This is a genomic window from Streptomyces sp. NPDC059695 (assembly GCF_042733785.1).
GTDB lineage: Bacteria > Actinomycetota > Actinomycetes > Streptomycetales > Streptomycetaceae > Streptomyces.
The window spans coordinates 31,135-87,089 of sequence record NZ_JBHWFF010000018.1 but is presented as its reverse complement, the minus strand read 5'-3'; the positions used below and the strand labels follow the sequence as shown (position 1 = coordinate 87,089).

The following is a 55,955-nucleotide window of genomic DNA, read 5'->3' as shown; positions in this document are numbered from 1 at the left end:
CGGCAAGGTCCTCGCCCGGCGCCGCCGGGTCACCACGCTCCTCTTCGCCGGTTTCACGCTCGGCGCGGTGGTCGCGGCCGTCGGCGGCGTCGCCTTCCTGTGGGCGCCCGCGGTACCGGCGCTGCTCCTCAGCGCGTACATCCTGCACCTGCGGGTCCAGGAGCGGCGGCGCTTCGTGTACGTGATGGACCGGCGCCGCGCCGAAGCCGCCGCCGCCCGGCTGCGCGAGAGCCGCCGCCCGGCCCCGACGCCGGAGCCCGAGGCCGACGCGGCCCCGATGGCCCCGCCGCTCTCCCCGCAGGAGGCGGACCGGCGCGCCCTGGTCGAGCAGACCGACCACGCGGAGTGGGTGGACCAGCAGCGCGAGCGCGGCCCGGCCCGCGGCGACAGCTGGGACCCGGTCCCGGTGCCGCTCCCCACGTACGTCACCGCCCCGGTCGCCCCGCGCGCCACGAGCGGCATCGACATCACGGACCCGGAGACCTGGAGCGCCGCCCGCTCCTCCACGGCGGCCGACCCGGCCCCCGCCCCGTCCCCGGCGCCCCGCCGGCGCACCACCCCGCCCCGGCGCGGCCACGACCACGGCCGCACCCCGCTCTTCGACCAGTACGCGGACGACGACCGCCCCCGGGCCGCCAACGAATGACCCCCTGCCGGGGGCCCGCGACGCCCCCGGCTGACCTGCGGGGGAAGCGATTTTTGTTCTTCCCGATCGGGATGCTAATGTTTCACACGTCGCAAGGGCCTGTGGCGCAGTCTGGTAGCGCACCTCGTTCGCATCGAGGGGGTCTGGGGTTCAAATCCCCACAGGTCCACAGACACGGGAATCCCGTCCGATCGCAAGATCGGGCGGGATTTCTGCTGTTCCCGGACGTCCCGGCCCGGCCCGCGCTCTGCGGGCGCGAGCCGGCGGGCGGGTCAGACCAGCGGCTTCGCGAAGCAGCGGCTGTTGGGGTAGTGGCGGTAGTGGCCGAACTTCGCGCAGGGGGCGTAGCCGCTGGAGGCGTAGAGGGCTATCGCCTCCGGCTGGGCGGTGCCCGTCTCCAGGACCATGCGGGTGCGGCCGGCGGCGCGGGCGTCGGCTTCCAGGGCCGCGAGGATGCGGCGGGCCAGGCCCAGGCCGCGGGCCTCGGGGATCACGTACATGCGCTTGAGCTCGGCGTCGCCGTCCGCGTAGCCCTCGTCGTTCGCGTCCTGCGTGCGCCAGCCGCCCGTGGCGACCGGGCGGCCCTCGGGGTCGTACGCGAGGAGGTAGAGGCCGCGGGGCGGGACGAACATTCCGGCGTCCAGCGGTGTGGCGTCGCCCTCGTCGTCGTAGCGGACGGCGTACTCCGCCTGGACCGCGTCCTCGAGCTTGACGGCGTCGGGGTGGTCGTAGGGCGTGGGCTGGATGTTCATGCGGTGAAGTGTATATGTGTGCAGAGGGGTGGTGTCGGTATTCTCCCGGGATGCTCACTGTGACGTCCGTGAATGTCAATGGTCTCCGCGCCGCAGCCAAGAAGGGCTTCGTCGAGTGGCTGGCCGGCACCTCCGCCGATGCCGTCTGCCTCCAGGAGGTCCGCGCCGAGGAGGCGCAGCTGCCCGAGGAGGTGCGCAGCCCCGAGGGCTGGTTCACCGTCCACGCCCCCGCCGCCGCCAAGGGGCGCGCCGGTGTGTCGCTCTACACGCGGCGCGAGCCCGACGCCGTGCGCGTCGGCTTCGGGTCCGCCGAGTTCGACGCAAGCGGCCGGTACGTCGAGGCCGACCTGCCCGGGGTGACCGTCGCCAGCCTCTACCTGCCCTCCGGCGAGGTCGGCACCGAGCGCCAGGACGAGAAGTACCGGTTCATGGGCGAGTTCCTGCCGTACCTGAAGGAGCTCAGGGCCCGCGCCGCCGCCGACGGCCGCGAGGTCGTCGTCTGCGGCGACTGGAACATCGCCCACCGCGAGGCCGACCTCAAGAACTGGAAGGCCAACAGGAAGAACGCCGGCTTCCTGCCCGAGGAGCGGGAGTGGCTCGGGAGGGTCCTCGACGAGGGCGACGGCGGGTACGTGGACGTCGTCCGCGAGCTCCACCCCGAGCAGGAGGGGCCCTACTCCTGGTGGTCCTACCGCGGGCGCGCCTTCGACAACGACAGCGGCTGGCGGATCGACCTGATTGTCAGTTCACCTCGCCTGGCCGGACGGTGCGTGAAGGCGTACGTGGAGCGGGCGGCGAGCCATGCGGAGCGATGGAGTGATCACGCACCCGTGACCGCCGTGTTCGACGTGTAGGGACCGGCAGCGGAAAGCCTCGTCCGGCTGTGTTGCTCGCCGTCGCCGGACGAGGCCGCCTGGTGGGCGTCACGCGCGCCGTACGCTGCTGGGCGGGACCAGCCACTCTCGACCCCCACCCTCAGGCCGCAAGAACGCCGTGGGGCGCTTGCGGCGCTCTCCGGGTGACTCGGAGGGGTCTTCGTAGTCCCGGATCACGTCGCGCAGGATGCCGACCCGACCGGCGTCGTCTCTGACCGGCTTGCCGATGTCCGCGCGGGTGACCATCAGTGCCCCTCGGGGTGGCGCCGCATGTAGACGTTGCAGTCGCTCACGGTCGTCCAGTCGCCCACGACGCGAGCGCGGCCCCGTACGGCGGCCAACTCGCCGCAGCCAGCGCACCCTTCGACCGGGGCCGGTTCCGGGTCCAGTCGCAGCGGCAGTTCAACCGGTGGGGTGCTGTATCGCGTGGGTTCGGTCATGACGTGAGCGTCACCCACCCTCGCGGACGTATCTCCCCCGCACGCCGGACAGTTGAGACGTTCGACGCTAGGGTCGAAGAAAGCCCAAAAGTCCACGGCGAGGGGGTTGACTTGAACGCCGCTCTTCAGTCCGCCATGGAAGTCGCAGGCTTGTCCACGCGCCAGTTAGCGTACCGGGTGGGGGTATCCGCGAAGCAGGTGGAACGATGGCTGAGCAATGCTGATCTGACACCACACGCAAGGAACCGAGCGGACGCCTGTCGGGCGCTGGGAGTGGACGAAGAGATGTTGTGGCCGAAGGCTGTGCAGGAACGAGTGAAGACCGGCACCGATCGAGAGCTGGTCCACAGCTACCCGTACCGGTCCGCGTGCCCGTCAACGGTCTGGACGGAACTTGTCGAGTCAGCACGCACGGAACTCTTCCTTGCCGGCTACACGAACTACTTCTTCTGGACCCAGGTACCCCACTTCGCGGACACGATCCGGCGCAAGGCTGAGGCAGGCTGCCGGGTCCGGTTCCTGGTGGGAGACCCGGACGGAGAGGTGACCCGCCAGCGGGAGACGATCGAGGATGTGGCCCTGTCGGTGTCCACGCGCATCAGGATCACCTTGGAGCACCTGGACCGGCTCGGCCCGCTCGAAGGGGTCGAGGCGCGCGTCTCCGCCCCGCTGGACGCCATCAACCACGTGAGCCTGTCCGTGTTCCGCTTCGATGACGAAGCCCTGGTGACACCGCACCTCGCCCGACTCGTAGGCCATGACTCGCCGCTCCTGCACCTGCGTCGCCATAGCGGTGGGGGCATGTTCGACCGATTCGCGGAGCACGGTGAGGAGCTATGGGAGCGGGCCGTGCCCCAGGGCCTCTCTGCTCGCGCCTGAGCGTGCGCCCCAAGCGGACGGCGCTTCAAGAAGCGTCTTGTCCGGCGGCAGGCTGACGCGCCACGCTCACCCGGGCGCCCTCACCCCTCATGGCTTGCGGCCAGCGCTCGTCAATGACCACCGCCGCTGCGCGGCAGGCACCACAGGCGCCCTCCCGCTCCGGCAGCCATAGAAAGTCAGACGGCGACATGCCGGCTACCTGGACGCCGCACAGAGTCTTGTCAAAGATGCCGAAGGCATGGGAGAGGTCAGCGTCGAGGCCGTCCGCAACGGCCCCCTCCCAGCGTGTCCCCATCGGCAGGTACGACGGCCGGGCTATCTCAGACCACTCGCCACCCACATGCGTGCTGGCGTAGCACCACGGGCAGGACCAGATCTCTTCCACCCATCGGGTCGGCGGCACCGGCCATCGCCACATCGCACCGCCACACACATCACAATCCACGAAGGCATCCTCACACCCCAGCGAAGACGGCTCCCGCCCGCCTGCCTGTCCGCCACGCACTGACAAGCTGCGGGACAGACAGAACGCCCGCGCGCTACTCGGCGTCGGCGAGCGCCCGGTACAGCGTCGCGCGGGACACTCCAAGCGCCTTGGCGACGACCGTGACGCTCTCCCCCTTGGCGCGGCGCGCCTTGGCCGCAGCGAGCTTGTCAGCGTTCATCACGGCCGGCCGTCCACCCGTACGCCCTTGAGCGCGGGCAGCGTCCAGACCGGCGCGGGTCCGGTCCTTGATCAGGCTGCGCTCGAACTCCGCCATTGCGCCGATCACTTGCAGCATGAGCCGCCCGTCTGGGGTGTTCGGGTCGATGCTTGCCAGCGCTCCCGTCAGCACCCGGAACCCGACTCCCCGCGCGGCAAGCGCGTCCACCATGTTCACCAGGTCGATCAGCGAGCGGGCGAACCGGTCCAGCTTCCACACACAGAGGGTGTCTCCGGGACGGACGTAGTCGAGCACGGCGGCGAGTTCGGGGCGGTCCGTGTTCTTCCCGCTCGCCTTGTCCGTGAAGATCCGGGCGCACCCCGCGTCAGTCAGCGCGTCATGCTGCAACTGCGCTTCCTGGTCGTCGGTGGAGACTCGGGCGTAGCCGATGAGGTGTCCCGTGTTCGTGTCCATGGCGAGACCGTCTCATAACTAGTCTCAGAACCTCAATGGGTTTGGGCAAGTTGTGAGACGGGTTTTGCTACACGCTTCCGGAGGCCGGGAGAGGGCGGCGGGACCGTCTCAATAACCATCGTTTGATAGACGCCTCGCCAACCGTCACGCACAGCAACTCCCCGCGCAAACGGACCAATCAGCCATGTGGGAGTTTTCCCTCCCTGCCGCTCTGACGGGAAGCGAGGAGGGGGCACCTCCCTGGGCCCACGTCCGGCAGCGCGGCAGTGAAAGCTGGCGCCCGCGATGACGTGATGACGGATGAGGCCCTTGTTCTGTTTTTCTCTTATTTTTCTACGTGCAATCAAAAAAGTAGGGAGAAAAGTCACTTCGTCATTGCTCTGCCGCCGAGGGAGTGCCAAGCCGGCGGCGCCCCCAGGGGGCGATCGCGACCCGCTGCCAGGTACTTCCCGGCAACGGGCCGTGAACGGCGCTCAGGCCGGCTCAGGCGGCCGTATCTCCCTGCCGCTGGATCCTTGCGCCCCGCAAGTCGATCGACAGGCGTTCCATTGCGCGGCGCTTCATGTCCGCCGGGCGTCCCCCACGCTGGCCCTTCGCGCACTCCAGGCGGGTTCCGGTGTCGAGCAGCATGAAGCGCCGTTCCCGGGCGTCGGCGATCCTCCAGTAGTCGGCGTAGGTCTTGCCCGTGGGGACCAGCTCCGTGCGTTCCTTCTGTACCGGAGTCGCTTCGAGGACCTCGGCGCGGCCCTCCAGCGCGTCCACCTGCTCCTGCCAGATGGCGAGACCGACACGTGATCGCCTGGAATCGCGAACGGCGTACAGCTCACGGAGCTCGGTGGTGATCTCCTCCAGTTCGGGGCGGGGGTCGTAGCCGGGGTGCGTCACCTGCTCCAGCACGGGGAAGCCTCCCCACTCCTTCAGGAACTCCCGTTCCGCGTACTCCTCCACCCAGTCGGTCTTGATGGCTGCCGGAGCCTCACAAGGAAGTCCCTTGGTGCGGGCCCGGCATACGTACACGGAGTAGCCGTGTGCGGGGACCCTGTACATGCGGCCCTTGCAGGAGGCGCAGTGCAGAACACCGAGCAGGAGCGCGCCGGTGTCCTTTCGGGTCCCGGCTGCCCCCTTGGGGCGCTCACCGAGGGCAGTCTTGATCTCCTCGAACCGGTCTCGCGTCAGGATCGGGTCGGCGGTGATGCTCACCGGCAGGCCGTTGCGGTCCCGGACGACGGAGCCCGCGTAGGTCTGGTGGCCGAGGAGCGACGGGGACAGAAGGACACGCTTGACGGTCTGGCCGACCCACTTGCGCCCCTTCGGGGTCCGCCCCTGCCGGACGTCGTTCCAGTCGCGAGGCGTCAGGATGCCTTCGCTGTTCAGATGGAACGCGATGGCGTTCGGGGCGCTGCCGTCCAGCAGCATCCGGATCATCGTCTCGATGGCTTCGACGCGCTGCGGGTCCTGGGCCAAGGTCCACCCCTCGCCGGCTGGACGCTGCACGGGCATGTATCCATACGGAGGGAGCCCTCCGGAGTACCGCCCCATGGCCCGAAGCGCCGCATTGGCGCTCGTGACGCGCTCCTTGATGGCCTGGCTCTCCATCTGTGCGGCAAAGGCCAGCAGCATGATGATCAATTCGGACATGATCGAGGTCATGTCCAGCTCCAGTGAGCTGCCTCCCGGGCCCTCCGCGAAGACCAGCCGCTTGCCGTGGCGCTTCGCCCAGCGCGTCAGCTCGGCCATGTCCCCCATGGAGCGGACGGCGCGGTCCAGCCGCCACCAGATGATCACGTCGAAGTCGTCGGGCCTGGCCAACCAGTCGCCCAGTTCCGGCCGTTCAAACGGAGTCGTCCTGGTGGCAGAGACGTCCAGGTCCTCCGCGTAGCCGACGACCTCAGCCCCGAGGCGTCTGGCCTCCGCCACGCCGGCTTCCCGCTGGCGCTTGGGTGATGTCGATTCGTCGGTCCTGACGCTCAGCCGTACCGCGACGAGTGCCCGCAGGCGTGGGTGATCGTCATCCGTAAGGGTCATGCGAGTCCCCCTCCCGGATCAAACTGTATCTTCATTTCAATGGGCGGGCACATCGACTACCAGATCGCCACCCCCGGACTCGCCGCCAAGGCCGTCAAGGCCCACGTCGAGCGGGCCGCGACGCACGAGGAGCGCTGGAGCGACCACGCCCCCGTGACCGCCGTCTACGAGATGTAGGCCGCCCGGTCCGCACCGTACTCGGAATCGACGGGCCGACGCGACCGGGTGGGGCGGCGCGACGCGGCTGGGTGGGGCGGCGCGTCCGCGCCCCTGCGCGTGTCCGTACCGGCGTCCGTGCCCGTTCGTTTCCGGTCCCGGCCGCGCCGCGGACCGTCAGGCGATCATGAGGGCGTTCCGGACGTGCCGGGTGCGTCGCGCAGCCGCCGGTCGAGCGCCATCGACAGCTCGGCCTCGACCACGCTCTTGGCGAGCGGGCGCAGCCGCCACAGGTCGTCGCCGTCCGCGTAGGTGCGCAGGAGTTCGGTGAAGAGTCCGGCGAGGGCGTCGGCGTGCTCGCGGACGCGGGTGCCCGCCTTGAGGACCTCGGCGAGCGGGACGCCCTCCCGGACCAGGGCGGCGGAGACGTCGAGCAGCCGGCGGCTGATGTGGATGATCTCCTCGCCGTCGGTGACGAGGTAGCCGAGGTCGAGCGCGGCGGCGAGGTTCTCGGCGGTGACCTCGCCGGCGAAGTGGTCGGCGAGCTCCTCGGGGGTGAGGCGGACCGGCTCCTCCTCGGAGGGGGCGGGGAGCGCGAGGACCTCGCGGACGTTGCGGCCGCTCTCGAAGGCGGTGGTGAGGTCGGCGATGCCGTTGAGGGTGTGGCCGCGCTCCAGGAGGGCGGCGATGGTGCGGAGCCGGGCCAGGTGGCCGTCGTCGTACCAGGCGATGCGGCCCTCGCGTCGCGGCGGCGGGATCAGCCCGCGCTCGCGGTAGAAGCGCAGGGTGCGCACGGTGATGCCGGCGGTGGAGGCGAGCTCCTCCATGCGGTACTCGCGGTGCGCGGGAGTGCCGCCGCCCGTCGCCCCGCCCGTGCCGCGGTGGGGTGCCCCGCCCGTGCCGCCGCCCGGAGCCCCGCCCGTGCCGCCGCCGGGCGCCTCGCGCGGGCCGTCCTGTGCGCCCGTCTCGGGACGTGATCCTTCTGCCACACCCGCCAGCCTATGTTGTACCGCCGGTAACTTTCCCTCGTCGTACCCCTACCGCTCGGTAGGGCGCTGCTCTACAGTCCCGACTGTGCCAGTGATTGCTGGCGGAATTGTGGCCGGGCGCGCGGGAGGCGGCATGGCGAAGCACGAGCAGGTCAAGGTGGCGGTGATCGGGTCGGGATTCGGCGGCATCGGGGCCGCCGTCCGGCTCCGCCGCGAGGGGATCACCGACTTCGTCGTCCTGGAGCGGGCCGACTCCGTGGGAGGCGCCTGGCGCGACAACAGCTACCCCGGCTGCGCCTGCGACGTCCCCTCCCACCTCTACTCCTTCTCCTTCGCGCCCAACCCGGACTGGCCCAGGACCTTCTCCGGACAGCGCCACATCCGCGCCTACCTGGAGCACGTCACCGACACCTTCGGGATCCGCCCGCACCTCCGCCTGAACCACGAGATGCTGAAGGCCCGCTGGGACGCGGACACCCTGCGCTGGGAGATCGAGACCAGCGGCGGCACCTTCAGCGCCGAGGTCCTCGTCGCCGCCGCCGGGCCGCTCTCCGACCCGCGGATCCCCGACATCCCGGGCCTCGCCGACTTCCCCGGCAAGGTCTTCCACTCGGCCCGCTGGGACCACGACTACGACCTGCGCGGCAAGCGCGTCGCCATGGTCGGCACCGGCGCCTCCGCCATCCAGATCGTGCCCGAGATCCAGCGCGAGGTCGGCCGGCTCACCCTCTTCCAGCGCACGCCCCCGTGGGTCATGCCCCGCATGGACCGGTCGATCAGCGCCCCCGAGCGCTGGCTCCACCGCACGCTCCCGGCCACGGCCACCCTGCGCCGGGGCATCCTCTGGGGCATCCGTGAGCTCCAGGTCGGCGCCTTCACCAAGCACCCGAACGAACTCGGCCTGGTCGAGAGGCTCGCCAGGGCCAACATCGCGCGCTCCATCAAGGACCCGGAGCTGCGGGCCAAGCTGACGCCCTCGTACCGCATCGGCTGCAAGCGGATCCTGCTCTCCAACACGTACTACCCGGCGCTCGCCCGGCCGAACGTCCACGTCGTCGCCTCGGGGCTGCGCGAGGTCCGCGGCTCGACCGTGGTCGCCGCCGACGGCACCGAGACCGAGGTCGACGCGATCGTCTTCGGCACCGGCTTCCACGTCACCGACATCCCGATCGCCGAGCGGGTCGTCGGCGCCGAGGGCCACACCCTCGCCGAGTCCTGGAAGGACGGGGTCCAGGTGCTGCGCGGGGCCACCGCGGGCGGCTTCCCCAACCTCATGATGATCATCGGGCCGAACACCGGCCTCGGGAACTCCTCCATGATCCTCATGATCGAGTCCCAGCTGAACTACCTGGCCGACTACCTCCGCCAGCTCAGGGTCCTCGGCGGCCGGGCCGCCCTCGCCGTCCGCCCCTCCGCCGTCGGCGCCTGGAACCGCAAGGTCCAGTCCCGGATGGAGCGCACGGTGTGGAAGGCCGGCGGCTGCGACAGCTGGTACCTCGACGCGAACGGCCGCAACACCACCCTGTGGCCCGGCACCACGGCCGAGTTCCGGCGCGAGACCCGGGGGGTCGACCTCTCCGAGTACGAGGTGCTCCGCGCGCCGAAGCCCGCGCCCCAGGCCCCCACCGCCCGGAAGAAGAAGGAGACCGCCAAGTGAAGACGCTCCACAGCCTGCCCGCGCCCCGCGCGCTCACCGCCGTCTCCGCCGACGGCACCCCGATCCACGTCGAGGTGTACGGCCCCGAGGGCGCGCCCGCCGTCGTCCTCGCCCACGGCTGGACCTGCTCGATCGCCTTCTGGGCCGAGCAGATACGGTCCCTCGCCGCCGACCACCGGGTCATCGCCTACGACCAGCGCGGCCACGGCCGGTCCCCGGCGCCCGCCGCCGGCCGCGGCGCGGGCTACTCCACGACGGCGCTCGCCGACGACCTGGAGGCGGTGCTCGCGGCGACCCTCGGCCCCGGCGAGCGGGCCGTCCTGGCCGGCCACTCCATGGGCGGCATGACGGTCATGGCCGCGGCCGGGCGGCCCGGGTTCCGGCAGCACGCCGCCGCCGTCCTGCTCTGCTCCACCGGACCCTCGCGGCTGACCGCCGAGGCCACCGTCGTACCCCTGCGGCCCGGCGGCCTGCGCAGCCGCCTGACCGCGGCCGTCCTCGGGGCGAAGGCCCCGCTCGGCCCGGTCAACGCCGTCTCGAAGAAGGTCCTGAAGTACGCGACGATGGGACCGGGGTCGTCGCCCGAGCGGGTCGAGGCCTGCGCCCGCATCGTGCACGCCTGTCCGCGCGGTGCCCGCCACGGCTGGTCGCACGTCCTGGCCGGACTCGACCTGGAGGCGGGACTGCGGGAGCTGCGGCTGCCGGTGGCCGTGCTCGTCGGCACCGCCGACCGCCTCACCCCGCCCGTGCACGCGCGGGTGATGGTCGAGGCGCTGCCGCACTGCACGGGCCTCGTCGAGCTGGCCGGCATGGGCCACATGACGCCGGTGGAGGCCCCCGAGGCCGTCACCGCGCAGATCCGTGAACTGACCCTCACGTACCTGGGCGTGAAGTCCGGGGAGCAGGAGAAGGAGAAGCAGGCATGAGCAGGGTGAGCCTGGAAGGACAGGTCGCGGTCGTCACCGGCGGGGCCCGGGGGGTCGGGGAGCTCCTCGCCCGCAAGCTCTCCGCGCGCGGCGCGAAGATCGCGCTCGTCGGCCTGGAGCCGGAGCAGCTGAAGGAGGTCGCCGGGCGCCTGCACACCGAGGCCGACTGGTGGCACGCCGACGTCACCGACCATGAGGCGATGGCCCGGGTGGCCGCCGAGGTGAAGGAACGGTTCGGGAAGGTCGACATCGTCGTCGCCAACGCAGGCGTCGCGTCGGGCGGTCCGTTCGTCGACTCCGACCCGGCCGCCTGGCGCCGGGTCATCGAGGTCAATCTGATCGGCGGCGCCGTGACGGGACGGGCGTTCCTGCCGGTCCTCATGGAGTCCCGGGGGTACTTCCTCCAGATCGCCTCGCTCGCGGCCATCACCCCGGCCCCGATGATGACGGCGTACTGCGCCTCCAAGTCGGGCGTCGAGGCCTTCGCGCACAGCCTGCGCGCCGAGGTCGCGTACAAGGGCGTGAAGGTGGGCGTCGGTTACCTGTCCTGGACCGACACGGACATGGTGCGGGGCGCGGACCAGGACGACGTGATGAAGGAGCTGCGGCAGCGGCTGCCGTGGCCCTCGAACCGCACCTACCCCCTCGGTCCGGCCGTCGACCGGATCGTGGCGGGCATCGAGCGGCGCTCGGCCCATGTGTACGCGCAGTGGTGGCTGCGCGGGATGCAGTCGGTCCGCGGCTACCTGCCCGGTGTGATCGCCACGGTCGGGAAGCGCGAGATGCGGCGCTTCGAGCCCCGCCTGAGCTCGGTCTCCAAGGGCCTGGTGGGCGCGGGCGGCGCGGCCGACGAGCAGGCGCGGGCGGAGGGCCCGGCGGCGCGGTAGCGGTGTCCGGGCCGGTGCCGGGCGGTTCGCCCGCCGCCCGGTCGCCGTCCGTAACTGATCGAAATGCGTGGAATCTTCGCCCGTGCAAGGCTGGTCGAGGCCCGCGGGGCACATCGCCCCCGGCCCCTCACACCCTGCTAGGAGTGAACCCTCATGGGCATGAAGGACCAGTTCAAGGACAAGGCGGACCAGCTCAAGGAGCAGGCCAGGCAGGCCGCGGGCAAGGCGAAGGACGAGGCGTCCGAGCGTGCCTCCCAGGGCCGCGGCCGCTCCGACGAGGAGTCCCGCCGGGCCCAGCAGGAGGCCCAGGACCGCATGGACCAGGACTACGACGCCTGACGTCGGCCCGTCCTTGAGGAGGCGCACCCGGGACGCCGGGTGCGCCTTCGCGTGCGCCCCGGCCCCTCGCGCGTCCGGCCCTTGGCGCGCGTCGGCCCCTCGCGCGTCCGGCCCTTGCACGTCCGGTCCTTGCACGTCGAGTCCTTCGCGCGCGACCGGGGCCGTGCCCGGAATCGGATCTCGGCCGGTAACTCACGCGCGTCCGCGGCCGGATCTTCGTACGGTGATCGCCATGGCCGTACTCGAGCGTCTCCGCCCCGACCACGCACCCGCCCTGCTCGCCTTCGAGCGGGAGAACCGGGCCTACTTCGCCGCGCGCGTGCCCGACCGGGGGGACGCCTACTTCGACGCCTTCGCGGAGCGGCACCGGGCGCTGCTCGACGAGCAGGAGACCGGGGCGATCCTCTTCCACGTCCTCGTGGGGGAGGGCGGGGAGGTCCTCGGGCGGTTCAACCTGGTGGACGTCGCCGACGGGAGCGCCGAGCTCGGCTACCGGGTGGCCGAGCGGGCGACCGGGCGCGGCGTGGCGACGGCCGGGGTGCGGGAGCTGTGCCGGCTGGCCCGCGAGGAGTACGGGCTCAGCCGGCTCACCGCCGTCACGACCCTCGACAACGCCGGGTCGAGGACCGTGCTCGGTCGGGTCGGCTTCGGGGCGGTCGGGAGCGTGACGCTCGACGGCGGCGCGCCGGGCACCGCCTACGAGCTGGACCTCGCACTGGCCTCCTAGGCCGTCTCCTTCGGATCTTGCCGGGCTCGCGGCGTCTGGCACGCACGCTCGCCGCGTTGTCGTCGGTCGTCGATGCTCCGCATGGACTCCCTCCTCCGCCTTGCGAGCGCACGCACCAGACGCCGCTCCCTGATCCGGCCTGATCCGAAAGAAACGGCCTAGGCGCCGGGCCGCGGCGGCAGTTTCGGGCGGGAGCGGTCCGGGAGGGACTCGTAGCCCGGGGGGCTCGCCGCCGGGGTCTCGTCGAGCAGGGCGAGGGCGACGTGGACCGCGTCGTCGAGCTGGGCGTGCCGGCCCTCGGCCCAGTCGAGGGGGGTGCGCAGGACCGCGAGGTCGGGTTCGACGCCGTGGTTCTCCAGGGACCAGCCGTACTCGGGGAACCAGGCCGCGTTCATCGGGACCGTGATCTGGGTGCCGTCGCCGAGCCGGTGGCGGCCGGTCATGCCGACGACCCCGCCCCAGGTGCGCTGCCCGACGACCGGGCCGAGGCCGAGGAGCTTGAAGGCGGCGGTGATCATGTCGCCGTCGGAGGAGGTGGCCTCGTCGGCGAGGGCGACGACGGGGCCGCGCGGGGCGTTGGAGGCGTAACTGACGGGCTGGGCGTTCCGCGTGAGGTCCCACCCCAGGATCTTGCGGGTCAGCTTCTCGACGACGAGTTCGCTGATGTTGCCGCCGGCGTTGCCGCGCACGTCGACGATGAGGGCCGGCCGGGAGACCTCCATGCGCAGGTCGCGGTTGAACTGGGCCCAGCCGGAGCCGCCCATGTCGGGGATGTGGAGGTAGCCGCAGCGCCCGCCGCTGATCTCCCGCACCACCGCGCGCCGTTTGGCGACCCAGTCCTGGTAGCGCAGGGGCCGCTCGTCGACGAGCGGGACGACGGCGACGCGGCGGGCCCGGCCCTCGCCCTCGGCGGGGATGAAGGTGAGCTCGACGGTGGTGCCGCCGGTGCCGGAGAGCAGCGGGTAGGGGCCGGCGACCGGGTCCACGGGCCGGCCGTCGACGTGGGTGAGGACGGCGCCCTCGCGGATGCCGGTGCCGGCGAGCGGGGAGCGGGCCTTGGAGTCGGAGGACTCGCCGGGCAGGATCCGCTTCACCGTCCAGCCGGCCTCGCGGGGCACGAGGTTGGCCCCGAGCAGTCCCATCGGCCGCTGGTAGTGCGGCGGGCCCTCGTTGCGGCGGGCGGGGGTGACGTACGCGTGCGAGGTGCCCAGTTCGCCCATGACCTCGCGGAGCAGGTCGGCGAACTCGTCGGGGGACGCGACCCGTTCGACGAGCGGCCGGTACTGGTCGAGGACGGCCGTCCAGTCGACCCCGCCCATGCCGGGCTCCCAGAAGTAGGCGCGGACGATCCGGCCGGCCTCGTCGAAGGCCTGCCGCCACTCGGCGCCCGGGTCGATCTCGTGCAGGATGCGCCGCAGGTCCAGGTAGACGGTGGAGTCGCCGTCCCCGGACTCGGTGGCGGGCACGGCCCGCAGTTCGCCGTCGTCGGCGACGACGAGCCGGGTGCCGTCGCCGCTGACCGCGAACCAGTCGAGGTCCTTGGCGAGTTCGCTCTTGCGGGCCTTGGTGATGGAGAAGTGCTCCAGGGTGGGCTTGCCCGAGGTGTCGGTCGGGTTGGCGAAGGTCTCGCCGAGCGCGCCCGAGATGGGCCAGCGCAGCCAGACCAGGCCGCCGCCGCTGACGGGGTGCAGCGCCGAGTACTTGGAGGCGGAGACCGGGAAGGGCGTGACGCGGTCGGGCAGGCCCTCGATCTCGACCGTGACGGTGCCGTCGGCGCTCTCCGTGTCGTCGTCGGCGGGGTCGAGGCCGCCGGCCGCCGGGCGCCCGTCGGGGAGCAGCGCGAACGGGGAGGGCGTGGCGGAGGAGAGCGGGACGAGGTAGGGGCGGCAGCCGAGCGGGAAGGACAGGTCGCCGGTGTGCACGTCGTACACCGGGTCGAAGCCCCGCCAGGAGAGGAAGGCGAGGTAGCGGCCGTCCCGGGTGAAGACCGGGTTCTCGTCCTCGAAGCGGCCGTTGGTGACGTCGACGACGGTGCGGGCGCCGGGGCCGGAGATCCGGGCCATCTTGATGGAGCGCAGGGAGCGGCCGATGCCCGGGTGGGACCAGGTCAGCCAGTCGCCGTCGGGGGAGAAGGCGAGGTCGCGGACGGGCCCGTTGACGGACCGGATCAGCTCGGTGACCTCGCCGTTGGACTCCTCGGTCGCGTCGAGGAGGAGGAGCCGGCCGTCGTGGGAGGCGATCGCGAGCCGCTCGCCGTCCGGGTCGGACACCAGCTCCTCGACGCGGCCGAGGTCGCCCGAGGCGAGTCTGCGGGGCGGCCGGTCGCCGCTGGCGCGCGGCAGGTAGGCGACCTCGACGGCGTCCTCGCCCTCGGCGTCGGTGACGTACGCGACCTGGCCGCCGCTGCCGAGCATCTCGGGCAGCCGGACCCGGACGCCGGGGGTGTCGATGATGGTGCGGGCGGGGCCGTCGCGGTGCGTCAGCCAGTACAGGCTGCCGCGCACGGAGACGGCGGAGGCCCGGCCGGTCTCGTCGACGGAGACCGCGTCGACGTGGTGGGCGGCCGGCACCTGGTAGGAGCGCCGGCCGACGCGCTGCCCGCCGAGGCGGACCCCCAGCCTGCGGGGGCGGGAGTCCGGGGTGAGGGCGTCGACGACCCACAGGTCGCCCGCGCACTGGTAGACGACCCGGTGTCCGTCGGTGGAGGCGTGCCGGGCGTAGAAGTCGTCGTGGTCGGTGTGGCGGCGCAGGTCGGTGCCGTCGGGCCGGCAGGAGTAGAGGTTGCCGACGCCCTCGTGGTCGGAGAGGAAGGCGACGCGTCCGCCGACGGCCAGGGGGGCGTCGAGGTGGCCGCCGATGTCGGGCAGCAGCCGTTCCCCGTGGAGCCAGAGCCGGCCGGTGGCGCCGCCCAGGTACCGCTTCCAGGCGGCCGGTTCGTGCGGCGGCTTCCCGGTGAGGAGGAGGCTGCGGCGCTCGCCGTCCTGTCCGGTGATCGCGGTGTCGTCGGTGACCGCTATGTCCGTGACGGGGCCCCAGGGCAGGCGGAGGCCGGGGGAGCCGTCGGTGGGGACGGTGTAGGCCCAGGAGTAGTACGAGAAGGGCTGCCCGTGCGAGGAGACGGCGAGGATGTCGGAGCGGCCGTCCTTGTCGGGGGGCGTCCAGCCGCAGACCCGGGTGTCGGTGGAGCCCCAGTGGGTGAGGCGCCGGGCGGGGCCGCCGTCGACGGGCACGAGGTGGATCTCGGGGTCGAGGCTGCGCCAGTTCGTGTAGGCGATGTGGCGCCCGTCCGGCGAGAAGCGCGGGTGCCCGACCCTCGTCCGGTCGACGGTGAGGCGCCAGGCCCGGCCGGGGCGGTGGCCCTCGGGGACGAGCGGGGCGAGCCACAGGTCGTCCTCGGCGGCGAAGCACAGCAGGTCGTCGTGGAGGTGCGGAAAGCGGAGATACGCGACGTCGTCACTCACCCGTTCATGCTTTCCGCGCGGAGGGGGCCCGGCAACTCGTACGTGCATGCGGACTTCCCCGGGAGTGTGGCCCAGGACACGTACGAAACGGTTTCGTTTCGCTGAGGGGCTGGGTATATCGTCGTCGTGTACGAAACCGTTTCGTTCGGATCGGAGCCCCGGCCATGGCACGCAGCAGACTCACTCCCGAGCGGGAGTCCGAGCTGTACGCGGCCGTGCTCGACCTCCTCCGCGAGGTCGGCTACGACGCCCTCACCATGGACGCCGTCGCCGCCCGCACCCACTCCAGCAAGGCCACCCTCTACCGCCAGTGGGGGAGCAAGCCCGAGCTGGTCGCCCGGGCCATGCGGCACAACAAGCCGGTCGACATCACCGAGATCGACACCGGCTCCCTGCGGGGCGACATCCAGGAGATGCTCGCCCTCACGGACGACTGCCAGATGGACAAGGACGCCGCGCTGATGCGGGGTCTCGCCCATGCCGTCCACACCCACCCCGAACTGCACCGCGCGCTGCGCGAGCTGCTCATCGAACCCGAGATGAACGGCCTCGACGAAGTGCTGCAACGAGCGGTCCGCAGGGGGGAGATCGACGCCGGGAACCCGGCGCTGAAGCTCGTCCCGCACATGCTGATCGGTGCGTTCATCGCCCGCCCGCTGATCGAGGATCAGCCGGTCGACCGCGCCTTCCTCAGTGCCTACTTCGACGCCGTCGTGCTCCCCTCACTCGGCGCCTGAAGCACCAGAAGCACCTGAAGCACCACCTCTCCACCTGACGACGAATCGCTCACGCCGTCGGGCCGGCTCCCCATGCCCTGTCCCGCCCCACACTGGGAGTACGCCCCCGTGGCCACGTTCCTCTACAAGCTGGGCCGCACCGCCTTCCGGCGCCGACGGCTCGTCGCCCTCCTCTGGGTGGCGCTCCTCGCGCTCGCCGGCGTCGGTGCCGCCACCGCGCCCACCGCAACCTCCAGCTCCTTCTCGATCCCCGGCACCGAGGCCCAGCGCGCCTTCGACCTGCTCGAAGAGCGCTTCCCGGGCGCCGGAGCCGACGGGGCCACCGCCCGCGTCGTCTTCAAGGCCCCCGAGGGCGAGAAGATGACCGACCCGGCGCACAAGGCCGTCGTCGAGGAGACCGTCTCCGCGCTGAAGTCCGGCTCCGACCAGATCGTCCAGGTCACCGACCCGTACACCGCGCACGCCGTCTCGCAGAACGGCTCCACCGCCTACGTCTCGGTCTCCTACAAGGTCAACGCCATGGAGCTGACCGACGAGACCCGCGACGCGCTGAAGCAGGCCGGGGAGAACGCGCAGGGCAAGGGCCTGACCGTCGAGGTCGGCGGCGACGCCCTCCAGTCCATCCCCGAGCAGGGCGCGAGCGAGGCCATCGGCATCGTCCTCGCGGGCATCGTGCTCGTCGTCACCTTCGGCTCGCTCGTCGCGGCCGGGCTCCCGCTGCTCACCGCCGTCATCGGCGTCGGCATCGGCGTCTCGACGATCACCGCGCTCGCCAAGGTCCTCGACCTCGGCAACACCACCTCCACGCTCGCGTCGATGATCGGCCTCGCCGTCGGCATCGACTACGCCCTCTTCATCGTCTCCCGCTACCGCGCGGAGCTCGCCGAGGGCCGCACGAAGGAGGAAGCCGCCGGGCGCGCGGTCGGCACGGCCGGTTCGGCCGTCGTCTTCGCCGGACTCACCGTCGTGATCGCCCTGGTCGGCCTGGCCGTCGTCAACATCCCGATGCTGACGAAGATGGGCTTCGCCGCCGCCGGCACGGTCGTGATCGCGGTCCTCATCGCGCTCACCCTCATCCCGGCCCTGCTCGGCTTCGCCGGCGACAAGGTCGTCAGCCGCAAGCAGCGCAAGGGCACCGCGAAGGCGAGCGACAAGCCCAACGGCGGCACCCGCTGGGCCCGCTTCGTCATCCGCCGCCCGCTCATGGTCCTGATCGTCGGCGTCCTCGGCCTCGGCGCGATCGCCGTGCCCGCGGCCTCCCTGGAGATGGGCCTCCCGGACGACGGCGTCAAGTCGACCGCGACCTCCGAGCGCCGGGCGTACGACGCGCTGTCCGACGGTTTCGGCCCCGGCTTCAACGGCCCGCTGATGGTCGTCGTGGACGGCGACAAGGCGACCGCCGACCGGGCGGTCTCCACGATCAAGGGCCTCGACGGCTGGGCGGCGGTCACCCCGGCCACCCCGAACAAGGCCGGCGACGCCGCGATGATCACCGTGGTCCCGAAGGACCGGCCGTCCTCGACCGCCACCGAGGGTCTGGTCCACGACATCCGCGACGCCACGGGCGACGACGTCCTCGTCACCGGCGCCACCGCGATGAACATCGACTTCTCGCAGAAGATGAACGACGCCCTGGTGCCCTACCTGGCCCTCGTCGTCGGCCTCGCGTTCCTGCTCCTGACCCTGGTCTTCCGCTCGGTCCTCGTCCCGCTGAAGGCGGCCCTCGGCTTCCTGCTCTCGGTGGTCGCGGCCCTCGGCGCGGTCGTCGCGGTCTTCCAGTGGGGCTGGCTGGGCAGCCTCTTCGGAGTCGAGCAGACCGGACCGATCATGTCGATGATGCCGATCTTCATGGTGGGCGTCGTCTTCGGCCTCGCGATGGACTACGAGGTCTTCCTGGTCACCCGCATGCGGGAGGCGTACGTCCACGGAGCGCGTCCCGGCGAGGCGATCGTGAGCGGCTTCCGGCACAGCGCCCGGGTGGTCACCGCCGCCGCGGTGATCATGATCGCGGTCTTCTCCGGCTTCATCGGCATGGACGAGCAGATGGTCAAGATGATCGGCTTCGGCCTGGCCGCCGCCGTCCTCTTCGACGCCTTCGTGGTCCGCATGGCGATCGTCCCGGCCGTCCTCGCGCTCCTCGGCCACAAGGCCTGGTGGCTGCCGAAGTGGCTGGACCGGATCCTGCCGAACGTGGACGTGGAGGGCGAGGGTCTCGCCGGGGCCACCGGTGAGACCGGTGCCGCGAAGCCGGACCTCGTGAAGGTCTGAGGCCTCGCGAAGGTCTGAGGCCTTCGTGAGGGTCTGATCCCGCCTCCGGCCCCGTGCGCCGTCAGTGCGTCGTCATCGACGACGTACTGGCGGCGTACGTGTGCTTGAGGAAGCGGAGCAGGGCCGTGGTGTCGAACTGGACGACGGTGACCCCGTCGGCCGTGTGCAGCTCGACGACGGTCTGGACGCGGCCGCAGGGCCAGACCCCGATGTCGCCGCGCCGGGTCGGCGCGCGCAGGCCGGTCTCCAGGAGGGCCCGCGGGAAGGACCACTCGACGGTGCCGGGGAAGCCGAGGCGGACCGTGGCCGGGGAGAACTCGGGGTCGTAACGGAGGGACACCGGGACCGGGCGGGAGAGGGGGGCGTCGCTGATGATCCGTCCCTTGGCGTGGTCGTCGACGATGTGGTCGTGCGCGCCGGCCATCGGAGGCTCCTCACATTTGTCCTCTTATCGACTAATGGTTCCACTTCTTCCCGGGGAAGGCGCGTCGCATGCGTGTCCGGTGACGGGTGTGCGCGGGGTCACGTGCCTCCGGGCGCCGTCGTTCTGTGACCGATGCGCTCTTGCAAGCCCTTTGCAGGAGCGCTCTATCATTCCGGACGTGCATGTACCTGACGGATTCATCAACGCCCCCGTATCGGCCGCCGCCGGTGTCGTCGCCGCCGGCGCCGTCGCCGCCGGCCTGCGTGGCGCCCGCCGCGAGCTGGACGAGCGGACGGCACCGCTCGCCGGTCTCGTCGCGGCCTTCATCTTCGCCGTCCAGATGCTGAACTTCCCGGTCGCCGCCGGGACGAGCGGGCATCTCCTCGGCGGCGCGCTCGCCGCGATCCTCGTCGGACCCTGGACCGGCGTCCTGTGCATAGCCGTGGTCCTGCTCATGCAGGGCATCCTCTTCGCCGACGGAGGCCTCACCGCCCTCGGCGTGAACATCACGGTCATGGGCGTCGTCACCGTCGTCGTGGCCTACGCGCTCTTCCGCGGCCTCGTGCTGGTCCTGCCGCGCACCCGGCGCTCGGTGACCGTGGCCTCGTTCGCCGCCGCGCTCGTCTCCGTACCCGCCGCGGCCGCCGTCTTCACCCTCGTCTACGCGATCGGCGGCACCACCGACGTCCCCGTCCCCAAGGTCCTCACGGCCATGGTCGGCGTGCACGTCCTGATCGGCATCGGCGAGGCCGTCATCACGATGCTGACGGTCGGCGCCGTGATCGCCGTCCGCCCCGACCTGGTGTACGGCGCCCGCGGCCTGACCGCGCCGCTCAAGCTCCGCGTCGACGGCGAACTGGTCGACGCCGCCGCCCCGGCCCCCGCCGCCGCCCGGTCCGCCGGCGCCTCCCCGAAGAAGCTGTGGATCGGCGGCGTGGTCACCGCCCTGGTCCTCGCCGGCTTCGTCTCCTTCTACGCCTCCGCCAGCCCCGACGGCCTGGAGAAGGTCGCCGCCGACCAGGGCATCGACGCCAAGGTCGAGGACCACGCCGCCGCCGACTCCCCGCTCGCCGACTACGGCGTCAAGGGCGTCGAGGCCCCCCGGCTCTCCGGCGGCCTGGCCGGCGTCATCGGCGTCGGCGCCACCCTGGCCGTCGGCTCCGGTGCCTTCTGGGTCGTCCGCCGTCGCAAGACCGCCGCCCAGGAGGCGTGACATGGGTGCGGGGCACGCGCACAAGCTCTACCGGGACGGGCGGTCGCCGGTCCACGGGCTGCCCCCGCACACCAAGCTCGTCGCCGTCCTCGGCTTCGTCGTGGTCGTCGTCTCGACGCCCCGCGAGGCCGTCTGGGCCTTCGCGCTCTACGCCGCGCTCCTCGCGGGCGTCGCGGCGAAGGCCCGGATCCCGGCGGGCTTCCTGCTGAAGCGGCTGGCCATCGAGATCCCGTTCGTCGCGTTCGCGCTGCTCATGCCCTTCGTGGTGCCCGGCGAGCGGACCACGTTCCTCGGGATCTCGCTGAGCGTCCCCGGCCTGTGGGGCGCCTGGAACGTCCTCGCCAAGGGCACCCTCGGCGTCGCCGCCTCCGTGCTCCTCGCCTCCACCACCGAACTGCGGTCCCTGATCCTCGGCCTCCAGCGGCTGAAGCTGCCGCCGCTGCTCGTCCAGATCGCCTCGTTCATGATCCGCTACGGCGACGTCATCACCGACGAGATGCGCCGCATGTCCGTCGCCCGCCGCTCCCGCGGCTTCGAGGCGAAGGGCGTCCGCCACTGGGGCGTCCTCGCCAAGTCCGCGGGCGCGCTCTTCATCCGCTCCTACGAGCGCGGCGAACGCGTCCACCTCGCCATGGTCAGCCGCGGCTACACCGGCACCATGCCGGTCATCGACGAGGTCACCGCCACCCGCGCCCAGTGGGCGTACGCCGCCGCGCTGCCGCTCACCGCACTCCTGATCTGCCTCCTGGGATGGACCCTATGACCGCCTCTCTGGACGTACGCGGCCTGGCGTACGCGTACCCCGACGGCCACCAGGCCCTCTTCGGCGTGGACCTGACCGTCGGGCGCGGCGAGCGGGTCGCCCTCCTCGGCCCCAACGGCGCCGGCAAGACCACCCTGGTGCTCCACCTCAACGGCATCCTCACCGGCGGCGCGGGCACCGTCACCGTCGCCGGGCTGCCGGTCGGCAAGCAGCACATGGCCGAGATCCGCCGCAGGGTCGGCATCGTCTTCCAGGACCCCGACGACCAGCTGTTCATGCCGACCGTCCGCGAGGACGTGGCCTTCGGCCCGGCCGCCGCCGGGATCCGGGGCGCCGAGCTCGACGCCGTGGTGCGCAGGGCCCTCGACCGGGTCGGCATGACGGAGTTCGCCGACCGGCCCCCGCACCACCTCTCCTTCGGGCAGCGCCGCCGGGTCGCCGTCGCCACCGTCCTCGCGATGGAGCCGGAGATCCTCGTCCTCGACGAGCCGTCCTCCAACCTGGACCCGGCCTCCCGCCGCGAGCTCGCCGACATCCTGCGGACGCTCGACGTCACCGTCCTCATGGTCACCCACGACCTGCCGTACGCCCTGGAGCTCTGCCCGCGCTCGGTCGTCCTCAGCGAGGGCGTCATCGCGGCCGACGGGCCGACCGCCGGGATCCTCGCCGACGAGGAGCTGATGGCCCGGCACCGCCTGGAGCTGCCCTTCGGCTTCGTGCAGGGCTCGGTGGCCTGAGGCGGCTTGGATCCGGCGCTCGGCGGCCTGAGGCGGCCCCGGAATCCGGCACTCGCCGACCGCGTTGCACCATGGGGGGTCGGATCGGCGAGTGAGGAGCGGGGACGTGGACGTCCAGGGCACGGTGGCGGCGGGCTGGGAGCCCGTCAGGGACGCGTTCCTGCGCAACTTCGAGCAGCGGGGCGAGCGCGGCGCGGCCGTCGCGGTCCACCACGACGGCGAGAAGGTCGTCGACCTGTGGGCGGGCACCAAGGACGTCGACGGGACGGAGCCGTGGGCGGCCGGCACCGCCCAGGTCGTCCGCTCGGCCACCAAGGGCGTCGCCGCCGCCGTCCCCCTGCTGCTGCACCAGCGCGGACAGCTCGACCTGGACGCCCCCGTCGCCGCGTACTGGCCCGATTTCAAGGCCCACGGCAAGGAGCGGGTGACCGTACGGCAGCTCCTCGCGCACCGGGCCGGGGTGCCCGTCCTCGACCGGCCCCTCAGCCTCGCCGAGGCCGTCGACCTGCCGACGGCGACGGCCGCGATAGCCGCGCAGGCCCCCGTCTGGGAGCCCGGCACCGCCCACGGCTACCACGCGCACACCTTCAGCTGGCTCCTCTCCGGACTCGTCCAGCGGGTCACCGGCCGCACCGTCGGCCGTTGGGTCGCCGAGGAGATCGCCGGACCCCTCGGCCTCGACCTGTGGATCGGCCTGCCCGCCGACGCGGCCCACCGGGCCGGGCGGCTCGGACCCGTCGAGGAGACCGACCCGCCCGGCGGCGGCGCGCTCCGGCTCCGCCCCAAGCGCTCCGTCACCGAGGCCTACCGGGACCCGGAGTCCCTCACCCGGCGGGCCTTCGGCGTCATCGACCCCCAGCCCGACGAGAACGACCCCGTCTACCGGGCCGCCGAACTCCCCGGCTCGGCGGGCGTCGCCACCGCCCGCGCCCTGGCGCGCTTCTACGCCGCCACCCTCGGTCCCGTCGACGGCGCCGAGCGGCTCTTCGCCCCGGCGACGCTCACCCTGGCCCGCACGGAGGAGTCCGCGGGCCCGGACCGCGTCCTCCTGGTCGGCACCCGCTTCGGCCTCGGCCACATGCTGCACGGCCCGGCCTCCCCGCTGCTCGGACCCACGTCTTTCGGCCACCCCGGCCGCGGCGGCTCCCTCGGCTTCGCCGACCCGGAATCCGGCATCGCCTTCGGGTACGTCACCAACGGCATGCGCAAGACGGTCACGGCCGACCCGCGCGCCCAGGCCCTCGTCCGGGCGGTGCGCTCGGCCCTGGGGTGAGAGCGCGCCGGCGGGCCGAAAACACCCTCTGGCCGGCCGAAAAGCACTTCCTGGCAGGCGACTTGACATTGTGCGCGGAAGCCGGGCAGTTCCCCGGCCACCTGGCCGATACCGTGTGGCCGCTCCACTGACCGAGGGAGCGGGCACGGGGGTGCGTGGTGATCGAGATTCCGCTGCGGCGGTCCGGATACGGAACGGTCCGGATCGCCGAGAGCCGGCTCTGGGAGACGTACGGCAGCATCGGGCTGCTCTCCACCCGGCGCGGCCTCGCGCCCTGGCCGTACGCCCACTGGGACCGGGCGGCCCGCCGCTCGCTGACCCGGGCCGAGGTGACCGTCCCGGGCTGGCTCGTCCATCTGTACCGCGCCCGCGGCGGCGCCCTCCCCTCGTTCCTCCTGGTCGTCCCGCACCCGTCCCGGGGTGACCTCACGGCCGACCTCACCGCGCTCGCCGCCGTCCCCGCGGCCCGCGTCCGGGAGGAGCTGGAGCAGTGGTTCCCGCAGGGCGTCCCCGCCGAGGTGCGCCCCCTGTACGCGGACCCGCGCGCCCGGCTCGCCGAGCTGTGCGACGTCCTGCCCCGCTACCGGCGCGCGGCCCTCGCCCCGTACGAGGCGTCCCTGCGGGTCGCGACGGAGGAGGACATCCTGCTGCGCGCCCGGATCCTCGCCACGCAGGGCCCGGAGCGGCTGCTCGGCTCCCTGCGCGGGCGCCGGCTCTCCCGGCACGGTGACGTCCTGAGGCTGCACGGCGCCGGGGCGACCGGCCGGACCGCGGTGGCGGACGTCTCCCGGATCGTCCTCGTCCCCCTGGTGTTCGGCAGGGGAGCCCCGTACTCCGCGTCCGCGCCCGACGGCACGACGGCCGTCGCCTACCGGGCCGAGGGGGCCGCCGTGCTCCTCGGGGAGACCCGCCCGCCGGGCCGGCGGGACGCCGCCGGGGACCCCGCCCGCGGGGACCGTCTGGAGATCCTGCTCGGCCGCAGCCGGGCCGGTGTGGTCCGCGGCCTCGTCGCCCCCACCACCACCTCGGACCTGGCCGCGTCCCTGGGGCTCGCCCCGAGCACGGTCTCCGAGCACCTCACCGCCCTCGTCGCCGCGGGAGTGGTCCGGCGGCGACGGGAGGGCGTGCGGGTGCTGTACGAGCTGGACGGCCCGGGTGTCGCGCTGCTCCGGCACATGGACAACAGGCGTAGGGTCAACACACCCGATGCGTAAACCAGTTGAAAGCGGGAGGAACCGAATGACCACGGACGGTACGGGCGTTGTGAACGACACCTACGAGAAGCTGCTCGCCCTGCTCGACGAGCGCGGCGCGGCCTACCGGGTGATCGAGCACGCCCCCGAGGGCGCCACCGAGGCGGTCAGCGCGCTCCGGGGCCACGCGCTCGACCGGGCGGCCAAGTGCATCATCGCCATGGTGAAGATCGGCAAGAAGGAGAAGCGCTTCGCGCTCGTCGTCGTCCCGGGCGACCGGCGCATCGACCTCAACGCCGTGAAGGCGCTGTACGGCGGCACGTACGTCTCCTTCGCCTCCCCGGAGATCGCGGAGGAGCTCGCCGGCTCGCAGAGCGGCACGATCCTCCCCTTCTCCTTCGACGAGCGGCTCGAGCTGATCGTGGACCCCGACCTGCTCGTCCACCCGGAGTTCTTCTTCAACGCGGCCCGGCTCGACCGCTCGCTCGCCCTGTCCGCCGAGGACTACCGGACGATCGCCGAGCCGCGCGTGGAACGGGTCTCGACCGTCTGACGCCCGGCCGTCAGGCGACGGACGGCGTCAGGGCGAGCACCATCCCGAGCCCGACCAGCACGGTCCCGATCACCTTGTTCAGCACGCTCTGCCGCTGCAGCAGCCGGGTGCGCAGGGACTGGTTGGAGAAGAGCACCGCGGCCAGCGCGAACCAGACCAGGTGTGCGAGCGACATGAACAGGCCGTAGCCGACCTGCTGGAAGACCGGGGTGTCGGCGCTGACGACCTGGGTGTAGGTGCTCAGCACGAAGAGCATGGTCTTCGGGTTGAGCGCGTTCGTCAGGAAGCCGGTGCGCAGCGCCCCCGCCTTCGACAGGCCGGCGTCGCTCGACAGGTCGATGTCCACCTGGGCCTTGGTGACGAACGTCTTGTACCCGATGTACACCAGGTACGCGGCGCCGATCAGTTTCATCGCGGTGAAAAGCATCGGGGTCCGGGTCACCAGGAGTCCCACGCCCAGCATGGTGTAGGTGACGTGGACGAGAACGCCCAGGGAAATTCCGACGGCAGCGAGAACGCCGGCGGTCCGCCCGTACAAATAGCTGTTCCGCACGGTCATCGCGAAGTCCGCACCAGGACTGATGACTGCCAGAATGGTGATGACCGCTACGGCGATTAGCTGACCCATTTTCCCGTCTTCTCACTCGGGTGGTGAAAGGGCGCGGGGGCGCCGTCGTGGCCGCCCCCGCGCCGTACCGTCCTGCGGACGCCTACGGCTTGTGACGGTAGGTGATCACCAGCACGTCGCGCGAGGCCGGGACGGCGGGGTCCACCTGCTCGATGGGCGTGACGCCGTGGTAGACCCGCTCGTCGTTGACGAGCGCCACGTCGAGGGGGTCGGTGAGGGAGAACTTCTCCACCGGCTGCTTGTCCAGGTTGAAGACGGTGGACTCGCCGCCGATGGCGTTCGAGCGGCCGATCATCGCCATCAGGACGAAGGTCACGCCGTCCCGGTGGACGCCCTCGGGGGTCGGCAGGCCGACCTCCTCGCCGTTCACCTCGATGCGGAACTGGTGGGCCTCGATGTGCCAGCCCGAGTACGGGGCGAGGCGGCCGAAGATGTCGCAGCCCAGCGTCACCAGGCTGTCCATCGTGCGGCCGCGCAGGATCTGCTCCTCGAACGGCTCGTAGTGCCGGGCCACGCCGCCGTTCAGGTTGTTGTAGTCGAGCCCCTGGTAGTGCGGCTGGTGGGCCTCGACGCGGTAGTCGGCGCTCGCCCGGGGCGCGCTCAGCGTCGCGTGCCGGCGGCGGCGGTAGCGGCCGCCGTCCGCCATGTAGCCGTCGAGCGGCATCCGGGACCAGCTGTCCCGGAAGGGGTCCAGGTCGTCGAGCGCGGACTCGGAGCGCCGCAGGAGGAGCGACTTCACCTTCTCGCCGGAGATCAGGTCGAAGCTCCGGGAGGAAAGCGCCTCGCAGATCTCCTCGACACCGGACTCGTACGACGCGTGGGACTCGGACGCGTGCTGCTGGGCAGCCATTTCTTCCCCCTGGCTCAAAAAGTGGTCGGCGGGACCGATCGTGTTATTCCGCCGGGGTGCGTGTCAAAGACTTTCGGCCCTGGCCGAATGGCCGCGAGTCCACGTTCTCTTGCCATTCGTCCATGAATTCCGTGAACAATGTGTTGCGAAAAGGTTTCACGGGATGCTGGGATCGGCCCATGGATCTCACGAAACGCTTCGACGGGTACGCGGCACTGGTCACGGGCGCGGCGCGCGGCATCGGCGCGGCCGCCGCCCGGCGGCTCGCGGCGGAGGGCGCGCGGGTCCTCGTCACGGACATCGACGAGGCCGCGGCCCGGCAGACGGCGGAAGGACTCCCGGGCGTGGAGGCGCTGCGCTGCGACGTCGGCGACCAGGAGTCGGTGGACACGGCCGTCGCGCACGCCGTACGGGCCTTCGGCCGCCTCGACGTCCTCGTCAACAACGCCCTCGCCCCCGTCGCCGCCGACCGGGACCGCTTCGAGGACGAACCCGACGAGGGCTGGACCGGCCAGCTCGGCGTCACGCTGATGGGCGCCGTCCGCTGCTCCCGGGCGGCCCTGCCGCACCTCGCGGCGGCCGGCGGGCGCGGGGCGATCGTCACGATCGGATCGGTCAACGCGGAGGCGGACTTCGGCGGCCACGCCTACAGCGCCGCCAAGGCGGGCCTCGCCTCCCTCACCCGCACGCTGGCGGGCGACGCGGCCCCGCGCGGGGTCCGGGTCAACCAGATCAACCCGGGCACGATCGCGACCACGGCCTGGGCGGGCCGCGAGGCCGACCTCACGGCCCTGGCCACCCGCGTCTACCCGCTGGGCCGCGTCGGCACCCCGGAGGACGTGGCGGCGGCGGTGGCCTTCCTGGCCTCCAGGGACGCCGCCTGGATCACGGGCACGACCCTCCGCGTGGACGGCGGCCTGCTCGCCGTGAACACCCACTTCGCGGAGGTGCTGGGCGACGCGTAGAGGCCCGGCGGCGGGTGAGGCCCACGGAGGCGAGGAGCGAGGCCCACGGAGTCGAGGGGCCCTACCTCTCACTCATCAGGGCTCGCCGGGCGGTCGACAGGAAGACGAACCCCCACTCGGTCCGCGCGGCCTCGGCCGCCCTGAACTCCGCTTCGCAGGAGGCCAGGTCCGCGTGGCCTCCGGCGCTCACGCAGGTGTACCAGGAGGTGCCGGCGCGGTCCATGCGCCACATGGCCTCGCGCAGCGACTGGGCCACGCCGGCCATCTCGTCGGGGCCGGCGATGCTCACCGCGTCCGCCGTCTTGGTGAACGTGACCCACCCGTTCTGCGCGTCCTGCGCGTACTGGCGGCTCTGGTCGGGTGACCGCTCGTCAGAGAGCAGGTGATTGGCCAGCCTCCACCACGAGGACGTCACCTGCTTCGACGTCTCGATGCAGGTCAGGTACGCCTCGCGGCGCTTCTCCTCGAGCCGGTGCTCGCGGTCGATGACCTGTTGGTGGCGCTGCTGGGCGTTCTGGCCGAGGAAGGCGACGAAGCCGCTTCCCAGCCCGCCCAGCATGCCGACGGTGGCGCCGATCACCCCTGCCAGGCCTGCGTCCATCGCTCCACGGTAGCGACGCCGCCCCGAGCTGGGAACGGTGCCGACGGCCGTTCAGCCCGCGTGCAGCATCAGTCCGATGCCCATCACCATCAGGCCCGCCGCCGCGACCCTCGGGGCGCCGAAGCGTTCCTTGAAGAAGAGGGCGCCGATGGCCGCGCCCACGATGATGGAGGACTCGCGCAGGGCGGCGATCGGGGCCAGGGGGGCCTTCGTCTGGGCCCACAGGACGAGGGCGTACGCCGCGACCGACAGGACCGCGCCGAGCAGGCCCCGGGCGGCGTACGGGCGGAGCTGGGGGAGGAGGGCCGCGCGCCGCGTCCACAGGGCGTACGCGGGGATCACGAGGCCCTCCAGGATCATCAGCCACCCGATGTAGCCCAGCGGGGTGCCCGAGGCGCGGACGCCGACGCCGTCGACGACCGTGTACAGGGCGATCGACAGGCCCGTCGCGCCCGCGGCCACGAGCGCCGGCCAGTGCGGGCGGGCGCCCTTGCCGCGGATGCCCCACAGGGCGAGGCCCGTCAGGCCCGCGCAGGCCACCGCCACCCCGAGCAACTGCCAGCCGCCCGGCACCTCGTGGAGGAGGACCGCCGCCAGGACGGTCACCACGAGCGGGGCCGTACCCCGCGCGATCGGGTACATCTGGCCGAAGTCGCCGAGCGAGAAGGACCGCATCAGCAGGACGTAGTAGCCGATGTGCAGGAGCGCCGAGAGGATCAGGTACGGCCACGCCCCCGCCGCCGGCAGCGGTACGAAGCAGGCCACGGCCAGACCGGTCAGCGCCCCGCCGCCGGAGATGAGGGTGAAGGAGAGCAGCTGGTCCTTGATGCCGTGCGCGATCGCGTTCCAGCCGGCGTGCGTGACGGCCGCGACGAGGACCGCGAGCGTGACGAGCGGGGTCACTCCGAGGTCTCGCGGACGTCCGCCAGCGTGGCGCCCGCGTGTCCGACCAGTGCCTCCGGGGCCATCGCGAAGACCGTGTGCGGGGTGCCCGCCGCCGCCCAGACCACGGCGTGGTCGAGGACGCCCCGGTCGGCCAGGACCCTCGTCCGGGTGCGGTGGCCGAACGGCGGGACGCCCCCGATCGCGTACCCCGTCGTCTCCCGGACCGCCTTCGCGTCCGCGCGCGTCACCTTCCGCGCGCCCAGCTCCTGTCGGACCCGCTCGACGTCCACCCGCGAGGCGCCGTCCATGAGGACGAGCACCGGCTCCCCGTCGGCCGCGAAGATCAGGGACTTCACGATCTCGGCGACCTCGCAGCCGATGGCCTCGGCGGCCTGGAGGGCGGTGCGGGTCTCGTCCGGGAAGCGGCGGATCTCGACGTCGAGATCCAGCTCCCGCAGGGCGGCGGCGAACTGGGGGTGGGCGGCGGAGGCGGTGTCCTCGTCGGTCGTCATGGCCCGCACGCTAGCGGTCGGTGCGTGGGGCACGCGACAGGGTTCCGGCGTGCGGTCAGCCGGCCTTCAGGACCCGCGCGACGACCGGTCCCGCCGCGTCGCCGCCGTGCCCGCCGGCCTGCACGACGGCCGCGGCCGCGAGGTCGCCGGAGTAGCCGGTGAACCAGCTGTTGGAGGTGGCCTGCCCGTCGATCTCGGCGGAGCCGGTCTTGCCGCCCTTGGGGGAGGGGAGCCCGGACATCGCCCGCGTGGCGGTGCCGTCGGAGCGGGTCGCCGCCGCCGTCATCATCCGGCGGAGCCCCTTCGCGACCTCGCCGGGGAGCGGCTCCGCCTCGGCGAAGTCGCGGTCGTCGAGCTCCTTCGCCACCAGGTACGGCTGGCGGAAGGCGCCGTTCTTCGCGGTCGCGGAGAGCGAGGCGACGTTCAGGGCGCTCATCGTGATCCTGCCCTGGCCGATGTACGAGGCGGGCGTCTCGCTCCCCGCCGACTCGGGCACGGAGCCGTCCCACGCCCCGACGCCGATGTTCCACTCCTCGCCGATGCCGAACCAGCGCCGCGCGGTCGCGCCGAGGGCGGTGTCCGCGATCTTCTTGTCGGCGAGGGGGCTGATCGCCTTGATGAAGGCGGTGTTGCAGGAGCGGCTGAAGGCGTCGGTGAGCGTGGCGTCGGGGATGCCGAACCTGTCGAGGTTCTGGAAGGTCCGGCCCCGCGACAGCACGTCGGGCGGACACTCGACCTTGTCGCCCGGCCCGGCCACACCGTGCTCCATCATCATCGCCGCCGTGACGATCTTCATCGTCGAGCCGGGCGCCTGCTGCCCCTGGAGCGCGGTGTTGAACTCGGTGGCCGGGTTGTTCGCGACCGCCCGTATCGCGCCCGTCGACGGCTCGACCGCGGCCACCGAGGCCTGCCCGAACCCCTTGACCGCCTTCTCGGCCGCCGCCTGGACGTCCGCGTCGATGGTGGTCCGCAGCGTGCCCGGCTTCCCCTTCCGCAGGACGAGGAGCGGGGTGTCGGGGAGGTTCTCGCTGCCCGAGTCGATCCAGGTCTCGACGCCGGCGGTGCCGTCGACCCGCGCCCCGTACCGCTTGCGCAGCTCGGCCAGGACCGGCCCGAGCGAGGGGTACTTCTTCGCCGTCAGCTCCACGCCGTCGTGGTCGACGGCCTTCACCTCGGCGGTCTTCGCGACGCCGGTGCGCAGGGCGCCGGCGGCGGTCAGCTTCGGGTGGAGCACGCCCGGCCGCCACTTCACGAGCGGGCGCCCGGTGGTCTGGCCGCGCACCACGGTCAGTTCGGAGGCGTACGACCAGTCCCTGGACACGTCCTCGTACGTGATCGTCGCCTTCACCGTGAACGGCACCCGCGCGCCGACCGGGGTCCCCGGCGTGATGACGGCCTTCGAGACCTTCCCGCCCTCGCGGTACGCGGCGACCGCGGAGCCGGCCGTGACCGGGTCGTCCGTCAGCTGTCCGGCCCGCTCGGGCTCCCCGGCGGCCCAGGCGGCCAGGAAGTCCTTCGCGGCGGCGGTGACCTCGTCGGGGGTGACGGGTCCCGTTCTCGGCGCGGACTCGGAGCGGGGGCCGGTCTCGCCGCCCGTGACCCCGTTCCAGAGGTTGTAGCCGCCGTACCCCACACCGCCCGCCACGACGGCGAACACGCCCCCGACGATCGCGACCTTGGCTCCACTGCGCATGACTGCGCCTCCCCTCCCCAGGTGGACCGACGAGTCAAGCAGCCGTCACGTTCGTGTGTCGAGAAACTTTCGTCACATCCGTCAAACCTGCCCCGTCGTCCTCTGTGGCGGATCCGCGCGGGTCCGGGCGGGCCGGCCTAGAAGATCAGGTCGTACGTGTTCCAGCCGCCGCCGACGAGGGTGCGGGCCGAGCCGGGGACGAGCTCCGCGGAGGGCTTGCGCGTTCCCTGGTAGAGCCAGAGCTTCCCGGCGCCGTCCCGCGCGACGAGGTCGGGGTACGTGTCACGCCCGAGTTCGGCGGTGCCCGCGATCGCCGTGTACGTGTTCCACCCGCCGCCGACGCGCCGGCGCTGCTCGAAGGGCAGCGAGGGAACGGGGCCCAGAGCGTTGTACTTCCACAGCACGCCGTCCTTGTCGCGGCCCAGCACTCCGTCGTGGGAGCCCGACATGGTCAGGGCGGTGTACGTGTTCCAGCCGCCGCCCACCCGCTGCCGCGGTCCGTACGGGACGTTGTACCTCCGCTCGTAGCGCCACAGCACGCCGTCCCTGTCCCGGGCGACCAGACCGCCGTCACCGACGCCGACGATCGCCGTGTACGCGTTCCAGCCGCCGCCGATCCGCTGCCGCGGGGCGAAGGGCGCGGAGGGCTTGCCGGTGCCCCCGTAGTACCAGAGGACGCCCGCCTTGTCGCGGGCGACGAGGTCGCCGCGGCCGTCCGCCGTGGCGGTCGTGATCGGGACGACGGCGGTGTAGGCGTTCCACCCGCCGCCGACCCGCTTGCGCGTCGCGAACGGCCGGGAGGCGACGCCCGTGCCCTCGTACCGCCACAGCACGCCGTCCCTGTCCCGCGCGTGGACGGCACCGCGCTGCCCCGCGGTCGGCGTTCCGACGACGAAGTCGAGTCCGAGCCTGCCCGCGGCCACGGTCGCGCCCGTGCCGTCCGTCAGCCGGACCAGGACGTCCGGGCGGCCCAGGACGGCCGCGGTCCGGTCGGCGTCCAGGGTGACGGTGTAGGTGAGGGTGCCGGCGGCCGGCACCTCGGGAAGGCCGAGGGAGGGCCGGACGGGCGGATCCGGCAGGGACGGCGGGAAGTAGGGCATGTCCCACGCACACGCGCCGTACGGGACGCCGTTGACCGAGCAGGTGGAGCGGATCACGTCCGCGCTCACCGGCGAGCCGCCCCCCGCGGCCTCGGCCAGCCAGGTGTCCAGCTCGAAGGACGCGGACACCGGCCCCTGGACGCCCGCCGGCAGCGTGGCCGTGAACCGCAGCGTCACCGGCCCCTCCTCGCCCGCCGGAACGGTCAGCCGGCCCCCCTCCTGGACGACCGTCCCGGGCTCTGCGGCCGTCCCGGCGGCGGCCGCCGGGGACGCGGCGAACGCCGCCGGCCCCCCGAACGCCACCGGCGCCAGTGATGCGGCCAACGCCGCCGCCACCACGGCCGTACGCACACGCGTCACGGAAACCTCCTCGCCCCGGATGCGGGACACCAGATGCCGTCGGAGGCGCGGACACGCCTCCCCCTTGCACCCGTTCGACCCCGTGACGGCGCGAAGGGTTGTACACCCGGGAGTCTTTCCTCCCGTCACACCCAGGTGTCGAGCCACATCCGGTTTCTCCACTGGTCCAGCGGAATGGGCGTGCCGGTGTAGATGGGCCAGAAGTAGATGAAATTCCAGACGATGAGCAGCACGAGACATCCCGCCGCCACCGCGCCGAAAGTCCGGCGTCTTTCCGATGAACCCCGGGGGCCGATGATCGCGCCCAGCATCATGGCCACCGCCAGGCACAGGAACGGTACGAAGACGACCGCGTAGAAAAGGAAGATGGTGCGTTCCTGGTAAAGGAACCAGGGGAGCCAGCCGGCCGCGATGCCGCAGGCGATCGCGCCCGCCCGCCAGTCGCGGCGGAAGGCCCAGCGCCACAGGACGTAGAGGATCGCGAAGCACGCGGCCCACCACAGCAGGGGCGTGCCGAGGGCGAGGACCTCCTGGGCGCACTTCTCCTTCGCCGTCACGGGGCAGCCCGCCGCGCCGGGGGCGGGGGACTCGTAGAAGTACGAGACGGGGCGGCCGAGGACGATCCAGGACCACGGGTTCGACTGGTAGGTGTGCGGCGAGGTGAGGCCGACGTGGAAGGTGTACACCTCGGACTCGTAGTGCCACAGGCTCCGCAGCCAGTCGGGCAGCCAGCCCCAGGTGCCGCCGCCGACCGCCTTGTCGTGGTCCTCGGCCCAGTGCCGGAAGTAGCCCTTGTCGCTGACCAGCCAGCCCGTCCAGGTCGCCAGGTACGTGGCCAGGGCCACCGGCACCACCGACACGAACGCCGGGACGAGGTCCTTCCTGATCACCGCGGCGTAGGGGCGGACGGCGCCGGCCGTCCGCCGTCCGCCGACGTCCCACAGGACGGTGAGCAGGCCGAACGCGACCATCACGTACAGGCCGTTCCACTTGGTCGCCGCCGCGAGGCCGAGGGACACGCCCGCCGCGATCCGCCACGGCCGCCAGCCCAGGCGCAGGGTCTCCGCGATCTCCGCGTCGGGCCGCAGCACCCCCTCCTCGTCCTCGGGGAGGGCGGCGGCGAGCCGCTTCCTGGTGCGGTCCCGGTCGAGGACGAGACAGCCGAAGGCGGCGAGCACGAAGAACATCAGCACCTGGTCGAGCAGCGCGGTGCGGCTCATCACGAAGTGCAGTCCGTCGACGGCCAGGAGCAGGCCGGCCAGGCAGCCCAGGAACGTCGAGCGGAACAGGCGGCGGCCGATCCGGCACAGCATCAGCACGGAGAGCGTGCCGAGCAGCGCGACCATGAACCGCCAGCCGAAGGGCTCGAAGCCGAAGAGCTTCTCCCCGACGCCGATCACCCACTTGCCCATCGGCGGGTGGACGACGTACCCGGGATCGGTCGGCACCAGGACCGAGCCGGGGTCGGTGAGGATCGTCTTGTCGATGTCCTTCGGCCAGGCCCCCTCGTACCCCTGGTTGATCAGCGCCCAGGAGTCCTTGGCGTAGTACGTCTCGTCGAATATCACCGCGTGCGGCTTGCCCAGGTTCCAGAACCGCAGCAGGCCCGCGACCGCCGTGACCAGCAGCGGACCGCCCCAGGCCAGCAGCCGCCACAGCCGCTCCGCCCGGCCGGGGCCGATGCCGAGGAGCGACCAGGTCCGCGCGGACGGCCGGGTGTACGGGGGGACGAGCCGTTCGCGCAGCCCGATCGGAGCGGCGTCCGGGGCGGGCGGCGCGTAGCCGAAGCGCCGCAGCCGCTGCTGCCAGGAAGAGGGCTCTGCCACGGGCGCCGCCACGGGGTGCTGGCCCTCCAGGGCCTCGGGTGCGGTACTGGTCACCGCGCCATCGTAGGGAACGCGCCTGTGCGCGTCGCCTGTCCGGGCTGGGAGGATGTCCCGTGTGACAGGAACGCTGGTACTCGCAGGGACCCCCATCGGCGACATCGCGGACGCCCCGCCCCGCCTCGCCACCGAGCTGCAGAGCGCGGACATCGTGGCCGCCGAGGACACCCGGAGGCTGCGCGGTCTCACCCGGGCGCTCGGCATCCACACCACGGGCCGGGTCGTCTCGTACTTCGAGGGGAACGAGTCCGCCCGTACGCCGGAACTGGTCGAGGCGCTGGTCGGCGGCGCGCGCGTGCTGCTGGTGACCGACGCGGGCATGCCGTCCGTCTCGGACCCCGGCTACCGGCTCGTCGCCGCGGCCGTCGAGCAGGACATCAAGGTGACGGCCGTCCCCGGCCCGTCCGCCGTGCTCACCGCGCTCGCCCTCTCCGGCCTCCCCGTGGACCGCTTCTGCTTCGAGGGCTTCCTGCCGAGGAAGGCCGGCGAGCGCCTCGGACGGCTCCGCGAGGTCGCGGACGAGCGGCGGACCCTCGTCTACTTCGAGGCCCCGCACCGGCTCGACGACACCCTCGCCGCGATGGCGGAGGTGTTCGGCGCCGAGCGCAGGGCCGCGGTCTGCCGGGAGCTGACCAAGACGTACGAGGAGGTCAAGCGGGGTCCGCTCGGCGAGCTCGCGGAATGGGCGAAGGACGGCGTGCGCGGCGAGATCACCGTCGTCGTCGAGGGCGCCCCGGAGACCGGCCCCGCCGAACTCGACGCCGAGGAGCTGGTGCGCAGGGTGCGGGTGCGCGAGGAGGCGGGGGAGCGCCGCAAGGAGGCGATCGCCGCCGTCGCGGCCGAGGCGGGACTTCCCAAGCGGGAGGTGTTCGATGCCGTGGTGGCGGCAAAGAATGCGGACGCGTCGGGCCCCGGAAAGGGTAAAGGACTAATCTGAAAGGCAAAGCCGAACCCGGCGCCGGGACTCTTCCCAGGGCGCTTGGCAAGGGAAGAGCCAAAAGCCTTCCATGGTTCGTCCCCCGCTGATGCGCTCCGGCCCGAAAAGGCGTCCACTGATCAGTGGAGAGGAGCTGGCATGAGCGAGATCACCGGCACCGGCATATCCATCGCCCATGAGGCGTACGCCTTCGCCTGCATGCGCTGTGGATACGGCTGGGAGCAGGCGTACGACATCGAGCACCACGTCGACGCCGCCGGCCACGAATTCGTCGTCTACAAGGCCGACGGGGAGCGGGTACCGTCCCCGCTGTCCAGCCCCACCTGCATGAACTGCGGCGGCCACGTCGTCCGCATCATGCGCGCGGGGCAGGTGTCGTCGGTGCTCGACCTGATCGCCGCGACCGAGAAGCACCAGCACGGGGCGCGGGCGACGAAACCCGTGTCGCCGGCCGGACCGATCGGCCAGGAGCTGACCGAGGACACCCCCGAGAAGCCGCCGGTGCCGCACCACTGGCACCTGTCGGACCTCTTCCACCGCAGGCGTCGCCAGTAGGTCACCGGCCGGACACCGGCAACCCCGCGCGGCGGCACTCATGGCCCTCGTACGATCGTGGCCATGAGTGCCAAGGACGCCCCGCCGCCGCTGCCCGAACCCCTCCTCGTGGAGGTCGCGGACTCGCACACCCACATGGACCTGCAGTCCGGGACCGTCGAGGAGGCCCTGGTCAAGGCCGCCGCCGTCGGCGTGACCACCGTCGTCCAGGTCGGCTGCGACGTGAAGGGCTCGCAGTGGGCCGCCGAGACGGCCGCCGCCCACGCCAACGTGCACGCCGCCGTCGCCCTGCATCCGAACGAGGCGCCCCGGATCGTGCTCGGCGACCCCGACGGCTGGTCCCGCCAGGGCGCCCGCCAGGGCGGCGGCGACGCGGCCCTCGACGACGCCCTCACCGAGATCGACCGGCTCGCCGCCCTCCCGCACGTCCGCGGGGTCGGCGAGACCGGCCTCGACTTCTTCCGTACGGGCCCCGAGGGCATCGCCGCGCAGGAGCGTTCCTTCCGCGCCCACATCGAGATCGCCAAGCGCCACGGCAAGGCCCTCGTCATCCACGACCGCGAGGCCCACGCCGACGTGCTGCGCGTCCTCGACGAGGAGGGCGCCCCGGAGCGGACCGTCTTCCACTGCTACTCCGGCGACGCCGCCATGGCCGAGATCTGCGCCGCCAAGGGCTACTACATGTCCTTCGCCGGCAACGTCACCTTCAAGAACGCCCAGCCGCTGCGGGACGCCCTCGCGATCGCCCCGCTGGAGCTCGTCCTCGTCGAGACCGACGCCCCGTTCCTCACCCCCGCCCCCTTCCGGGGCCGCCCGAACGCCCCGTACCTGATCCCGGTCACCGTCCGGGCCATGGCCGAGGTCCGCGGCATCGGGGAGAACGAGCTGGCCGCGGCGATCGCCGTGAACACGGCCCGCGCCTTCGACTACTGAACATAACGGTTACGCATCGTAGCCGGGTCGGTCGGCAGAGTGACGGAGGTCGGGGCTAGGGTCCCGGCCTCGTGAGCACTTCCCAGGGCAGTCACCGAGCCGGACGGCGGGGCGCGGCCGCGACCCTGCCCGTGCACGAGCAGCCGACCCAGGCGGCGCCCCTCGTCCTGCCACCGGTCACCGAGGTGTCCCTGCCCGGGCAGGGCACCCGGGCCGGGGCCCGCCGGGCCGCCCGCCGCCGCAGGGCCGCCGGCGCCGGGTCCGCCGCCGAGGGGCTGCGCCGACTCGTCCCGCAGGCCCTCGTCGTCGCCTTCCTCGCCGGCGGCACCAGCGCCTTCGTCGCCGACGACAAGGCCATCGAGCTCTCCGTCGACGGCGTCCCCCGCACCCTCCACACCTTCGCCGACGACGTGCGCGAGCTCCTCGCCGACGAGGGCGTCGCCGTCGGCGAGCACGACATCGTCGCCCCCGGCCCCGGCGAGGCCCTGGCCAGCGGCGACGAGATCGTCGTCCGGTACGGACGGCCGGTCGCCCTCACCCTCGACGGGCAGCGCCGCCAGGTCTGGACGACCGCCGCGACCGTCGAGGGGGCGCTGCGCCAGCTCGGGGTCCGCGCCGAGGGCGCCTACCTGTCGGCCTCGCGCGGCGCGGCCATCTCCCGCCAGGGCCTCGCCCTCGACGTCCGCACCGAGCGGGCCGTGACCTTCCTCGCCGACGGACGCGAGCGGACGGTCCGCACGAACGCCGCCACCGTCCGCGAGGCCCTCGCCGAGGCCGGGATCACCCTCGCCGGACAGGACACGACCTCCGTCCCGGCCGACTCCTTCCCCCGCGACGGCCAGACCGTGAACGTGCTGCGGATCACCGGCTCCCGGCAGGTGCGGGAGGAGCCGATCCCGTACGCCGTCGAGCGCGTCCGCGACCCCGCTCTCTTCGCCGGCACCGAGGTCGTCGAACGGCAGGGCGTCCCGGGCGTCCGCCGCGTCACGTACAGCCTGCGCACGGTCAACGGCGTCAGCCAGCGCCCGCGCAGGACCGGCGAGGAGATCGTCCGCGAGCCCGTCGGCCGCACGGTGCGGGTCGGCACCCGGCCGCTGCCCACCTCCGTCACCGGCGCCGACGGCCTCGACTGGGGCGCGCTCGCCGCCTGCGAGTCCGGCGGCCGCCCGAACGCGGTCGACCCCTCGGGGACGTACGGCGGCCTCTACCAGTTCGACCCCGGCACCTGGCACTCCCTCGGCGGCACCGGCACCGCGCAGGACGCCCCGGCCGCCGAGCAGACCTTCCGCGCGAAGAAGCTCTACGTGCAGCGGGGGGCGAGCCCGTGGCCCCACTGCGGGCGCAGGCTCCACGGGTGAGCCCGTCGGCGGCCCCCGGCCGTACCGGGGCCCCGTAGGCTGTACCGGTGAGCACCACCACCGGCCCCGAAAGCCCCGACGCCCTCCTCGGCCCCGCCGACATCCGTGAGCTGGCCGCCGCCCTCGGCGTGCGCCCCACGAAGCAGAAGGGCCAGAACTTCGTCATCGACGCCAACACCGTCCGGCGGATCGTCCGCACGGCCGAGGTGCGGCCCGAGGACGTGGTCGTGGAGGTGGGTCCCGGACTCGGCTCCCTCACCCTGGCCCTCCTGGAGGCCGCCGACCGCGTGACGGCCGTCGAGATCGACGACGTGCTCGCCGCCGCGCTGCCCGCCACGATCGCCGCCCGGATGCCGGCCCGCGCCGACCGCTTCGCGCTCGTCCACTCCGACGCGATGCACGTCCAGGAACTGCCCGGCCCGCCGCCGACCGCGCTCGTCGCGAACCTGCCGTACAACGTGGCCGTGCCCGTCCTGCTCCACATGCTGGAGCGCTTCCCGACCATCGAGCGGACCCTCGTCATGGTCCAGGCCGAGGTCGCCGACCGGCTCGCCGCGAAGCCCGGCAACAAGGTGTACGGAGTCCCCTCCGTCAAGGCCAACTGGTACGCCGAGGTCAAGCGCGCCGGGGCCATCGGCCGCAACGTCTTCTGGCCCGCGCCGAACGTCGACTCCGGCCTCGTCTCCCTCGTCCGCCGCACCGAGCCCCTCGCGACCACCGCCACCCGGCAGGAGGTCTTCGCGGTCGTCGACGCGGCCTTCGCGCAGCGCCGCAAGACCCTGCGCGCCGCCCTCGCCACCTGGGCGGGCTCGCCCGCCGCGGCGGAGGAGGCACTGGTGAAGGCCGGGATCTCGCCGCAGGCGCGCGGCGAGTCGCTCACCGTCGAGGAGTTCGCGCGGATCGCGGAGGCGAAGGCATGAGCGGCGTCACCGTACGCGTCCCCGCCAAGGTCAACGTCCAGCTCGCGGTCGGCGCCGCCCGCCCCGACGGCTTCCACGACCTGGCGAACGTCTTCCTCGCCGTCTCCCTGTACGACGAGGTCACGGCGACGCCCGCCGACGGTCTGACGATCACCTGCGAGGGCCCGGACGCCGACCAGGTGCCGCTGGACCGCACCAACCTGGCCGCGCGCGCCGCCGAGCTGCTCGCCGCCCGGCACGGCATCTCCCCGGACGTGCACCTGCACATCACCAAGGACATCCCGGTCGCCGGCGGCATGGCCGGCGGCAGCGCCGACGGCGCGGGCGCGCTGCTCGCCTGCGACGCGCTCTGGGGGCTGGACACGCCCCGTGACGTGCTCCTGGAGATCTGCGCGGAGCTCGGCTCCGACGTGCCCTTCAGCCTGGTCGGCGGAGCCGCGCTCGGCACCGGGCGCGGCGAGAAACTGACGGAGCTTCCGGTCGGGGGCACCTTCCACTGGGTGTTCGCCGTCGCCGACGGAGGGCTCTCGACCCCGGCGGTGTACGGCGAGTTCGACCGTCTCGCCGAGGGCACCGACGTCCCCGGGCCGGCCGCGTCCCCGGCCCTCCTGGAGGCCCTGCGCACCGGGGACACCGCCGCCCTCGCGGGCACCCTCGCCAACGACCTCCAGGCCCCGGCGCTCTCCCTGCGGCCCTCGCTCGCCGCGACCCTGGCGGCCGGCACCGGGGCGGGCGCGCTCGCGGCCCTGGTCTCCGGCTCGGGCCCGACGACGGCGTTCCTGGTGAAGGACGCGGAGGCGGCGGAGACCGTCGCCGCCGCCCTCGTCGCCTCCGGCACCTGCCGCGCGGCCCGCACCACGACGTCCCCGGCGGCGGGCGCGGTCGTCCTCTAGAGGCCCGTTCCCGCAGGGCTCCAGGGCCTGTTCCCGCAGGGCTTCAGGGCCTGTTTCCGCAGGGCTCCAGGGCCTGTTCCCGGAGCTCTCTACAGCTTGTTCCTGGAGATCCGGGCCAGCAGGAGGTTCGGGTCCGGGTTCACGGTGGCGTAGTACGCCGCGCTCGGCACGTAGAGGGTCTTGGCGCGGACCGCGACCGAGGTCGGGTTGGCGAGGCCGTCGGCGGCGGTGAGGACGGTCCTGTGCGTGCCGTCGGCGCGGACGAGCTCCAGCCGGCTGTCCAGGATCAGCGCGGCCAGGGCCGTGTCGCCGTGCCCGGTGAAGGTGAAGTCGTCGATCCCGGTGAGCCCGGTCGCCCGGGTCTCCACCGGGCCGGCCGCCCGGTCCCGCGTGAACGGGATGCGCAGCAGCGTCGAGTGCGCGGAGTTGGACACCCAGACGGCGCCGTCGTGGATCTTGAGGCCGTTGGCGCCGAAGGGGAGCGCGGTGGTCGGCGCCAGGGCCGGTCCGTCGGCCCACACCGCGGGCCCGCCGCCGTGCAGCGGGACGCTCCACACGGCGCCGCGCGCCGAGTCGGCGGCGTACAGCGTGCCGGACTCCTCGTCCAGGGCCAGCCCGTTGGGGAGGGAGTCGGCCGGCAGCTGCGCGATCTGCGCGGGTGCGCCGCCGGGGCGGATCCGCCAGACGCCGGTCCTGGCGGTGCCGGTGGCGTAGTTGACGTACAGGGTGCCGTCGTGGGCGCGCGCGATGCCGGTGACGACGGCCGCGCCGAGGTTCGGGGTCTGCGGGTCGGCGACCGCGGGCAGCGTCGCGAGGACGGTCTTCGCGCCGGCCCTGGTGACGCGGACGACCTGCCGGGCGTACGAGAAGGTCAGGTCGGCCGAGCCGTCGGGTTCCAGGGCGATGTTCTCCGGGGTCTGCCCGGCGGCGGCGTCGAAGTGGGCGACGACGCGGGGGTCGGACACGGTCGGCTCGCCGACCGGGGCGGGCCCGGCGGCGAGGGTGCCGAGGGCGGCGGTGGCGACGGCGACGGCGGCCAGGCGCGGGTGTCTGGGCACGGGTTTCTCCTGGGGTGGTGGATGACCCTCGGGCCGGGGGTGGCCCCCGGGCCGGTGGGCGATGCTGAGGAGAGGCTGTCGGTTCACCGGCCGGGGGGCGGGGCAGCCGGGGCCGGGAGGTCGCCCGCGTGGCCGAGGGCATGGGGCCGGTGGGGGAGCACGGGCCTGCGCCGGACACCCTCGGGGCGGCGTACTCAGCGGCCGGTTGAGTATCCGCGCCCTGACGGACGGCCGTACCGGCGCGGGACCGTGGCCGTATGGGAAGCCGTACGAGAATCAGCGCGCGTGAACTCGCCGCCGCCACTCCGGCGACGCGGGACCGGTACGTCGATCTGCTCCGGGTCGCCTCGCTCGCGGTCGTCGTCCTCGGCCACTGGCTGATGGCGGCCGTCACCGCGGACGGGCAGGTCGGGAACCTGCTCGCGGTCGTTCCGGAACTCCAGGCGGTGACCTGGGTGTTCCAGGTGATGCCGGTGTTCTTCTTCGTCGGCGGCTTCTCGCACGCCCTGGCCCACCGCTCGCGCCCCCGGTACGCGGCCTTCCTGCGGGCCCGGCTCCAGCGGCTGCTGCGGCCGACGATGGTGTTCGTCGGGGTGTGGGGCGCGGCGGCGCTGGTGCTCCAGCTGTCCGGCGCCGACGAGGGGCTCACCGGGGTCGCGCTGCGGCTCGTCGCCCAGCCGCTCTGGTTCATCGGGATCTACCTCGCGATGGTGGCGCTCACGCCGCCGCTGCTGAGGCTCCACGAGCGGTGGGGCTGGGGCGCGTTCGGGGCGCTCGCGGGCGGGGCGGCCGTCGTGGACGTGCTGCGGTTCGCGGCGGACGTGCCCTACGTCGAGTTCCTGAACTTCGCGTGCGTGTGGCTCGCCGTCCACCAGCTCGGTTTCCTCCGGGCCGACGGCATGATCCGCCGCCCGGCCCCGCTCGCCGGGGCGGGGCTCGCCGGCGCGGCCGCGCTCGTGGCCCTCGGGCCGTACCCGCTGTCGATGGTGGGCATGCCCGGCGAGAAGGTGTCGAACATGGCGCCGCCGACCCTCGCGCTGCTCTGCCACGGCCTGTGGCTGGTCGGCGCGGTCGAGCTGCTCAGGGGCCCGGGCGCGCGGCTCGTCGCCCGCGCCGGGGTGTGGCGGGCGGTGGTCGCCGCCAACGGGATCGCGATGACGGCGTTCCTGTGGCACCTGACGGCCATGCTCGGGGTGTACGGGGCGCTGCTCGGCTGCGGCGTGGAGCTCCCGGCTCCTGCCTCGGGCGCCTGGTGGGCGCAGGTCCCGCCGCGGTTCGCGGCGGCGGCCCTGCTCACGGCCCTGCTCGTCGCCGTCTTCCGCCGCTTCGAGGCCCCGGTCCCGGCGGGCCCGGCGCGCGACGGGGGCGACGGGCTCGCGGCCCTCGGGATCGTCCTCGCCCTGTTCGGGGTCCTCGGCCTGTCCCTGACGGGGTTCGCCGGACTGCTCGACGGGCACGCGGCGACCCTGATCGCGGTCCCCGTCACGGCCCCGGCGGCCGTCGGCCTGGCCCTGGCGGGATGGCTGCTGGTGGAGCGGGCGGGGCGGGTCAGACGGTGATGACGGTCGCTCCGCCCGCGCAGAGGGTCATCAGGTCCTCCGGATCCGAGGTCAGCACGGTGACGGGGCCGGGCGCGGCGAGGGCCGTCGCGGCGACCATCGCGTCGATGGCGTACTTGTGCCCGTGCAGCCCGGCCCCGGCGAGCAGGTCGGCCGCGCGTCGGGCGACGGCGTCGGTCACCGGTTCCACGACGAGGCGGGACAGGGTCCATTCCAGGGCGGCCCGGTTGATCCGGGGGTGCATCACCTCCACCAGCGTGGCCGCGCAGGTCACGACGCGCAGGTCGTCCGCGCGGGCGAGAGCGAGCCAGGCAGTGACCTCACGGTCGCGCAGGACGGCCTTGGCGAGTCCCTCGCTGTCGAGGACCAGCGTCCCGCCGGGGACGGCCTCGGGGCGGGGGGTCACGCCGCGCTCGCCTCGCCCGCCGCGCTACGGCCCTGCTCCTCGCGCGCGCGCCGCAGCTGCTCACGCCGGGCCTGGATCTCCTCGTCCGTGACGGCGCCGTGCTCGGCCTCGGCCACCGCGATGAGCTCGTTGAGGTCGTCCCGCTCGATCTGCCGGGCGACGGCCGCGGCGACGTAGGCCGAGAGCCCGGAGGGGCCGCCACGCGCGCGTGCTGCCTCAGCGACATCCCGGGGCATGCTGATCGAGTACTTCTGGGTGGGCTCGCTCATGCTCCTTATGCTACCGCTGATGCCACCCGTGGGGTGAGGAGTGCGCGGCGACGTACCCTAGGACGTCGATCGATCCCCCGTACAGGAGTCAACGTGGCCGTCAACCTGGTCAATGTCGAGGCCGTCAGCAAGGTGTACGGCACCCGTGCCCTGCTCGACGGGGTCTCGCTCGGTGTCTCCGAGGGGGACCGGATCGGGGTCGTCGGGCGCAACGGCGACGGCAAGACCACCCTCATCCGGATGCTCGCCAAGCTGGAGGAGGCCGACACCGGCCGGGTCACCCACAGCGGCGGGCTCCGCCTCGGGGTGCTCACCCAGCACGACTCCCTCGACCCCGGGGCCACCATCCGGCACGAGGTCATCGGCGTCATGGCCGACCACGAGTGGGCGGGCAGCGCCAAGATCCGCGACGTGCTCACCGGGCTCTTCGGCGGGCTCGACCTGGCCGGCTTCGAGAAGGGCCTCGACACCGTCATCGGCCCGCTCTCCGGCGGCGAGCGGCGGCGCATCGCGCTCGCCAAGCTCCTCATCGAGGACCAGGACCTGATCGTCCTCGACGAGCCCACCAACCACCTCGACGTCGAGGGCATCGCCTGGCTCGCCAAGCACCTCCAGGAGCGCCGCTCCGCGCTCGTCTGCGTCACCCACGACCGGTGGTTCCTCGACCAGGTCTGCACCCGCATGTGGGACGTCCAGCGCGGTGACGTGCACGAGTACGAGGGCGGCTACTCCGACTACGTCTTCGCCCGCGCCGAGCGCGAGCGGATCGCCGCCACGGAGGAGGTCAAGCGGCAGAACCTGATGCGCAAGGAGCTGGCCTGGCTGCGGCGCGGCGCCCCCGCCCGCACCTCCAAGCCCCGCTACCGCATCGAGGCCGCGAACGAGCTCATCGCCGACGTGCCGCCGCCGCGCGACACCTCCGAGCTGATGAAGTTCGCCAACGCCCGCCTCGGCAAGACGGTCTTCGACCTGGAGGACGTGTCCGTCACCGCCGGCCCCAAGGAGCTGCTCAAGCACCTCACCTGGCAGCTCGGCCCCGGCGACCGCATCGGCCTCGTCGGCGTCAACGGCGCGGGCAAGACCTCACTCCTGCGGGCGCTCGCCGAAGCGGCCGTCAGCCAGGGCGAGAAGCAGCCCGCCGCCGGGCGGATCGTCGTCGGCAAGACCGTCCGGCTCGCCTACCTCTCGCAGGACGTCACCGAACTCCCCGCCACGCTGCGCGTCCTGGAGGCCGTGCAGCAGATCCGCGACCGCGTCGACCTCGGCAAGGGCCGCGAGATGACCGCCGGTCAGCTCTGCGAGCAGTTCGGGTTCAGCAAGGAGAAGCAGTGGACGCCCGTCGGCGACCTCTCCGGCGGTGAGCGCCGCCGCCTCCAGCTGCTGCGCCTGCTGATGGACGAGCCGAACGTCCTCTTCCTCGACGAGCCCACCAACGACCTCGACATCGAGACCCTGACCCAGCTGGAGGACCTCCTCGACGGCTGGCCGGGCTCCATGGTCGTCATCTCCCACGACCGGTTCTTCATCGAGCGCACCACGGACCGGACGTTCGCCCTGCTCGGCGACCAGACCCTGCGGATGCTGCCGCGCGGCATCGACGAGTACCTGGAGCGGCGCCAGAGGATGACCGAGGCCTCGGTCCCGGCGCCCGCCGCCGCGCCCGCGCAGCAGAAGCCGGGCGTGTCCGCCGCCGACGCCCGCGCGGCCAAGAAGGAGCTGCAGAAGGTCGAGCGGCAGCTCGACAAGCTCTCCGACAAGGAGACGAAGCTGCACGCGCAGATCGCCGACAACGCCACGGACTTCGAGAAGGTGGCGAAGCTCGACGCGGAGCTGCGCGCGCTCGCCGGGGAGCGCGAGGAGCTGGAGATGCGGTGGCTGGAGCTGGCCGAGGACGCCTAGGGGGTGTCGTGTCGATCGGGCCGACCGAGCGCATAACGAGGGCATCACAGGCCGGTCCTCCCTTGGGTACAAGGGGTGGACCGGTCGCTTTTGCGCCATCGCGTGAGTGGTAGAAAGAAAACCCGTTCACGTCAAGGGGGAAACGCTGATGACCCAGCCGCCCAGCAACCAGCCGCCGGGGGGCTTCGGAGCCCCCCAGGACCCGGACCAGCCCCCGAGCCAGGCCCCGCACCCGGGCTTCGGCAAGGGCCCGGACGTGCCGCCGGTGCCGCCGCAGGCGCCGCCCGTCCCGCCGCAGGCGCCCGCCGCGCCGCCCGCGCCGCAGTCCCCGCCGCCCGCCGCGCCGGGACCGTACGGCCAGGCGCCGCAGCCCGGTTACGGCTATCCGCAGCAGCCGGGCCAGCAGCCGGGCCAGCCCGGTCAGGCCCCGCAGCCGGGGCCGTACGGCCAGCCCGGCCCGTACGGGCAGCCCGCGCCGCAGCCCTACGGCTACCCGCAGCAGGGCCAGGCGCCGCAGCCCGGCCCGTACGGCCAGCAGCAGAACCCCTACGGCGGCTACCCCACCCAGCCCATGTACCAGGGCGCCCCCACCCCGCCCCAGGCGCCCGGTGGCGGAGGCCCGTTCAAGGGCCGGACCGGTGTCGTCGCCGGTGTGGCCGCCGCCGCCGTCCTGGTCGCCGCCGTCACGACCTGGGCCGTCGTCGGCGGGGACGACGACAAGGACCCGGTCGCCCAGCCCACGGCCACCGCCACCTCCTCCGCCGCCCCGAAGCCCACCGCGTCGGTGGACGAGGGCGACGGCTCGGGCGACGGGGACAAGGGCGAGGACGACCTCAACGCGGGCCGCCAGGCCGGCGAGGCGAAGGTGAACTGGCTGCTCAAGAACACCGTCGACCTGCCCCGCAACGGCTCCGACGTCTTCGGTCCGTGGATCGTCGGCGACACCGTCGTCAAGGCCATGTACAAGGGCGTCGACGGCTACGGCCTCGCCGACGGCAAGCCCAAGTGGCACGTCGACCTGCCGTTCGAGCTGTGCGCGGTCCCGCCGGCGCCCGCCGCCGACGGCTCCATGGTCTTCGGCTATGCCGAGAGCGCCAAGGACGGCGCCAAGTGCACCCAGCTCCAGAAGGTCGACCTCAAGACGGGCAAGGCCGGCTGGAAGAAGGCCGTCCCGAAGGCCACGGGCCTCTTCGCCTTCTCCGACAACACCCTGGCCATCAGCGGCAACACGGTCACCGCGGCCGGTTCCAGCAGCGCGTACGGCTTCTCGCTCGCCGACGGCCACCAGCTCTTCAAGGGCGCCGACACCGGCTGCAAGCCCTTCGCCTACGCGGGCGGCAGCAAGCTGATCGCCGCCATGGACTGCCCCTCGGGCAGCACGGGCAAGAAGATCCAGGCGGTCGGCCAGGTCGACCCCAACACCGGCAAGCCGAAGTTCACCTTCCAGCTGGAGGCGAACTGGGAGGTCGACAAGGTCTACTCGGTCGACCCGCTGGTCGTCTCCGCCACCCAGCGCGACCAGAAGAAGTGGACCATCTTCGCGCTCGACGCCAACGGCAGGCTCCGCTCCACGATCCAGGGCGGCAGCGACAAGTTCGCGCCCTCCTGCGGCGGCAGCTTCGTCATCTTCGGCAAGAACCTCCAGGGCTGCACGGGTGTCGCCGCCGACGCGAACACCTTCTACATGGCCACCGACACCGGTTACGGCAAGGCCAACGAGGTCGTCGCCTTCGACCTCGCGACCGGCAAGGCCAAGTGGCGGTCCAAGGCCCCCGGCGACCAGTCGATGATGCCGCTGCGGATGGACGGCGGGCAGGTGCTGGTGTACGTGGACCCGTCGTACGACAAGGGCGGCGCCGTCGCCACCATCGCCCCGACCGGCGGCGCGCCGAAGGTCCTGCTCCAGCACCCGGCGTCGACCGCCCAGATCGAGAGCGGCTTCTACAGCGCGGACTACGCCTACGGCAGCGGCACCTTCGTGGTGGCGGCGGGACGTGTGTCGGCGTCCAACGACAAGGAAGAGATGCAGGTCAAGACCATGATGGCCTTCAGCAAGTGAGGTACACGGACCGATGACGCAGCCACCCCCGCCGCCGCCGAACCAACCTCCGGATCCACAGGGCGGCTTCGGCGCCCCGACGCCGCCGCAGCAGCAGCCGGAGCCGGGCTACGGCTACCCGCAGCAGCCGCCGGCCCAGCCGGACCCCGGTTACGGCTACCCGCAGCAGCCGCCGGCCCAGCCGGACCCCGGCTACGGCTACCCGCAGCAGCCCCCGGCCCAGCCCGGTCAGGGCTACGGCCAGCCGCCGCAGCAGCCGTACGGCCATCCCGCCGCGCCGCAGCAGCCGCAGCAGCCGTACGGCTATCCCACCGCGCCCCAGCAGCCGGCGCAGTCTCCGTACGGCTACCCGACCCAGCCGCAGCAGCCCCAGTACGGCGGCTACCAGCAGCCCGTCGCCGCCCCTCCGGCCACGGGCGGCAGGAAGCTGTCGGCCCAGCTCCAGATCGTCATCGCGGCGGTCGTCGCCGTCGTCCTGATCGTCGGCGTCGGCATCTGGTACGCCAACTCCGGCGGCGACGACGGGGGCAAGGAGGCCAAGGGCTCGGGCGGCACCTCGCAGGGCTCCGCGACGGGCGGCGGCGACACCGGCGGCAACGGCCTGGGCGGCGGCGGCAAGGAGAAGGCGCCGGCCGACACCAAGGCGAAGATGGCCTTCCAGGTCCCCGTGCCGAAGGTCGCGGACGTCACCGACGTGTCCGGCTCCTGGATCACCGACAAGGCGTTCGTGAAGCCGGGCGTGAACTCGATGGTGGGCTACGACCTGGACAAGGGCACCGTCCTGTGGACGCTGCCGCTGACCGGCCAGGTCTGCGGCGCCTCGCGCCACGTCACCGCGGACAACAAGGTGCCGATCCTCTTCGAGGCCACCAAGCGCGTCGCGCCGCGCTACTACCAGCCGTGCACCGAGGTCGGCGTGGTCGACCTGAACACCGGGAAGCTGCTCTGGTCCACCTCGGTCACCGGCGGCTCGGCCGGCGACCAGAAGGCCCGGTTCAGCGAGGTCACGCTCAGCGGGGCGACGGTCGCGGCCGGCGGCACCGACGGCGGCGCCGCCTTCGACCTCGCCAACGGCAACCCGCGCTGGAAGCCGCAGGCCAACGACCAGAACTGCTACGACATGGGCTACGGCGGCGGCGAGGGCCTCGTCGCGGTCCGCAAGTGCGGCTCGTACGACAGCCCGAGCGTCCTGATCCAGAACCTCAACCCGACGACGGGCGCGCCGCTCTCGCAGTTCAAGATGCCGGCCGGCGCGAAGTACGCCTCGGTCGTCTCCACCAAGCCGCTGGTCGTCGCGGCCGACGTCGGCGAGACCGCCGGTGACGGCAGCGGCATCTCGGACTTCTTCTCCATCGACGAGAAGACCGGGAAGCTGAAGGCGAAGATCACGGCGGACGCGGACCAGTACGCGGGCCGCTGCCGGGCGACCGAGGTCGAGTCCTGCACCCAGGTCCTCGTCGGCAACGGCCGGCTGTACGTGCCGACCGAGGAGCACGAGGGCAGCACCGGCGAGTACGGCGACGAGACCAACGAGATCATCGCCTTCGACCTGACCACCGGGCGCACCGTGCCGGAGAAGGCCGACGCCGGGGACAAGTTCACCTTCGTCCCGCTGCGGATGGACGGCGGCAACCTCATCGTCTACAAGGCCCCGCCCTACGACCAGGGCGGCCGGATCGTCTCGGTCGACGGCGGCACGATGAAGGAGACGCTCCTCCTGGAGAACCCGGCGGACAAGACGATCCACAGCGCCGAGAGCAGCTTCAGCCTGAACGGTGCCGAACTCCTCTACCGCGACGGCCGGTTCTTCCTCTCGAAGACGCTGGTCAGCAAGCCCCGGGAGAACGCCTCTCCCAACGACATCAAGGAGTACCTGCTGGTCTCCTTCTCCGCCGGGCACTGACGACCCGGCACGCGCGCGTGGGCCCCTCCGGTGATCCGGAGGGGCCCACGCGCATGTCGGCGGCCGGGGCGGGGGAGCGTGTAGCTTGCCGGGTCAGGCCGACGGGGCGTCCGGACGGCCAGGAGGAGGGGATGACCTCGATGGGCGTACGCCTCGTGGTGGTGGACGACCACCGCCTGCTCGCGGAGGCGCTCGCCTCGGCGCTGAAGCTGCGCGGGCACCGGGTGCTCGCGGCGGCCGCGCCGGTGGCGGGGGCCGCGGAGCTGGTCGTGGGCCGGGCGCCGGAGGTCTGCCTGGTGGGCACGGCGACGCCGGACGCGCCGGGGACCTTCGACCCGGTCGTACGGATCAAGCGGGAGCGGCCGCAGGTGGCCGTGGTGGTGCTCGGACCGGTGCCGTCGCCCCGCGGGATCGCGGCGGCGTTCGCGGCCGGGGCCTCGGGATACGTGCGCCACGACGAGCGCATCGAGGGCGTCGAGCGCGCCCTGGTGAAGGCGCGGGCGGGGGAGGCGGCGGTGGCGCCGCAGCTGCTCCAGGGGGCCTTCGCGGAGCTGCTCCATCCCTCGGCGCAGCCGGACGACGAGGCGCAGCGCCTGCTCCGGCTGCTGACCCACCGGGAGGTGGAGGTCCTGGTGCGGGTCGCGGAGGGCGAGGACACGCGGCTCATCGCGGCCGGGATGGGGATCGCGCCGAGCACGGCGCGGACGCACGTGCAGCGGGTCCTGATGAAGCTGGGGGTCGGTTCGCGCCTGGAGGCGGCGGCGCTCGCGGCCCGTACGGGGCTGCTGGACCGGGCGGTGCCGGGGCAGCGCGGCTCCTTCTGAGGTGTCTTCCGGGGCCCCCGGGTGCGGGGGCCGGGTCCACCATTGACGGGGATGTTTGAATGTGATTCTTTGTGCGTGGTTCTGTTTGGTTCGCCCTGGAGGGCACCCCCGTGAAGAAGACCGTCACCACGCTCGCCGACGGGCGCGAGTTGATCTACTACGACACGCGCGACGACGCCGTCCGCACCGCCGTCGACCCGCGCCCCCTCACCCCCGTCGACTCCCGCTCCGAGATCCGGTACGACGAGCTCACCGGCGACCGGGTCGCCGTCGCCTCGCACCGGCAGAGCCGCACCTACCTCCCGCCGGCGGACGCCTGCCCGCTCTGCCCCGCCAGGGAGGGACACGAGAGCGAGATCCCCGACGAGGGCTACGAGGTGGTGGTCTTCGAGAACCGCTTCCCCTCGCTCTCCGGCGGTGTCGGCCGCTGCGAGGTCGTCTGCTTCACCGACGACCACACGGACTCCTTCGCCGACCTCACCGAGGAGCGCGCCGCGCTCGTCCTCGACGCCTGGACCGACCGGACCGCCGCACTCGCCGCCCTGCCCGGTGTCGAGCAGGTCTACTGCTTCGAGAACCGCGGCGCGGAGATCGGCGTCACCCTGCCCCACGCCCACGGCCAGATCTACGCCTTCCCGTACGTCACGCCCCGGACCGCCGCCATGCGCCGCCGCGCGGACGAGCACCGCGCGGCGACCGGACGGAACCTCTTCGACGACGTCGTCGCCCGCGAGCGGGCGGACGGCGAGCGGGTGGTCCTGGAGACCGAGCACTGGATCGCCTTCGTCCCGTACGCCGCCCACTGGCCGTACGAGGTGCACCTCCACCCCAGGCGCCGGGTGCCCGACCTGCTCGCCCTCGACGCGGCGGAGCGCACAGAGTGCGCACAGGTCTATCTGGAACTCTTGAGGCGCTTCGACCGGATCTTCGGCCCGGACGAGCCGCCGACGCCCTACATCGCCGCCTGGCACCAGGCGCCGTTCACGGACGAGCGGCGCGAGGACTTCGGACTGCACCTGGAGCTCTTCACCGTCCGGCGGGCCCCGGGCAAGCTGAAGTTCCTCGCGGGCACGGAGTCCGGCATGGGCGCGTTCATGAACGACGTACGGCCGGAGGACGCGGCCCGGCGCATCCGAGAGGTGGCAGGCGCATGACGCGGAAGTATCTGGTGACGGGCGGGGCGGGCTACGTGGGAAGCGTGGTCGCCGCCCACCTCCTGGAGCGGGGCCACCGGGTCACCGTCCTCGACGACCTCTCCACCGGCTTCGCCGAAGCCGTCCCCGAGGGCGCCGAGTTCATCGAGGGGCGGGTCCAGGACGCCGCGCGGTGGCTGGACGACGGCTACGACGGTGTCCTGCACTTCGCCGCCTTCTCCCAGGTCGGCGAGTCGGTCGCGCGACCGGAGAAGTACTGGGAGAACAACGCCGGCGGCACCATGGCCCTGCTCGCCGCGATGCGTGCCGCCGGGGTCCGCAGGCTGGTCTTCTCGTCCACCGCCGCCACCTACGGCGAGCCGGAGACCGTGCCGATCACCGAGACCGCGCCGACCGCCCCCACCAGCCCGTACGGGGCGAGCAAGCTGGCCGTCGACCACATGATCGGCGGGGAGTGCGCCGCGCACGGCCTGGCCGCCGTCTCGCTGCGCTACTTCAACGTCGCCGGGGCGTACGGCCCGCTCGGCGAGCGCCACGCGCCCGAGTCCCACCTGATCCCGCTCGTCCTCCAGGTCGCCCTGGGCCGGCGCGAGGCGATCTCCGTGTACGGCGAGGACTACCCCACCCCGGACGGCACCTGCGTCCGCGACTACATCCACGTCGCCGACCTCGCCGAGGCCCACCTGCTGGCCCTCGACGCGATGACCGGCGGCGCCGTGCCGGCCGGGGAGCACCTGATCTGCAACCTCGGCAACGGCAACGGCTTCTCCGTCCGCGAGGTCGTCGAGACCGTCCGCAAGGTCACCGGCCACCCGATCCCCGAGATCACCGCCCCGCGCCGCCCCGGCGACCCCGCCGTCCTGGTCGCCTCCGCCGACGCCGCCCGCGAGCGACTCGGCTGGATCCCGTCCCGCCCGGACCTGGCCGACGTCGTCGCCGACGCCTGGGACTTCGCGCGGGCCCGGCACGAGGGAGACCGCGCATGAGCGTCGCCGTCGGCTTCGAGGCGCTGTACGGCGCCGCCCCCGACGGTGTCTGGGCCGCCCCCGGCCGGGTCAACCTCATCGGGGAGTACACCGACTTCAACGACGGCTTCGTGCTGCCGCTCGCCCTGCCGCACACGGCCGTCGCCGCCGTCTCCCGCCGCGACGACGGCGTCCTGCGGCTGCACTCCGCCGACATCGGCGGCGGCGTCGTCCAGCTCTCCGCCGACGCCCTGGAGCCGCTCTCCGGCGGCGGCTGGGCCGCCTATCCGGCCGGTGTCGTCTGGGCGCTGCGGGAGGCCGGGCACCCGGTCACCGGCGCCGACGTCCACCTCGCCTCGACCGTGCCGACCGGCGCCGGGCTGTCCTCGTCGGCGGCCCTGGAGGTCGTCACGGCGCTCGCCCTGAACGACCTGTTCGGGCTCGGGCTCTCCCGCCCCGAGCTCGCCCGGATCGCCCAGCGCGCCGAGAACGCCTTCGTCGGCGTGCCCTGCGGCGTCATGGACCAGATGGCGTCCGCGTGCGCGGAGGAGGGGCACGCCCTCCATCTGGACACCCGGGACCTCTCGTACCGTCAGGTCCCCTTCGACCTGGCGCGCGAGGGGCTGCGGCTGCTCGTCGTGGACACCCGGGTGAAGCACGCGCTCGGAGACGGCGCGTACGCCGAGCGGCGCGCCGGGTGCGAAGCGGGTGCGCGGGCGCTCGGTGTCCGCACCCTGCGCGAGGTGAGCGCCGCGCATCTGCCCGAATCGCTCGCACGGCTGAGCGACGAGACGATCCTGCGGTACGTGCGGCACGTCGTCTCGGACAACGCCCGGGTGGAGCGGACCATCGCGCTGCTCGACGCCGGCGACACCCGGGCCGTCGGCCCGGTCCTCACCGAGGGGCACGCCTCCCTCCGGGACGACCTCCGGGTCTCCTGCCCGGAGCTGGACCTCGTCGTCGAGGCGGCGAACGCGGCCGGGGCGCTCGGCGCCCGGATGACCGGTGGCGGCTTCGGCGGCTCGGCCGTCGTCCTCGTCGAGGCGGAGCGGGCGGAGGCGGTGTCCGCCGCCGTGGAGAAGGCCTTCGCCGGGGCCGGGTACGCCGCCCCGGGGATCTTCCCGGCCGTCCCGTCGGCGGGAGCGCGCCGCCTCTGAACCGCGGCACGGACCCGCACCGCTTCGGACAGTTCCGCGAATCGGCCCCCACCGCGGCGCCCCGCCCCTACTCTGAGGGGCAGCGCCGGTGGGGGCCGGTGCCGTTCAGGGGGCGAGACCCGTCGGGTACGGCGCCAGGAGCCGGGGTAGCAGTCAACGCACGGCGGCGGCCGTGCCGTCGGCGGACCCGCTTCCGGCGCCGTATCCGCGTCGGCCCGTTCCTCGACACTTGGGAGTGTCCGTGGCACGCATCCGCGTCCTGGTCGTGGACGACCACCGCATCTTCGCCGAATCGCTGGCCGCCGCCCTCGCGGCGGAGCCCGACGTCGACGTCGCCGCCGCAGGCAGCGGCCCGGCGGCCCTGCGCTGCCTGGAGCGCGGTGCGGCGGAGGGCCGCCGGTTCGACGTGCTGCTCGTCGACGCCGAGCTGGGCGCGGGGCCCCCGGGACAGGCCGCGGCGCGCCCGGTGCCCGACGACGCCGAGGGTGCCGTGGACGGGATCTCGCTGGTCACGGGCGTGCGGCGGGCGCAGCCCGCGCTCCGTACGGTCGTCCTCGCGGAGAAGGACGACCCGCGCAGGGCCGCGCTCGCGCTCCAGGCCGGGGCCTCCGGCTGGGTCGCGAAGGACTGCTCGCTCCAGCGGCTGCTCGCGGTGGTGCGGGGCGTGCTGCGGGACGAGACGCACCTGCCGCCCGCGCTGCTCACGGGCGTCCTGCGGGAGCTGACGGAGGTCCGCAGGCACCGGACGGACAGCGAGCGGCTCGTGGAGTCGCTGACCCCGCGCGAGCGGGAGGTGCTGCGCTGCATGGTCGCCGGCCTGGGCCGCAAGGCGGTCGCCGAGCGGCTCTTCCTGTCCCCGCACACGGTCCGGACGCACATGCAGAACGTGCTGGGGAAGCTGGGCGTGCACTCGACGCTGGCGGCGGTGGCGCTGGCGCGCCGGGCGGGCGTGGGCCCCGCGGAGCCGGTGCTACCCGGGGATGTTGTCGAACGGGGCGGTCAGCCGGCGTAGCAGCGCGGCCAGTTCGCCGCGCTGGCCGCGGGAGAGCTGGGCCAGGATGGCGCGCTCCTGGGCGAGGAGGCCGGCGAGCGCCTCGTCGGCCCGGTCGCGGCCCTCGGGGGTGAGCCGGACCAGGACCCCGCGCCGGTCGCTGGGGTCGGGGAGCCGCTCGACGAGGCCCTTCTTGGTGAGCCGGTCGATGCGGTTGGTCATGGTGCCCGAGGTGACCAGGGTCTGGGTGAGGAGCTGGCCGGGGGAGAGCTGGTACGGCGCTCCGGCGCGGCGCAGGGAGGTGAGCACGTCGAACTCCCACGGCTCCAGCTGGTGCTCGGAGAAGGCGAGCCGACGGGCGCGGTCGAGGTGGCGGGCGAGCCGCGAGACGCGGCTGAGCACCTCGAGTGGTTCCACGTCGAGGTCGGGGCGCTCGCGGCGCCATGCTGCGACCAGTCGGTCGACCTCGTCCTCCATGACGATCAGTGTAGAGGGTCTGTTGACATAAAGTCTCTTGTGTTCGAGTTTCTCGAAGTCGAGTATCTTGGAGTCAAGATATATTTCCCTGGATCGCGGGGAAGGGACCCCGCCGGAACGCCGTTCCGCTTCGGCAACTCGTGCCAGCAAGGGGGCTTCGAACATGCATTCCGCACACTCCGCCGCACCGACCTGGGATCCACACCAGTACCTCCGTCACTCCGGCCACCGCACCCGCCCGTTCCTCGACCTGCTCGCCCGAATACCCCAGCTGCCGACCCAGGGAGCGCCCGCCCGCATCGCCGACCTCGGCTGCGGCCCCGGCAACGTGACGGTCCTCCTCGCCGACCGGTGGACCGACGCGCACATCACCGGGTTCGACCTCTCCTCCGAGATGCTGGAGCACGCGGAGAAGGACTGGGCGGGCACCACCCGGGGCGGCGGCTGGATCGACTTCCGGCGCGCCGACGCCGCCCACTGGACCCCCGGCGAGCCGTACGACCTGATCGTCTCCAACGCCGCCCTCCAGTGGGTGCCCAACCATCCCGAGTCCTTCGCCGCCTGGATCGGGGGACTCCGGCCCGGCGGCACCCTGGCCTTCCAGGTCCCGGGCAACTTCACGTCGCCCAGCCACGCCCTGCTCGGCGAGCTCTGCGAGACGCCCGAGTGGCGGGCCCGCCTCGGCGACCAGGGCCGCCGCTTCGTCCACGTCCTCGACACCGCCGACTACCTCGCCCGCCTCGCCGACCTCGGCTGCGAGACGGACGTCTGGGAGACCACGTACTGCCAGCTCCTCCAGGGCGAGGACCCCGTCCTCGACTGGGTCAAGGGCACCGCGCTGCGGCCCGTCCTCACCGCCCTGGGCGAGGACCGGGAGGCGGTCGACGCCTTCCTCGCCGCCTACCGGGCGCTGCTGCGCGAGGCCTACCCGCCCGGCCGCCACGGCACGGTCTTCCCCTTCCGCCGCATCTTCGCCGTCGCCCGCAAGAAGGCCTGACGGCGGTGGACGCACGGGCGCGCCCGACCCGCCAGCCGGGGGGGGGGGGGCGCGGGAACCGCGTGCCGAGGGGGGGGGGGGCGGCCGAGCCGCCCGTGTAACCGCCGGTTTAACACGGGAAAGGAC

At 73.0% G+C, this 55,955-nt stretch carries 52 protein-coding genes, 1 tRNA gene and 1 pseudogene (1 of these 54 running past the window's edge); 35 read left to right on the top strand and 19 right to left on the bottom strand.

Translation table 11 applies throughout. The features are described 5' to 3' along the window. Nucleotides 1–646, top strand: the 3' portion of a protein-coding gene (gene glpR / locus ACFV2S_RS22860; protein WP_385562050.1) for a gephyrin-like molybdotransferase receptor GlpR. It extends 407 nt beyond the left edge of the window; 646 of the gene's 1,053 nt are visible here — the last part of the coding sequence; the start codon falls outside the window, past its left edge; it ends in the stop codon at nt 644–646. Between the two features lie 95 nt (nt 647–741). Beyond that, nucleotides 742–815, top strand: a tRNA-Ala gene (locus ACFV2S_RS22855). Between the two features lie 103 nt (nt 816–918). On the opposite strand, the gene ACFV2S_RS22850 is transcribed toward ACFV2S_RS22855, so the two are convergent. Beyond that, complete coding sequence (locus ACFV2S_RS22850) at nt 919–1,398, bottom strand: GNAT family N-acetyltransferase (RefSeq protein ID WP_383790979.1); 480 nt, start codon at nt 1,396–1,398, stop codon at nt 919–921. 50 nt (nt 1,399–1,448) lie between these two features. Here ACFV2S_RS22850 and xth point away from each other — a divergent pair, with 50 nt between their 5' ends. Further along, complete coding sequence (gene xth, locus ACFV2S_RS22845; protein ID WP_385562046.1) at nt 1,449–2,252, top strand: exodeoxyribonuclease III; 804 nt, start codon at nt 1,449–1,451, stop codon at nt 2,250–2,252. Between the two features lie 266 nt (nt 2,253–2,518). Here the strand turns inward: xth and ACFV2S_RS22840 are convergent, their stop codons facing one another. After that, nucleotides 2,519–2,713: a hypothetical protein gene (locus ACFV2S_RS22840; RefSeq protein ID WP_385562042.1), complete on the bottom strand. Its 195-nt coding sequence runs from the start codon at nt 2,711–2,713 to the stop codon at nt 2,519–2,521. Between the two features lie 285 nt (nt 2,714–2,998). On the opposite strand from ACFV2S_RS22840, the gene ACFV2S_RS22835 reads away from it, so the two are divergent. After that, nucleotides 2,999–3,592 (top strand): XRE family transcriptional regulator, encoded by a 594-nt coding sequence (locus tag ACFV2S_RS22835; protein WP_365090898.1) that lies wholly within the window; start codon nt 2,999–3,001, stop codon nt 3,590–3,592. Between the two features lie 539 nt (nt 3,593–4,131). On the opposite strand, the gene ACFV2S_RS22830 is transcribed toward ACFV2S_RS22835, so the two are convergent. Both ACFV2S_RS22830 and ACFV2S_RS22825 read right to left on the bottom strand, forming a co-directional pair. Continuing rightward, nucleotides 4,132–4,710, bottom strand: a complete 579-nt coding sequence (locus tag ACFV2S_RS22830; RefSeq protein ID WP_385562039.1) for a recombinase family protein — start codon at nt 4,708–4,710, stop codon at nt 4,132–4,134. 483 nt (nt 4,711–5,193) lie between these two features. Further along, the gene (locus tag ACFV2S_RS22825) at nt 5,194–6,735 is read right to left on the bottom strand and encodes a recombinase family protein (RefSeq protein ID WP_385562036.1); all 1,542 of its coding nucleotides are present in this window, start codon (nt 6,733–6,735) and stop codon (nt 5,194–5,196) included. A gap of 42 nt (nt 6,736–6,777) precedes the next feature. Between ACFV2S_RS22825 and ACFV2S_RS22820 the strand changes: the two are divergent. Then, a pseudogene (locus tag ACFV2S_RS22820) lies at nt 6,778–6,912 on the top strand (exodeoxyribonuclease III); the annotation flags it as partial. A 164-nt stretch (nt 6,913–7,076) separates the two neighbouring features. Here the strand turns inward: ACFV2S_RS22820 and ACFV2S_RS22815 are convergent. Beyond that, nucleotides 7,077–7,718: a MerR family transcriptional regulator gene (locus tag ACFV2S_RS22815; protein ID WP_385562260.1), complete on the bottom strand. Its 642-nt coding sequence runs from the start codon at nt 7,716–7,718 to the stop codon at nt 7,077–7,079. Between the two features lie 295 nt (nt 7,719–8,013). Between ACFV2S_RS22815 and ACFV2S_RS22810 the strand changes: the two genes are divergently transcribed. The 5 genes from ACFV2S_RS22810 to ACFV2S_RS22790 all read left to right on the top strand — a co-directional run bounded on the left by ACFV2S_RS22810 (nt 8,014) and on the right by ACFV2S_RS22790 (nt 12,416). After that, a complete protein-coding gene (locus ACFV2S_RS22810) occupies nt 8,014–9,537 on the top strand; it encodes a flavin-containing monooxygenase (RefSeq protein ID WP_385562033.1) in 1,524 nt (507 codons plus the stop codon). Beyond that, nucleotides 9,534–10,463, top strand: coding sequence for an alpha/beta fold hydrolase (locus ACFV2S_RS22805; RefSeq protein WP_385562029.1), 930 nt, complete (start codon nt 9,534–9,536; stop codon nt 10,461–10,463). The genes ACFV2S_RS22810 and ACFV2S_RS22805 overlap by 4 nt, the downstream gene beginning before the upstream one ends. Beyond that, entirely contained in the window at nt 10,460–11,350 is an 891-nt protein-coding gene (locus tag ACFV2S_RS22800) for an SDR family oxidoreductase (protein WP_385562026.1), read from the top strand. Before ACFV2S_RS22805 ends, ACFV2S_RS22800 begins: the two co-directional genes overlap by 4 nt. A gap of 153 nt (nt 11,351–11,503) precedes the next feature. Further along, complete coding sequence (locus tag ACFV2S_RS22795) at nt 11,504–11,689, top strand: hypothetical protein (protein WP_383790992.1); 186 nt, start codon at nt 11,504–11,506, stop codon at nt 11,687–11,689. 232 nt (nt 11,690–11,921) lie between these two features. Continuing rightward, nucleotides 11,922–12,416, top strand: a complete 495-nt coding sequence (locus tag ACFV2S_RS22790; protein WP_385562023.1) for a GNAT family N-acetyltransferase — start codon at nt 11,922–11,924, stop codon at nt 12,414–12,416. 158 nt (nt 12,417–12,574) lie between these two features. On the opposite strand, the gene ACFV2S_RS22785 is transcribed toward ACFV2S_RS22790, so the two are convergent. Beyond that, nucleotides 12,575–15,877: a S41 family peptidase gene (locus ACFV2S_RS22785; RefSeq protein ID WP_385562020.1), complete on the bottom strand. Its 3,303-nt coding sequence runs from the start codon at nt 15,875–15,877 to the stop codon at nt 12,575–12,577. A gap of 164 nt (nt 15,878–16,041) precedes the next feature. Here ACFV2S_RS22785 and ACFV2S_RS22780 point away from each other — a divergent pair, with 164 nt between their 5' ends. Then, entirely contained in the window at nt 16,042–16,614 is a 573-nt protein-coding gene (locus ACFV2S_RS22780) for a TetR/AcrR family transcriptional regulator (RefSeq protein WP_382867491.1), read from the top strand. 108 nt (nt 16,615–16,722) lie between these two features. Continuing rightward, on the top strand, nt 16,723–18,882 hold the full coding sequence (locus ACFV2S_RS22775) for an MMPL family transporter (protein ID WP_385562016.1): 2,160 nt from the start codon (nt 16,723–16,725) through the stop codon (nt 18,880–18,882). 61 nt (nt 18,883–18,943) lie between these two features. Here the strand turns inward: ACFV2S_RS22775 and ACFV2S_RS22770 are convergent, their stop codons facing one another. Then, nucleotides 18,944–19,306, bottom strand: a complete 363-nt coding sequence (locus tag ACFV2S_RS22770; protein WP_385562013.1) for an SsgA family sporulation/cell division regulator — start codon at nt 19,304–19,306, stop codon at nt 18,944–18,946. A gap of 178 nt (nt 19,307–19,484) precedes the next feature. On the opposite strand from ACFV2S_RS22770, the gene ACFV2S_RS22765 reads away from it, so the two are divergent. The 6 genes from ACFV2S_RS22765 to ACFV2S_RS22740 all read left to right on the top strand — a co-directional run bounded on the left by ACFV2S_RS22765 (nt 19,485) and on the right by ACFV2S_RS22740 (nt 25,038). Further along, nucleotides 19,485–20,519 (top strand): energy-coupling factor ABC transporter permease, encoded by a 1,035-nt coding sequence (locus ACFV2S_RS22765; protein ID WP_385562010.1) that lies wholly within the window; start codon nt 19,485–19,487, stop codon nt 20,517–20,519. Between the two features lies 1 nt (nt 20,520). Continuing rightward, entirely contained in the window at nt 20,521–21,282 is a 762-nt protein-coding gene (gene cbiQ, locus ACFV2S_RS22760; protein WP_385562007.1) for a cobalt ECF transporter T component CbiQ, read from the top strand. Then, nucleotides 21,279–22,019 (top strand): energy-coupling factor ABC transporter ATP-binding protein, encoded by a 741-nt coding sequence (locus ACFV2S_RS22755; protein WP_385562004.1) that lies wholly within the window; start codon nt 21,279–21,281, stop codon nt 22,017–22,019. Before cbiQ ends, ACFV2S_RS22755 begins: the two co-directional genes overlap by 4 nt. Before the next feature lie 106 nt (nt 22,020–22,125). Beyond that, nucleotides 22,126–23,292, top strand: a complete 1,167-nt coding sequence (locus ACFV2S_RS22750; RefSeq protein WP_385562001.1) for a serine hydrolase domain-containing protein — start codon at nt 22,126–22,128, stop codon at nt 23,290–23,292. A 155-nt stretch (nt 23,293–23,447) separates the two neighbouring features. Further along, complete coding sequence (locus ACFV2S_RS22745) at nt 23,448–24,506, top strand: ArsR family transcriptional regulator (RefSeq protein ID WP_385561998.1); 1,059 nt, start codon at nt 23,448–23,450, stop codon at nt 24,504–24,506. 25 nt (nt 24,507–24,531) lie between these two features. Continuing rightward, nucleotides 24,532–25,038: a YbaK/EbsC family protein gene (locus ACFV2S_RS22740; protein ID WP_383797261.1), complete on the top strand. Its 507-nt coding sequence runs from the start codon at nt 24,532–24,534 to the stop codon at nt 25,036–25,038. A 10-nt stretch (nt 25,039–25,048) separates the two neighbouring features. On the opposite strand, the gene ACFV2S_RS22735 is transcribed toward ACFV2S_RS22740, so the two are convergent. Together ACFV2S_RS22735 and ACFV2S_RS22730 are read right to left on the bottom strand one after the other, a co-directional pair. Beyond that, the gene (locus ACFV2S_RS22735) at nt 25,049–25,666 is read right to left on the bottom strand and encodes a LysE family transporter (RefSeq protein ID WP_365225024.1); all 618 of its coding nucleotides are present in this window, start codon (nt 25,664–25,666) and stop codon (nt 25,049–25,051) included. A gap of 82 nt (nt 25,667–25,748) precedes the next feature. Then, on the bottom strand, nt 25,749–26,516 hold the full coding sequence (locus tag ACFV2S_RS22730; RefSeq protein ID WP_385561993.1) for a 2OG-Fe dioxygenase family protein: 768 nt from the start codon (nt 26,514–26,516) through the stop codon (nt 25,749–25,751). Between the two features lie 179 nt (nt 26,517–26,695). Between ACFV2S_RS22730 and ACFV2S_RS22725 the strand changes: the two genes are divergently transcribed. Beyond that, nucleotides 26,696–27,481: an SDR family NAD(P)-dependent oxidoreductase gene (locus tag ACFV2S_RS22725; RefSeq protein ID WP_385561990.1), complete on the top strand. Its 786-nt coding sequence runs from the start codon at nt 26,696–26,698 to the stop codon at nt 27,479–27,481. A gap of 61 nt (nt 27,482–27,542) precedes the next feature. Here the strand turns inward: ACFV2S_RS22725 and ACFV2S_RS22720 are convergent, their stop codons facing one another. The 6 genes from ACFV2S_RS22720 to ACFV2S_RS22695 form a co-directional block, all read right to left on the bottom strand. Next, nucleotides 27,543–28,082 (bottom strand): hypothetical protein, encoded by a 540-nt coding sequence (locus ACFV2S_RS22720; protein ID WP_385561987.1) that lies wholly within the window; start codon nt 28,080–28,082, stop codon nt 27,543–27,545. A gap of 51 nt (nt 28,083–28,133) precedes the next feature. Continuing rightward, nucleotides 28,134–28,985, bottom strand: a complete 852-nt coding sequence (locus ACFV2S_RS22715) for an EamA family transporter (protein WP_385561985.1) — start codon at nt 28,983–28,985, stop codon at nt 28,134–28,136. Next, the gene (locus ACFV2S_RS22710) at nt 28,982–29,479 is read right to left on the bottom strand and encodes a YbaK/EbsC family protein (RefSeq protein WP_385561982.1); all 498 of its coding nucleotides are present in this window, start codon (nt 29,477–29,479) and stop codon (nt 28,982–28,984) included. The genes ACFV2S_RS22715 and ACFV2S_RS22710 overlap by 4 nt, the downstream gene beginning before the upstream one ends. A 55-nt stretch (nt 29,480–29,534) precedes the next feature. Next, complete coding sequence (locus tag ACFV2S_RS22705; RefSeq protein ID WP_385561979.1) at nt 29,535–31,172, bottom strand: penicillin-binding transpeptidase domain-containing protein; 1,638 nt, start codon at nt 31,170–31,172, stop codon at nt 29,535–29,537. A 137-nt stretch (nt 31,173–31,309) separates the two neighbouring features. Continuing rightward, nucleotides 31,310–32,632: a tachylectin-related carbohydrate-binding protein gene (locus ACFV2S_RS22700; protein WP_385561976.1), complete on the bottom strand. Its 1,323-nt coding sequence runs from the start codon at nt 32,630–32,632 to the stop codon at nt 31,310–31,312. A gap of 125 nt (nt 32,633–32,757) precedes the next feature. Further along, nucleotides 32,758–34,512 carry a dolichyl-phosphate-mannose--protein mannosyltransferase gene (locus ACFV2S_RS22695; RefSeq protein WP_385561973.1) on the bottom strand — a complete coding sequence of 585 codons (1,755 nt, stop codon included), beginning with the start codon at nt 34,510–34,512 and terminating at the stop codon, nt 32,758–32,760. A 52-nt stretch (nt 34,513–34,564) separates the two neighbouring features. Here ACFV2S_RS22695 and rsmI point away from each other — a divergent pair, with 52 nt between their 5' ends. The 6 genes from rsmI (at nt 34,565) to ACFV2S_RS22665 (ending at nt 40,111) form a co-directional block, all read left to right on the top strand. Next, nucleotides 34,565–35,452 (top strand): 16S rRNA (cytidine(1402)-2'-O)-methyltransferase, encoded by an 888-nt coding sequence (rsmI, locus tag ACFV2S_RS22690; protein ID WP_383797746.1) that lies wholly within the window; start codon nt 34,565–34,567, stop codon nt 35,450–35,452. A 138-nt stretch (nt 35,453–35,590) separates the two neighbouring features. Further along, nucleotides 35,591–36,007 (top strand): hypothetical protein, encoded by a 417-nt coding sequence (locus ACFV2S_RS22685; protein WP_383797745.1) that lies wholly within the window; start codon nt 35,591–35,593, stop codon nt 36,005–36,007. Between the two features lie 63 nt (nt 36,008–36,070). After that, nucleotides 36,071–36,940: a TatD family hydrolase gene (locus tag ACFV2S_RS22680; protein WP_385561968.1), complete on the top strand. Its 870-nt coding sequence runs from the start codon at nt 36,071–36,073 to the stop codon at nt 36,938–36,940. Between the two features lie 71 nt (nt 36,941–37,011). Then, nucleotides 37,012–38,298: a ubiquitin-like domain-containing protein gene (locus ACFV2S_RS22675; protein WP_385561965.1), complete on the top strand. Its 1,287-nt coding sequence runs from the start codon at nt 37,012–37,014 to the stop codon at nt 38,296–38,298. A gap of 47 nt (nt 38,299–38,345) precedes the next feature. Then, a complete protein-coding gene (rsmA, locus tag ACFV2S_RS22670; protein ID WP_382867450.1) occupies nt 38,346–39,218 on the top strand; it encodes a 16S rRNA (adenine(1518)-N(6)/adenine(1519)-N(6))-dimethyltransferase RsmA in 873 nt (290 codons plus the stop codon). After that, nucleotides 39,215–40,111: a 4-(cytidine 5'-diphospho)-2-C-methyl-D-erythritol kinase gene (locus ACFV2S_RS22665; protein ID WP_385561962.1), complete on the top strand. Its 897-nt coding sequence runs from the start codon at nt 39,215–39,217 to the stop codon at nt 40,109–40,111. Before rsmA ends, ACFV2S_RS22665 begins: the two co-directional genes overlap by 4 nt. 89 nt (nt 40,112–40,200) lie before the next feature. Here the strand turns inward: ACFV2S_RS22665 and ACFV2S_RS22660 are convergent, their stop codons facing one another. Beyond that, complete coding sequence (locus tag ACFV2S_RS22660; RefSeq protein ID WP_385561959.1) at nt 40,201–41,169, bottom strand: hypothetical protein; 969 nt, start codon at nt 41,167–41,169, stop codon at nt 40,201–40,203. 257 nt (nt 41,170–41,426) lie between these two features. Here ACFV2S_RS22660 and ACFV2S_RS22655 point away from each other — a divergent pair, with 257 nt between their 5' ends. Then, nucleotides 41,427–42,728, top strand: coding sequence for an acyltransferase (locus ACFV2S_RS22655; protein ID WP_385561956.1), 1,302 nt, complete (start codon nt 41,427–41,429; stop codon nt 42,726–42,728). Here the strand turns inward: ACFV2S_RS22655 and ACFV2S_RS22650 are convergent. Both ACFV2S_RS22650 and ACFV2S_RS22645 read right to left on the bottom strand, forming a co-directional pair. Then, the gene (locus tag ACFV2S_RS22650) at nt 42,718–43,134 is read right to left on the bottom strand and encodes a PIN domain-containing protein (protein ID WP_383799233.1); all 417 of its coding nucleotides are present in this window, start codon (nt 43,132–43,134) and stop codon (nt 42,718–42,720) included. The genes ACFV2S_RS22655 and ACFV2S_RS22650 overlap by 11 nt on opposite strands. Next, complete coding sequence (locus ACFV2S_RS22645; RefSeq protein ID WP_385561952.1) at nt 43,131–43,403, bottom strand: CopG family transcriptional regulator; 273 nt, start codon at nt 43,401–43,403, stop codon at nt 43,131–43,133. The genes ACFV2S_RS22650 and ACFV2S_RS22645 overlap by 4 nt, the downstream gene beginning before the upstream one ends. A gap of 93 nt (nt 43,404–43,496) precedes the next feature. On the opposite strand from ACFV2S_RS22645, the gene ACFV2S_RS22640 reads away from it, so the two are divergent. From ACFV2S_RS22640 to ACFV2S_RS22605, 8 genes are all read left to right on the top strand, one after another. After that, the gene (locus tag ACFV2S_RS22640; protein WP_385561949.1) at nt 43,497–45,302 is read left to right on the top strand and encodes an ABC-F family ATP-binding cassette domain-containing protein; all 1,806 of its coding nucleotides are present in this window, start codon (nt 43,497–43,499) and stop codon (nt 45,300–45,302) included. Nucleotides 45,303–45,450: 148 nt separating this feature from the next. After that, nucleotides 45,451–47,361, top strand: coding sequence for a PQQ-binding-like beta-propeller repeat protein (locus ACFV2S_RS22635; protein WP_385561946.1), 1,911 nt, complete (start codon nt 45,451–45,453; stop codon nt 47,359–47,361). A 13-nt stretch (nt 47,362–47,374) separates the two neighbouring features. Further along, nucleotides 47,375–49,264 (top strand): PQQ-binding-like beta-propeller repeat protein, encoded by a 1,890-nt coding sequence (locus ACFV2S_RS22630; RefSeq protein WP_385561943.1) that lies wholly within the window; start codon nt 47,375–47,377, stop codon nt 49,262–49,264. Between the two features lie 140 nt (nt 49,265–49,404). Continuing rightward, complete coding sequence (locus ACFV2S_RS22625; RefSeq protein ID WP_383666552.1) at nt 49,405–50,088, top strand: LuxR C-terminal-related transcriptional regulator; 684 nt, start codon at nt 49,405–49,407, stop codon at nt 50,086–50,088. 110 nt (nt 50,089–50,198) lie between these two features. After that, nucleotides 50,199–51,242 carry a galactose-1-phosphate uridylyltransferase gene (gene galT / locus ACFV2S_RS22620; RefSeq protein ID WP_385562253.1) on the top strand — a complete coding sequence of 348 codons (1,044 nt, stop codon included), beginning with the start codon at nt 50,199–50,201 and terminating at the stop codon, nt 51,240–51,242. After that, nucleotides 51,239–52,228 carry a UDP-glucose 4-epimerase GalE gene (gene galE, locus ACFV2S_RS22615; protein ID WP_385561940.1) on the top strand — a complete coding sequence of 330 codons (990 nt, stop codon included), beginning with the start codon at nt 51,239–51,241 and terminating at the stop codon, nt 52,226–52,228. Before galT ends, galE begins: the two co-directional genes overlap by 4 nt. Next, nucleotides 52,225–53,364, top strand: a complete 1,140-nt coding sequence (gene galK, locus ACFV2S_RS22610) for a galactokinase (RefSeq protein WP_385561937.1) — start codon at nt 52,225–52,227, stop codon at nt 53,362–53,364. The genes galE and galK overlap by 4 nt, the downstream gene beginning before the upstream one ends. A gap of 241 nt (nt 53,365–53,605) precedes the next feature. Then, nucleotides 53,606–54,376 (top strand): LuxR C-terminal-related transcriptional regulator, encoded by a 771-nt coding sequence (locus ACFV2S_RS22605; RefSeq protein WP_385561934.1) that lies wholly within the window; start codon nt 53,606–53,608, stop codon nt 54,374–54,376. On the opposite strand, the gene ACFV2S_RS22600 is transcribed toward ACFV2S_RS22605, so the two are convergent. Next, entirely contained in the window at nt 54,335–54,832 is a 498-nt protein-coding gene (locus ACFV2S_RS22600) for a MarR family transcriptional regulator (protein WP_329853265.1), read from the bottom strand. The two genes, ACFV2S_RS22605 and ACFV2S_RS22600, sit on opposite strands and share 42 nt — an antisense overlap. Nucleotides 54,833–54,995: 163 nt before the next feature. Here ACFV2S_RS22600 and ACFV2S_RS22595 point away from each other — a divergent pair, with 163 nt between their 5' ends. Next, complete coding sequence (locus ACFV2S_RS22595; protein ID WP_385561931.1) at nt 54,996–55,829, top strand: trans-aconitate 2-methyltransferase; 834 nt, start codon at nt 54,996–54,998, stop codon at nt 55,827–55,829. Nucleotides 55,830–55,955 lie beyond the last annotated feature (126 nt).

Coding starts and splice junctions, on each gene's coding strand:
- ACFV2S_RS22850 (WP_383790979.1), bottom strand. CDS start 1,398: ATGAACATCCAGCCCACGCCCTACGACCACCCCGACGCCGTCAAGCTC.
- xth (WP_385562046.1), top strand. CDS start 1,449: ATGCTCACTGTGACGTCCGTGAATGTCAATGGTCTCCGCGCCGCAGCC.
- ACFV2S_RS22840 (WP_385562042.1), bottom strand. CDS start 2,713: ATGACCGAACCCACGCGATACAGCACCCCACCGGTTGAACTGCCGCTG.
- ACFV2S_RS22835 (WP_365090898.1), top strand. CDS start 2,999: ATGTTGTGGCCGAAGGCTGTGCAGGAACGAGTGAAGACCGGCACCGAT.
- ACFV2S_RS22830 (WP_385562039.1), bottom strand. CDS start 4,710: ATGGACACGAACACGGGACACCTCATCGGCTACGCCCGAGTCTCCACC.
- ACFV2S_RS22825 (WP_385562036.1), bottom strand. CDS start 6,735: ATGACCCTTACGGATGACGATCACCCACGCCTGCGGGCACTCGTCGCG.
- ACFV2S_RS22815 (WP_385562260.1), bottom strand. CDS start 7,718: ATGGAGGAGCTCGCCTCCACCGCCGGCATCACCGTGCGCACCCTGCGC.
- ACFV2S_RS22810 (WP_385562033.1), top strand. CDS start 8,014: ATGGCGAAGCACGAGCAGGTCAAGGTGGCGGTGATCGGGTCGGGATTC.
- ACFV2S_RS22800 (WP_385562026.1), top strand. CDS start 10,460: ATGAGCAGGGTGAGCCTGGAAGGACAGGTCGCGGTCGTCACCGGCGGG.
- ACFV2S_RS22795 (WP_383790992.1), top strand. CDS start 11,504: ATGGGCATGAAGGACCAGTTCAAGGACAAGGCGGACCAGCTCAAGGAG.
- ACFV2S_RS22790 (WP_385562023.1), top strand. CDS start 11,922: ATGGCCGTACTCGAGCGTCTCCGCCCCGACCACGCACCCGCCCTGCTC.
- ACFV2S_RS22780 (WP_382867491.1), top strand. CDS start 16,042: ATGGCACGCAGCAGACTCACTCCCGAGCGGGAGTCCGAGCTGTACGCG.
- ACFV2S_RS22770 (WP_385562013.1), bottom strand. CDS start 19,306: ATGGCCGGCGCGCACGACCACATCGTCGACGACCACGCCAAGGGACGG.
- cbiQ (WP_385562007.1), top strand. CDS start 20,521: ATGGGTGCGGGGCACGCGCACAAGCTCTACCGGGACGGGCGGTCGCCG.
- ACFV2S_RS22755 (WP_385562004.1), top strand. CDS start 21,279: ATGACCGCCTCTCTGGACGTACGCGGCCTGGCGTACGCGTACCCCGAC.
- ACFV2S_RS22740 (WP_383797261.1), top strand. CDS start 24,532: ATGACCACGGACGGTACGGGCGTTGTGAACGACACCTACGAGAAGCTG.
- ACFV2S_RS22735 (WP_365225024.1), bottom strand. CDS start 25,666: ATGGGTCAGCTAATCGCCGTAGCGGTCATCACCATTCTGGCAGTCATC.
- ACFV2S_RS22730 (WP_385561993.1), bottom strand. CDS start 26,516: ATGGCTGCCCAGCAGCACGCGTCCGAGTCCCACGCGTCGTACGAGTCC.
- ACFV2S_RS22725 (WP_385561990.1), top strand. CDS start 26,696: ATGGATCTCACGAAACGCTTCGACGGGTACGCGGCACTGGTCACGGGC.
- ACFV2S_RS22720 (WP_385561987.1), bottom strand. CDS start 28,082: ATGGACGCAGGCCTGGCAGGGGTGATCGGCGCCACCGTCGGCATGCTG.
- ACFV2S_RS22710 (WP_385561982.1), bottom strand. CDS start 29,479: ATGACGACCGACGAGGACACCGCCTCCGCCGCCCACCCCCAGTTCGCC.
- ACFV2S_RS22705 (WP_385561979.1), bottom strand. CDS start 31,172: ATGCGCAGTGGAGCCAAGGTCGCGATCGTCGGGGGCGTGTTCGCCGTC.
- rsmI (WP_383797746.1), top strand. CDS start 34,565: ATGTCCCGTGTGACAGGAACGCTGGTACTCGCAGGGACCCCCATCGGC.
- ACFV2S_RS22685 (WP_383797745.1), top strand. CDS start 35,591: ATGAGCGAGATCACCGGCACCGGCATATCCATCGCCCATGAGGCGTAC.
- ACFV2S_RS22680 (WP_385561968.1), top strand. CDS start 36,071: ATGAGTGCCAAGGACGCCCCGCCGCCGCTGCCCGAACCCCTCCTCGTG.
- ACFV2S_RS22665 (WP_385561962.1), top strand. CDS start 39,215: ATGAGCGGCGTCACCGTACGCGTCCCCGCCAAGGTCAACGTCCAGCTC.
- ACFV2S_RS22655 (WP_385561956.1), top strand. CDS start 41,427: ATGGGAAGCCGTACGAGAATCAGCGCGCGTGAACTCGCCGCCGCCACT.
- ACFV2S_RS22645 (WP_385561952.1), bottom strand. CDS start 43,403: ATGAGCGAGCCCACCCAGAAGTACTCGATCAGCATGCCCCGGGATGTC.
- ACFV2S_RS22635 (WP_385561946.1), top strand. CDS start 45,451: ATGACCCAGCCGCCCAGCAACCAGCCGCCGGGGGGCTTCGGAGCCCCC.
- ACFV2S_RS22630 (WP_385561943.1), top strand. CDS start 47,375: ATGACGCAGCCACCCCCGCCGCCGCCGAACCAACCTCCGGATCCACAG.
- ACFV2S_RS22625 (WP_383666552.1), top strand. CDS start 49,405: ATGGGCGTACGCCTCGTGGTGGTGGACGACCACCGCCTGCTCGCGGAG.
- galE (WP_385561940.1), top strand. CDS start 51,239: ATGACGCGGAAGTATCTGGTGACGGGCGGGGCGGGCTACGTGGGAAGC.
- galK (WP_385561937.1), top strand. CDS start 52,225: ATGAGCGTCGCCGTCGGCTTCGAGGCGCTGTACGGCGCCGCCCCCGAC.
- ACFV2S_RS22600 (WP_329853265.1), bottom strand. CDS start 54,832: ATGGAGGACGAGGTCGACCGACTGGTCGCAGCATGGCGCCGCGAGCGC.
- ACFV2S_RS22595 (WP_385561931.1), top strand. CDS start 54,996: ATGCATTCCGCACACTCCGCCGCACCGACCTGGGATCCACACCAGTAC.